This is a genomic window from Tateyamaria pelophila (assembly GCF_019966495.1).
Classification (GTDB): Bacteria; Pseudomonadota; Alphaproteobacteria; order Rhodobacterales; family Rhodobacteraceae; genus Tateyamaria; species Tateyamaria pelophila.
The window spans coordinates 1-57,671 of record NZ_JAIMIA010000015.1; the positions used below are offsets into that span (position 1 = coordinate 1).

At 58.4% G+C, this 57,671-nt stretch carries 48 protein-coding genes (1 of these 48 running past the window's edge); 29 read left to right on the forward strand and 19 right to left on the reverse strand.

Translation table 11 applies throughout. The features are described from left to right. From LC354_RS07110 to LC354_RS07135, 6 genes are all read left to right on the forward strand, one after another. Positions 1-398 (forward strand): FAD-binding domain-containing protein (locus tag LC354_RS07110; RefSeq protein WP_223422409.1); only part of this gene is annotated, 398 nt, incomplete at its 5' end. Beyond that, positions 398-550 carry a DUF2256 domain-containing protein gene (locus tag LC354_RS07115; protein ID WP_223422411.1) on the forward strand — a complete coding sequence of 51 codons (153 nt, stop codon included), beginning with the start codon at positions 398-400 and terminating at the stop codon, positions 548-550. The genes LC354_RS07110 and LC354_RS07115, both read left to right, overlap by 1 nt. Before the next feature lie 174 nt (positions 551-724). Then, positions 725-2,878 (forward strand): malate synthase G, encoded by a 2,154-nt coding sequence (locus tag LC354_RS07120; protein WP_223422412.1) that lies wholly within the window; start codon positions 725-727, stop codon positions 2,876-2,878. 96 nt (positions 2,879-2,974) lie between these two features. Next, positions 2,975-3,400 carry a GlcG/HbpS family heme-binding protein gene (locus LC354_RS07125; RefSeq protein WP_223422414.1) on the forward strand — a complete coding sequence of 142 codons (426 nt, stop codon included), beginning with the start codon at positions 2,975-2,977 and terminating at the stop codon, positions 3,398-3,400. Between the two features lie 109 nt (positions 3,401-3,509). Beyond that, positions 3,510-4,289, forward strand: coding sequence for a gamma-glutamyl-gamma-aminobutyrate hydrolase family protein (locus LC354_RS07130; RefSeq protein ID WP_223422416.1), 780 nt, complete (start codon positions 3,510-3,512; stop codon positions 4,287-4,289). Positions 4,290-4,334: 45 nt separating this feature from the next. Further along, positions 4,335-4,925 (forward strand): REP-associated tyrosine transposase, encoded by a 591-nt coding sequence (locus LC354_RS07135; RefSeq protein ID WP_223422418.1) that lies wholly within the window; start codon positions 4,335-4,337, stop codon positions 4,923-4,925. Positions 4,926-5,146: 221 nt separating this feature from the next. Here the strand turns inward: LC354_RS07135 and LC354_RS07140 are convergent, their stop codons facing one another. Further along, positions 5,147-5,908, reverse strand: coding sequence for an SDR family NAD(P)-dependent oxidoreductase (locus LC354_RS07140; protein ID WP_223422419.1), 762 nt, complete (start codon positions 5,906-5,908; stop codon positions 5,147-5,149). Positions 5,909-6,081: 173 nt separating this feature from the next. Here LC354_RS07140 and LC354_RS07145 point away from each other — a divergent pair, with 173 nt between their 5' ends. The 4 genes from LC354_RS07145 (at position 6,082) to LC354_RS07160 (ending at position 11,761) form a co-directional block, all read left to right on the forward strand. After that, positions 6,082-6,534, forward strand: a complete 453-nt coding sequence (locus LC354_RS07145; protein ID WP_223422421.1) for a methyltransferase family protein — start codon at positions 6,082-6,084, stop codon at positions 6,532-6,534. Between the two features lie 141 nt (positions 6,535-6,675). Beyond that, complete coding sequence (locus LC354_RS07150) at positions 6,676-8,250, forward strand: Re/Si-specific NAD(P)(+) transhydrogenase subunit alpha (RefSeq protein ID WP_223422422.1); 1,575 nt, start codon at positions 6,676-6,678, stop codon at positions 8,248-8,250. A 15-nt stretch (positions 8,251-8,265) separates the two neighbouring features. After that, positions 8,266-9,762: an NAD(P)(+) transhydrogenase (Re/Si-specific) subunit beta gene (locus LC354_RS07155; protein WP_223422424.1), complete on the forward strand. Its 1,497-nt coding sequence runs from the start codon at positions 8,266-8,268 to the stop codon at positions 9,760-9,762. Positions 9,763-10,477: 715 nt separating this feature from the next. Then, on the forward strand, positions 10,478-11,761 hold the full coding sequence (locus tag LC354_RS07160; protein WP_223422426.1) for a DUF3422 family protein: 1,284 nt from the start codon (positions 10,478-10,480) through the stop codon (positions 11,759-11,761). A gap of 169 nt (positions 11,762-11,930) precedes the next feature. Here the strand turns inward: LC354_RS07160 and LC354_RS07165 are convergent, their stop codons facing one another. The 3 genes from LC354_RS07165 to LC354_RS07175 all read right to left on the reverse strand — a co-directional run bounded on the left by LC354_RS07165 (position 11,931) and on the right by LC354_RS07175 (position 15,714). Continuing rightward, positions 11,931-12,902, reverse strand: coding sequence for an ABC transporter permease (locus tag LC354_RS07165; RefSeq protein WP_223422428.1), 972 nt, complete (start codon positions 12,900-12,902; stop codon positions 11,931-11,933). Further along, a complete protein-coding gene (locus LC354_RS07170) occupies positions 12,895-13,902 on the reverse strand; it encodes an ABC transporter permease (RefSeq protein ID WP_223422429.1) in 1,008 nt (335 codons plus the stop codon). The genes LC354_RS07165 and LC354_RS07170 overlap by 8 nt, the downstream gene beginning before the upstream one ends. Positions 13,903-14,010: 108 nt before the next feature. Then, positions 14,011-15,714 (reverse strand): peptide ABC transporter substrate-binding protein, encoded by a 1,704-nt coding sequence (locus LC354_RS07175; protein WP_223422431.1) that lies wholly within the window; start codon positions 15,712-15,714, stop codon positions 14,011-14,013. 298 nt (positions 15,715-16,012) lie between these two features. Between LC354_RS07175 and LC354_RS07180 the strand changes: the two genes are divergently transcribed. From LC354_RS07180 to argE, 3 genes are read left to right on the forward strand one after another with little or no spacing between them, the layout of a single operon-like run. Next, positions 16,013-17,845: an ABC transporter ATP-binding protein gene (locus LC354_RS07180; protein WP_223422432.1), complete on the forward strand. Its 1,833-nt coding sequence runs from the start codon at positions 16,013-16,015 to the stop codon at positions 17,843-17,845. A 13-nt stretch (positions 17,846-17,858) separates the two neighbouring features. After that, complete coding sequence (locus LC354_RS07185) at positions 17,859-18,569, forward strand: SDR family NAD(P)-dependent oxidoreductase (RefSeq protein WP_223422434.1); 711 nt, start codon at positions 17,859-17,861, stop codon at positions 18,567-18,569. Next, positions 18,566-19,726, forward strand: a complete 1,161-nt coding sequence (gene argE / locus LC354_RS07190; protein ID WP_223422436.1) for an acetylornithine deacetylase — start codon at positions 18,566-18,568, stop codon at positions 19,724-19,726. The genes LC354_RS07185 and argE overlap by 4 nt, the downstream gene beginning before the upstream one ends. 239 nt (positions 19,727-19,965) lie before the next feature. On the opposite strand, the gene LC354_RS07195 is transcribed toward argE, so the two are convergent. Then, positions 19,966-20,721, reverse strand: a complete 756-nt coding sequence (locus LC354_RS07195) for a hypothetical protein (RefSeq protein WP_223422437.1) — start codon at positions 20,719-20,721, stop codon at positions 19,966-19,968. Positions 20,722-20,812: 91 nt separating this feature from the next. Between LC354_RS07195 and LC354_RS07200 the strand changes: the two genes are divergently transcribed. Further along, the gene (locus LC354_RS07200) at positions 20,813-21,685 is read left to right on the forward strand and encodes a glycosyltransferase family 2 protein (RefSeq protein ID WP_223422439.1); all 873 of its coding nucleotides are present in this window, start codon (positions 20,813-20,815) and stop codon (positions 21,683-21,685) included. A gap of 54 nt (positions 21,686-21,739) precedes the next feature. Here LC354_RS07200 and LC354_RS07205 read toward each other — a convergent pair whose 3' ends face one another. Together LC354_RS07205 and LC354_RS07210 are read right to left on the reverse strand one after the other, a co-directional pair. Continuing rightward, positions 21,740-22,591, reverse strand: a complete 852-nt coding sequence (locus tag LC354_RS07205; protein WP_223422441.1) for an alpha/beta fold hydrolase — start codon at positions 22,589-22,591, stop codon at positions 21,740-21,742. A gap of 87 nt (positions 22,592-22,678) precedes the next feature. Continuing rightward, the gene (locus LC354_RS07210; RefSeq protein ID WP_223422443.1) at positions 22,679-24,064 is read right to left on the reverse strand and encodes a M20/M25/M40 family metallo-hydrolase; all 1,386 of its coding nucleotides are present in this window, start codon (positions 24,062-24,064) and stop codon (positions 22,679-22,681) included. A gap of 241 nt (positions 24,065-24,305) precedes the next feature. Here LC354_RS07210 and hemA point away from each other — a divergent pair, with 241 nt between their 5' ends. From hemA to LC354_RS07230, 4 genes are all read left to right on the forward strand, one after another. Next, positions 24,306-25,541: a 5-aminolevulinate synthase gene (gene hemA, locus LC354_RS07215; protein WP_223422444.1), complete on the forward strand. Its 1,236-nt coding sequence runs from the start codon at positions 24,306-24,308 to the stop codon at positions 25,539-25,541. A 115-nt stretch (positions 25,542-25,656) separates the two neighbouring features. After that, positions 25,657-26,865, forward strand: coding sequence for a helix-turn-helix domain-containing protein (locus LC354_RS07220; protein ID WP_223422446.1), 1,209 nt, complete (start codon positions 25,657-25,659; stop codon positions 26,863-26,865). Between the two features lie 93 nt (positions 26,866-26,958). Continuing rightward, positions 26,959-28,095, forward strand: a complete 1,137-nt coding sequence (ispG, locus tag LC354_RS07225; RefSeq protein ID WP_223422448.1) for a flavodoxin-dependent (E)-4-hydroxy-3-methylbut-2-enyl-diphosphate synthase — start codon at positions 26,959-26,961, stop codon at positions 28,093-28,095. 34 nt (positions 28,096-28,129) lie between these two features. Further along, a complete protein-coding gene (locus tag LC354_RS07230) occupies positions 28,130-28,444 on the forward strand; it encodes a hypothetical protein (RefSeq protein WP_223422450.1) in 315 nt (104 codons plus the stop codon). Here the strand turns inward: LC354_RS07230 and LC354_RS07235 are convergent. After that, a complete protein-coding gene (locus LC354_RS07235) occupies positions 28,441-29,184 on the reverse strand; it encodes a DsbA family protein (protein ID WP_223422452.1) in 744 nt (247 codons plus the stop codon). The two genes, LC354_RS07230 and LC354_RS07235, sit on opposite strands and share 4 nt — an antisense overlap. A 238-nt stretch (positions 29,185-29,422) precedes the next feature. On the opposite strand from LC354_RS07235, the gene LC354_RS07240 reads away from it, so the two are divergent. The 6 genes from LC354_RS07240 to LC354_RS07265 all read left to right on the forward strand — a co-directional run bounded on the left by LC354_RS07240 (position 29,423) and on the right by LC354_RS07265 (position 38,190). Next, positions 29,423-30,565: a pyridoxal phosphate-dependent aminotransferase gene (locus tag LC354_RS07240; RefSeq protein ID WP_223422453.1), complete on the forward strand. Its 1,143-nt coding sequence runs from the start codon at positions 29,423-29,425 to the stop codon at positions 30,563-30,565. Between the two features lie 83 nt (positions 30,566-30,648). Further along, positions 30,649-31,857, forward strand: a complete 1,209-nt coding sequence (locus LC354_RS07245; protein WP_223422455.1) for an N-acetylmuramoyl-L-alanine amidase — start codon at positions 30,649-30,651, stop codon at positions 31,855-31,857. A 99-nt stretch (positions 31,858-31,956) separates the two neighbouring features. After that, positions 31,957-34,467 (forward strand): penicillin-binding protein 1A, encoded by a 2,511-nt coding sequence (locus LC354_RS07250; protein WP_223422457.1) that lies wholly within the window; start codon positions 31,957-31,959, stop codon positions 34,465-34,467. A gap of 222 nt (positions 34,468-34,689) precedes the next feature. Further along, positions 34,690-35,814 (forward strand): peptide chain release factor 2, encoded by a 1,125-nt coding sequence (gene prfB / locus LC354_RS07255; RefSeq protein WP_223422458.1) that lies wholly within the window; start codon positions 34,690-34,692, stop codon positions 35,812-35,814. A gap of 166 nt (positions 35,815-35,980) precedes the next feature. Beyond that, positions 35,981-37,399 carry an amidase gene (locus LC354_RS07260; protein ID WP_223422460.1) on the forward strand — a complete coding sequence of 473 codons (1,419 nt, stop codon included), beginning with the start codon at positions 35,981-35,983 and terminating at the stop codon, positions 37,397-37,399. Next, positions 37,396-38,190: a DUF2189 domain-containing protein gene (locus LC354_RS07265; RefSeq protein WP_223422462.1), complete on the forward strand. Its 795-nt coding sequence runs from the start codon at positions 37,396-37,398 to the stop codon at positions 38,188-38,190. The genes LC354_RS07260 and LC354_RS07265 overlap by 4 nt, the downstream gene beginning before the upstream one ends. Here LC354_RS07265 and LC354_RS07270 read toward each other — a convergent pair. From LC354_RS07270 to LC354_RS07280, 3 genes are all read right to left on the reverse strand, one after another. Next, on the reverse strand, positions 38,187-38,405 hold the full coding sequence (locus LC354_RS07270) for a hypothetical protein (protein WP_317849276.1): 219 nt from the start codon (positions 38,403-38,405) through the stop codon (positions 38,187-38,189). The two genes, LC354_RS07265 and LC354_RS07270, sit on opposite strands and share 4 nt — an antisense overlap. Next, the gene (locus LC354_RS07275; protein ID WP_223422463.1) at positions 38,402-39,556 is read right to left on the reverse strand and encodes an aromatic ring-hydroxylating oxygenase subunit alpha; all 1,155 of its coding nucleotides are present in this window, start codon (positions 39,554-39,556) and stop codon (positions 38,402-38,404) included. The genes LC354_RS07270 and LC354_RS07275 overlap by 4 nt, the downstream gene beginning before the upstream one ends. A 122-nt stretch (positions 39,557-39,678) precedes the next feature. Beyond that, positions 39,679-40,092: a hypothetical protein gene (locus LC354_RS07280; RefSeq protein ID WP_223422465.1), complete on the reverse strand. Its 414-nt coding sequence runs from the start codon at positions 40,090-40,092 to the stop codon at positions 39,679-39,681. Between the two features lie 167 nt (positions 40,093-40,259). Between LC354_RS07280 and LC354_RS07285 the strand changes: the two genes are divergently transcribed. Next, on the forward strand, positions 40,260-41,057 hold the full coding sequence (locus LC354_RS07285) for a helix-turn-helix domain-containing protein (protein ID WP_223422467.1): 798 nt from the start codon (positions 40,260-40,262) through the stop codon (positions 41,055-41,057). On the opposite strand, the gene ilvN is transcribed toward LC354_RS07285, so the two are convergent. The 5 genes from ilvN to LC354_RS07310 form a co-directional block, all read right to left on the reverse strand. Beyond that, positions 41,054-41,614, reverse strand: coding sequence for an acetolactate synthase small subunit (gene ilvN, locus LC354_RS07290; RefSeq protein ID WP_223422469.1), 561 nt, complete (start codon positions 41,612-41,614; stop codon positions 41,054-41,056). The two genes, LC354_RS07285 and ilvN, sit on opposite strands and share 4 nt — an antisense overlap. Positions 41,615-41,709: 95 nt before the next feature. Beyond that, positions 41,710-43,461, reverse strand: a complete 1,752-nt coding sequence (locus LC354_RS07295) for an acetolactate synthase 3 large subunit (RefSeq protein ID WP_223422470.1) — start codon at positions 43,459-43,461, stop codon at positions 41,710-41,712. Positions 43,462-43,839: 378 nt separating this feature from the next. Next, positions 43,840-44,955, reverse strand: a complete 1,116-nt coding sequence (locus tag LC354_RS07300; protein ID WP_223422472.1) for an alpha/beta hydrolase — start codon at positions 44,953-44,955, stop codon at positions 43,840-43,842. Between the two features lie 836 nt (positions 44,956-45,791). Next, positions 45,792-46,436 carry a response regulator transcription factor gene (locus LC354_RS07305; protein ID WP_223422473.1) on the reverse strand — a complete coding sequence of 215 codons (645 nt, stop codon included), beginning with the start codon at positions 46,434-46,436 and terminating at the stop codon, positions 45,792-45,794. After that, positions 46,433-47,869, reverse strand: coding sequence for a cache domain-containing protein (locus tag LC354_RS07310; protein ID WP_223422475.1), 1,437 nt, complete (start codon positions 47,867-47,869; stop codon positions 46,433-46,435). Before LC354_RS07310 ends, LC354_RS07305 begins: the two co-directional genes overlap by 4 nt. A 250-nt stretch (positions 47,870-48,119) precedes the next feature. Between LC354_RS07310 and LC354_RS07315 the strand changes: the two genes are divergently transcribed. The 3 genes from LC354_RS07315 (at position 48,120) to LC354_RS07325 (ending at position 52,686) form a co-directional block, all read left to right on the forward strand. Next, positions 48,120-49,205: a TRAP transporter substrate-binding protein gene (locus LC354_RS07315; protein WP_223422477.1), complete on the forward strand. Its 1,086-nt coding sequence runs from the start codon at positions 48,120-48,122 to the stop codon at positions 49,203-49,205. A gap of 116 nt (positions 49,206-49,321) precedes the next feature. Then, positions 49,322-50,257, forward strand: coding sequence for a TRAP transporter small permease subunit (locus LC354_RS07320; protein ID WP_223422479.1), 936 nt, complete (start codon positions 49,322-49,324; stop codon positions 50,255-50,257). A gap of 74 nt (positions 50,258-50,331) precedes the next feature. Next, a complete protein-coding gene (locus tag LC354_RS07325) occupies positions 50,332-52,686 on the forward strand; it encodes a TRAP transporter large permease (RefSeq protein ID WP_223422480.1) in 2,355 nt (784 codons plus the stop codon). A gap of 168 nt (positions 52,687-52,854) precedes the next feature. Here the strand turns inward: LC354_RS07325 and LC354_RS07330 are convergent, their stop codons facing one another. From LC354_RS07330 to LC354_RS07340, 3 genes are all read right to left on the reverse strand, one after another. Further along, entirely contained in the window at positions 52,855-53,673 is an 819-nt protein-coding gene (locus LC354_RS07330) for an arginyltransferase (protein ID WP_223422482.1), read from the reverse strand. A 77-nt stretch (positions 53,674-53,750) separates the two neighbouring features. Beyond that, on the reverse strand, positions 53,751-54,185 hold the full coding sequence (locus LC354_RS07335; protein ID WP_223422484.1) for an RDD family protein: 435 nt from the start codon (positions 54,183-54,185) through the stop codon (positions 53,751-53,753). A 60-nt stretch (positions 54,186-54,245) separates the two neighbouring features. Continuing rightward, positions 54,246-54,653, reverse strand: a complete 408-nt coding sequence (locus tag LC354_RS07340) for a DUF2852 domain-containing protein (protein ID WP_223422485.1) — start codon at positions 54,651-54,653, stop codon at positions 54,246-54,248. Between the two features lie 663 nt (positions 54,654-55,316). Here LC354_RS07340 and LC354_RS07345 point away from each other — a divergent pair. Then, a protein-coding gene (locus tag LC354_RS07345; RefSeq protein ID WP_223422487.1) for a [protein-PII] uridylyltransferase family protein crosses the window boundary here: on the forward strand, positions 55,317-57,671 show its 5' portion. 411 nt of this gene lie beyond the right edge of the window; only the first 2,355 of its 2,766 coding nucleotides appear in the window; it begins with the start codon at positions 55,317-55,319; the stop codon falls past the right edge of the window.

A 57,671-nucleotide genomic window follows, 5' to 3' on the forward strand; every position in this document is an offset into this window, starting at 1 on the left:
AGACGATGTCATCAAGCAGTACCTGGAATTACATTCCGACAAATGATGCCTCCGGCGTCAGCCGGTGGTCCTTCACTCGAACATGGGTGCCGGAGCTGTCCGATGTGCCGGATGAATATTTGCAGGAGCCTTGGCGCTGGGCCGGGGCAGGGCAGGTGCTCGATCGCACCTATCCCGCGCCTATCGTGGATGTGGCGTCTGCTGCGCGCGCGGCGCGGGACAAGGTTTGGGCCGTCCGTCGGGGCGGCGCGTTCAGAGCGGAAGCGGCGGACGTGATCAAACAACACGCCAGCCGCAAGGACCGACAAGGATATTTTGTGAATGATCGCGCGCCTAAGACCCGTAAGGCGGGCGTCTCGCCCGCCCGCGACGAGCGCCAGCTGGGATTCGATTTCTGATGGGGCGCATGCGCAAGAAAGTCGATTTGCCGTTCAAGATGTGCTCGGTCTGCGACCGCCCCTTTGTCTGGCGCAAGAAGTGGGAAAAGGTCTGGGACGACGTGAAATACTGTTCTGATCGATGCAGACGTGCGGCAAGGTCGGCGCGGTAAGCACGGCGCACCGGGGTGCGCCTTACGGGCGCGGGTCCAAGCCGTTGACCATTGTTTGCGCAACCAAAAGAGATTTTCCCGGATTTGGTAATATTTTTGGACCAATGCTGTTTACGATAGGAAACAAGCGTTCTAGGTATGCCGCCGCATGCAAATGGAAGGCAGAGATCGAACATGACCGCTTATGTCGAACGTGACGGGTTGCAGGTGGCACCTACGCTGGCGAATTTTGTTGAAACACAGGCCTTGCCGGAAACCGGTGTTTCAGCCGCTGATTTCTGGACTGGCTTTTCGGCCATCGTGCATGATCTTGGCCCCAAAAACCGGGTGCTACTGGCCAAACGTGCTGATCTGCAAGCGAAGATCGATGCCTGGCATGTGGCCCGTCGCGGCACATCGCATGATGCCTCGGCCTATACCGCCTTTCTCAGAGAGATCGGGTATCTGCTGCCTGAAGGTCCTGATTTCGAAATCGATACAGCCAATGTGGATTCGGAGATCGCTGCGATCCCCGGCCCGCAGTTGGTTGTGCCGATCACCAACGCGCGCTTTGCCCTGAATGCCGCGAATGCGCGCTGGGGTAGCCTTTACGACGCGCTCTACGGCACCGACGCCATGGGAAGCGCTGCGCCGAAGGGCGGATATGACAAAGGCCGGGGCGCGCGCGTTGTGGCGCGGGCGCGTGTTTTCCTCGACGAGGCGTTTCCGCTGGTGGATCTCAGCCATGCGGATGCGCGGCGGTATCATATCCGCAAGGGCGCGCTGCATGTTGATGACCAACCGTTGCTTCAGCCGGAGAAATTCATTGGCTACACTGGCCATCCGAGGGCCCCTGCAAGCGTCATGCTACGCAATAACGGGCTGCATGTTGAACTGGTGTTCGATCGCACCCACGTAATCGGGAGCCGTGATCAGGCGGGGCTGGCAGATGTTCAGATCGAAAGCGCGGTTTCGGTTATTATGGACTGCGAAGATTCGGTCGCCTGTGTCGATGCGGAAGACAAGGTCGTGGCCTATTCCAACTGGCTCGGCTTGATGAAACGTGATTTGGCGGAGAGCTTTGAAAAAGACGGGCGCACGATGACACGCCGTCTGCACGACGATCGCAAAATTACCGGCCCGGACGGCAAGGCGGAAATCGCGCAAAAAGGCCGCGCCCTGATGCTGGTGCGCAATGTCGGGCATCTGATGACCACCCCCGCAATTCTGGATCGGGATGGCAACGAAGTCTTCGAAGGCCTGATGGATGCGATGATCACCAGCCTGATCGCGATGCATGACCTGAAGGCCGATGGCGGCAATTCGGTGACCGGGTCGGTGTATGTGGTCAAACCCAAAATGCACGGCCCTGAAGAGGTCTCCTTTACCGACGAGACATTCGCCCGGGTCGAACAGGTGCTTGGCTTGCCAAAGCACACGATCAAGATCGGGATCATGGACGAGGAACGGCGCACGACCGTGAATCTCAAGGAATGTATCCGCGCTGCGAAAAGCCGGGTGGCGTTCATCAATACCGGTTTTCTGGATCGCACGGGGGATGAAATTCACACCTCCATGGAGGCGGGCGCGTTCAGCCGCAAGGATTTCATCAAGCGCAAGAGCTGGATCACGGCCTACGAAGACCAGAATGTCGATATCGGCCTTGAGTGCGGCTTGCAGGGACGCGCGCAGATTGGCAAGGGCATGTGGGCGATGCCGGATCTGATGGCCGCCATGTTGGAACAGAAGATCGAACACCCCAAGGCGGGGGCCAATTGCGCCTGGGTGCCGAGCCCAACCGCGGCCACCTTGCATGCGCTGCACTATCACCGCGTTGATGTCTTTGCGGTGCAGGACAAGCTGAAGAAAGGCGGGCGTCGCGCCTATGTCGACACCGTGCTGAACATTCCGCTCGCCGAATACCAGAAATGGACGGACGCGCAGAAAATCCGCGAAGTCGAGAACAACGCTCAGGGGATACTGGGATATGTGGTGCGCTGGATTGATCAGGGCGTCGGTTGTTCGAAAGTGCCGGACCTGAACGATGTGGGGCTGATGGAAGATCGCGCCACGTGTCGGATTTCTGCCCAGCATATTGCCAATTGGCTGCACCATGGCGTTGTGGACGCGCAGGACGTGATGGGCATCATGCGCAAAATGGCAGAGGTTGTTGACGCGCAAAATGCGTTTGACCCGTCCTATCGCGCCATGGCCCCGGAATTTGACGGGATAGCGTTTCAGGCGGCCTGCGATCTCGTATTCAAGGGGCGGACCCAGCCATCGGGCTACACCGAGCCTGTTTTGCACGCGCGTCGGTTGGAATTCAAAGCGGCCCGTCCTGCGGGTTGACAGGTCGGGACCGAGGGGCCTGCCCCTCGGACTCCCCGGGATTTTATGGAACAGAGAAGGGACGCGATTGGCGTCTTGGATGAAGGGAATGCGGCGATGGCGATAACATTGGAACAGGCGCGGATAATCGTAGCGCAGGCTTTGGCCAAGGGCCGTGAGTTGGATTTGAAACCGCTGTCGGTGATCGTGCTGGATGCCGGCGGCCATTGCAAGGCCTTCGAGCGTGAGGACGGCGCATCGCCGGGCCGTTTCGGGATCGCGCAGGGCAAGGCCTATGGGTCGGTCATGCTGGGCCTGGCCGGCACCGCTCAGCAGGCACGCGCCGAGCAGCAGGCCTATTTTCTGGCTGCGATGAACGGTGTTTTTGGCGGGCAGGTCGTTCCGGTTCCCGGCGGTGTGCTGGTGCGTGACGCGAGTGGTGCGATCGTAGGCGCCGTTGGCGTGACGGGTGACACCTCTGACAAGGATGCGATCGCGGCTGTTGCAGGGATTGAAGCGGCGGGACTTACGGCTGAAATTTAAGCGAACGTTTTGTTCTGGCTTTGCGCACAGGAACCTGCGCGCTGGACAGACTGTTCAGAGCGCTTTTGGGGGGGTATGACTGTGCGAAGTGTAACGTCTGAGGTAGCGCATGGCCCGTCCGATCATCGGTATTATCTCCAACCATCACATCATCAATGATACCTACTGCGTTCAGGCGGCAGGGTTGATCAACATCTCCGCTGTCGCGGATGTGGCCGAAGGCCTGCCGATGCTCGTACCTGCGGAGCCGGAGATGGTGCGGATCGCCGATCTGTTGGAGCAGTGTGCGGGTTTTGTCTTTACTGGTGGTCGCGCCAATGTTCATCCTGAGGAATATGGCGAAGAGCCGACCGCAGCCCATGGGGATTTCGATCGCAACCGGGATCGGATCACGCTGCCTTTGATCCGCGCTCTGGTGGAAAGGGGCCAGCCGTTTTTGGGCATTTGCCGGGGTTTCCAAGAGGTCAACGTGGCGATGGGCGGATCGCTCTATCCGGAGATTCGCGACTTGCCGGGCCGGGACAATCATCGGATGCCACCCGACGGCACGTTAGAAGAAAAGTTTGCTTTGCGCCATGACGTGACGTTCACCGAGGACGGCGTGTTTCATCAGTTGATGGGACGCCAATCGGTACCGACGAATACGCTGCATGGTCAGGGGATCAAGACAGCAGGAGCGCGCATCGTTGTGGATGGTCATGCCCCGGATGGCACGCCGGAGGCGATTTATGTGGACGGAGCACCCGGTTTCACGTTGTCGGTTCAGTGGCATCCCGAGTGGAACGCGAAATGCGATCCTGTGTCGCGGCCGTTGTTCGAAGCCTTCGGCGCGGCCTGTCGCGACTGGGCCGATGGGGCGCGCGTCCGGCCTGCGCTGCGCAGTGCGTAACGGCTGATATATATCGGGCCGCCTGGTCTTAAACAGCAGTTAACCTTGATCCGCCTAACATCGCGTATGCCAAGTTATACCCGATCATCTCGTGCGGGCGGGACATTCTTTTTCACCGTGAGACTGGCGGACCATCGGTCCGATCTGTTGGTGCGAAAGGTGGATGTGCTGCGTTACGTGACGCGTCAGACCCGTGACCGGTTGCCCTTCGAGATCAATGAAACCGTTGTGTTGCCCAATGTGATATATGCGATTTGGACACTGCCCGCCGGAGATTCTGATTTTTCGGCCCGGTGGCGGATGTTGAAATCCCTGTTTTCGCGGAATGTCCCTGCGTCGGAGGTTACGGCGGGTCTGTCGCTGCGTCCGGGCGAAAAGGGCGTCTGGCAACGTCGCTTCTGGGAGCACATGATCCGGGATAAAGATGATTTTGCAGCCCACAGGCACATGATCCACAGCGCGCCGGTTCAAGCGGGTCTGGTCAACCGGATGAGCGACTGGCCATGGTCGTCTGTGCATCGCGCGATTGCACGCGGTGAGGTACCTGCAGTGGCGAAGGTTGGGGATGGGTACCATCCGCTGCCGCCGGGATGGCGCACCGAGGGTGCGCCTTACGGGTCGGCGATGCGGTCGTAGGGGTGATGTCATGGATCGGGCGGATGGACCGGGCGGCAGTTTGGGCGCGCTTTGAAATCGGGGCTTGCTGCAAAGCTGGCCGTAGCCTGCACGTCATTCCGGACCTTAAGGTCTTGCCTTGAAAAGTTTTTCACCGTCACAACAGCGCGATACTCTATGCGGCGCAGCACTGCCGCAGCGACAGGCCCGTAAGGCGGAGGCATCCTCCGCCCTGCGGTGCTCTATACGGTTTGCCCACCCGAGATTTGGATGCACTGGCCGTTGATACTCTGGGATCCCGGACCCACCAGCCACAGGGCGGCGGCGGCGACCTCTTCGACCTCCAACAGCCGTTTGTGCCGATTTGCTTCGATCATGACTTGTCTGGCCGCGTCTGCCGTCATCCCGGTGCGCGCAGCAATTGCCGCTTCGTTTCGGGTCACAATCGGGGTGTCGACATAGCCGGGGCAGAGGGCGTTGAACGTATAGGGCTGCCCCATGTAGTCCTCGCTCAGCGACCGGATCAGACCGATCAAACCGTGTTTGGAGGCCGCATAGGCCGCTGCCCCCGGCAAGCCGCGCAGTCCCGCGATCGAAGAGACGCCAATGACACGCCCCCAATCCGTTTGCCGCATGCTCCCCAGGGATTCGCGAATGGTCAGAAAGGCTCCGTCCAGATTTGTCGCCATCATGTCGCGCCAGAAACTCATGTCTGTCTTGTGCAGGCTGCGCCCTTCTGCGATGCCCGCATTGGCCACGCAGATCTGTACGGGCCCTCGCGCCGCGACAGCCGCGGCGATCACATCGCATACCGACCGTTCATCACGGACATCCATGGCAGCGCCAAACAACCCGTCGCCCGCAACCGTGTCCAGAACCTCCTGCCTGCGTCCGGTGATCGTAACATGCGCCCCCTGCGCCGCCAGAGCCTGCGCGATGGCGAGACCAATGCCGGTGCCGCCACCGGTGACCAATGCGTGTTTGCCTGCGAGTGTCGATGTCATGATGCGCTTCCCTCGTTCTCATTGCCTGCGCGTCAGCATGGGTTGGGAGTGCTCAAGGATCAACCGCGATGATCAAATTGACGGCGCAGGTTGTTGTGCTCGTATGTCTTGCCGTTGACACAGTCAGGTTTTTCTCGTCACCATGCGGTGATAAATGACTGTTCGGTCTCTCGATGAAAAATATCCTTGATACCCCGCCTGTTTGGCTCATTCTGGCGATTATCGTGGCTTGGTGGCAGGCGAGGTTCGCATCCTTCGGACTGAGTCTGGCGTCTGGCGTGACGGATTTGCTTTCGGGTCTGTTGATTGGCGCAGGTATCGTGTTGATCGCCCTGGCCGCGATGGAATTTCGCAAAACCCGTACTACCATAATGCCGCATCAGACCCCGGGGCAGTTGATTACCAAGGGGATTTTTTCGCGAAGCCGGAATCCGATTTATCTGGGCGACACTCTGATCCTTATTGGGGTGATCCTTCGGTTTGATGCGGTGCTGTCGCTGGTTCTGGTGCCGGTATTTGTCTGGTGGATCGAGCGGCATTTCATCATTCCGGAAGAAGACCGAATGCGCCGGGTCTTTCGGGCTGAATTCGCCCGCTATGAGAAAAAAGTTCGCCGGTGGGTGTGAACTATTGTGGCATTTTCACGATGATGCGGCGCAGCTTCTTGTAAATTCAGCATCGCGAATGTAGTGGACATGACGGGTTGTGCGTTATGTTACCTGACTGGTCAGCTGTTCAAGACTGTTTAAGACGGGGGATTTGTTCCTATGAAGATCGGAACACCAAAAGAGACATTTGCCGGAGAGAGCCGCGTCGCCATGACGCCGGACAGTGCACTGGCGTTGCAGAAACTGGGTCACGAATGCCTGATCGAGGCCGGTGCCGGTCTTGCGGCGGGGTTTGACGACGCGGCCTTTGAGGCGGCAGGTGTCGAAGTGGTGAAAACCGCGGCGGCCCTTTGGAAGGCGGCCGATATCGTGGCGAAGGTGCGCGTGCCCGACGAGACCGAGTTGAAGCGGCTGCGCGCGGATCAGACATTGATCTCGTTCTTCAGCCCCGTTGCGGACGAAGCCAAGATGCAAGCCGCCGCCAAGAAGGGCGCGACAGTCATCGCGATGGAAATGATCCCGCGCATCAGCCGCGCACAAAAGATGGATGCATTGTCGTCCATGGCCAATATCGCGGGATACCGTGCTGTCATCGAGGCGGGCAACAATTTCGGCCGGTTCTTTACTGGTCAGATTACGGCGGCGGGCAAGGTGCCCCCAGCCAAGGTATTGGTCGTGGGCGCTGGCGTTGCCGGACTTGCGGCGATCGGGACGTCCACATCTTTGGGCGCGATCACTTACGCCTTTGACGTTCGTCCCGAAGTGGCCGAACAGGTTGAATCCATGGGTGCCGAGTTCGTCTATCTCGACTTTGAGGAAGAACAGCAAGACGGTGCGAGCACCGGTGGCTACGCCTCCGTGTCCTCGCCGGAATTCCGCGAGGCACAGCTGGCCAAGTTCCGCGAACTGGCCCCCGAGGTTGATATCGTCATCACCACGGCCCTGATCCCGAACCGCGAAGCGCCCGAGCTTTGGACCGAAGACATGGTGAAGTCCATGAAGCCGGGTTCTGTCATCGTGGATCTGGCGGCTGAAAAGGGTGGCAACTGCAAGCTGACCGTCATGGACGAGAAAATCGTGACCGAAAATGGTGTGACCATCATCGGTTATACCGATTTCCCGAGCCGCATGGCCACGCAGGCATCGACACTTTATGCGACAAACATCCGGCATCTGATGACGGATCTGACGCCTGAAAAAGACGGTGTTGTGAACCACAACATGGAAGACGATGTGATCCGCGGCGCGACCATCGCACATGGCAAGGAAGTGACTTTCCCACCACCACCACCCAAAGTGGCCGCGATTGCGGCAGCGCCCAAGAAGGAAACGCCCAAGGAGCTGACCGCCGAAGAAAAGCGGGCCAAGGAAGTGGCGGACTTCAAGCAGCAGACCAAGACGCAAATCGGACTGTTGGCCATCGGCGGCGGCTTGCTTCTGGCTGTCGGCCTTGTCGCGCCTGCGAGCTTCATGCAGCACTTCATCGTGTTCATTTTGTCGGTCTTTATCGGCTTCCAGGTGATCTGGAATGTGGCCCACTCGCTGCACACGCCGTTGATGGCGGTCACGAACGCGATCTCGTCGATCATCATTCTGGGTGCTGTGATTCAGATCGGGTCCAGCTCGATGCTGATCACGCTTCTGGCTGCGCTCGCGATCTTTATGGCCTCGGTGAATATTTTCGGCGGCTTCCTCGTGACACGGCGCATGCTCGCCATGTTCCAGAAATCTTAAGGCGGGAGCGGACACATGGAATACGGATTTACAATTGCGGCCTACGCGGTCGCGGCCGTCCTCTTCATCCTGAGCCTTGGTGGACTGAGCGGACAGGAAAGCGCCAAACGCGCTGTGTGGTACGGCATTGTCGGCATGGCGATTGCGGTGCTGGCAACGTTGATCGGACCCGGTCAGGGACTGGGCTTTGCCTCGGTCATCCTGATCGCGATGGGCGCGGCTGTGGGCTACCAGCTGGCCACCAAGGTCCAGATGACCCAAATGCCCGAGCTGGTGGCCATCATGCACTCGCTGGTGGGCCTCGCGGCGGTCTTTGTCGGCTTCAACGCCGATATCATGATCAACAGCATGAGCAGCCTGTTTGCGGCCAACGGCCTTGTCCTGGGCGCGGTTGCCGAAAATGGCTATTCGGCCATCGGATTGCCCAAGGAAATCAACGACGGGCTGTCGTCCTTCGGCCAACTGATCGCCAAAAAAACGTCGGTTGAAATCAATATTCTCAAGGTCGAACTTGTGTTGGGCATCTGGATCGGTGCGGTCACCTTTACCGGCTCCGTCATTGCCTACGGAAAACTGGCTGGCAAGGTGGATTCCTCGGCGACCAAGCTGCCCGGCGGGCATCTGCTCAACGCGGGTGCTGCGGGTCTGTCGTTGCTGTTGACCATCATGTATCTGGGGGGATCCGGCAGCTGGACGCTGGTCGTGCTGACGTTGCTGGCCCTGTTCATCGGCTATCACCTGATCATGGGCATCGGCGGGGCGGATATGCCTGTCGTGGTGTCGATGCTGAACTCCTATTCGGGCTGGGCTGCGGCCGCGATCGGCTTCTCACTGGGCAACGATCTTTTGATCGTCGTTGGTGCGCTGGTTGGTTCTTCGGGTGCGATCCTCAGCTACATCATGTGTAAAGCGATGAACCGGTCCTTTGTGTCGGTCATCCTGGGTGGCTTCGGCGGCCCCGCAGGCGAGCAGATGGCGGTCGAGGGTGAGCAGATCGCGATCGACGCTGACGGTGTTGCCACGGCTTTGAACGAGGCAGACAGCGTCGTCATCATCCCCGGTTACGGTATGGCCGTGGCCCAGGCCCAGCAGGGTGTAGCCGAGCTGACCCGCAAGCTGCGGGCGCAGGGCAAGACCGTGCGTTTTGCCATTCACCCCGTCGCGGGCCGTTTGCCCGGCCACATGAACGTGTTGCTGGCCGAAGCGAAAGTGCCTTACGACATCGTGCTGGAAATGGACGAGATCAACGACGACTTCCCGGACACGGATGTGGCCATCGTCATCGGGTCCAACGACATCGTGAACCCGGCGGCGCAGGACGATCCAAACTCGCCCATCGCTGGCATGCCGGTGTTGGAGTGCTGGAAGGCCAAGCAGGTGTTCGTATCCAAGCGCGGGCAGGGGACAGGTTATTCCGGTATCGAGAACCCGCTGTTCTTCAAGGACAACACGCGGATGTTCTATGGAGATGCGAAGGCGTCTATCGACAAGCTGTTGCCGATGATCGACTGATCCGTTCAGAGTCACAGCGAAATGCAAAATGGGCGTGGGGTCAATCCCGCGCCCTTTTTCCTTGTCCGGCGAGCGCAGGCCTACGAGAACATCGCGTCACCCGGCGCTACACGGGCCAGACCTTGGAATGCGCGGGCAACGTCTTGATCGGCAAAGGATCTCCATTAGCCCACCCAAAGTGGTCTTTGGCGAAGCGTTGCTCTACTGCGTCCGAGGATTCCGCGACCGCATCCGCCCAAGGGATCATCCTGCGCAATACCGCGCGACATATTCCTGAACCGCCAACATGATGATCTGTCTGAAACCCGGTTGCATGCCAGCCATGGCCCAGGTGTTACAAAGGAGGTCAACCAAACCAGTCACTGCACGCAATTTGTCCAGAGACAGCTTAGGCTGCGGCCTTGCAGATGCATTTTCCAATTCATCAACTTCGTCCCGTGCGATGCGCAAGGTTCTGTGAGTGTCCGATGACCTTCGACGCAGGCGGCGCAACTCCGGCTTTACAAAACACCAGTATTTTGAACCTATTTACATCCAGTTGCTGAATTTCATACGTTTGCAGCGTCGCGGAACCGAAACACGGGATGATCCTAGAGACGTGGATAAAATCGTTTGGTATGCGATCGTATTCATATAAATCATTGAAATGATGGCAAAATAAATTTTGCTTTACGGGCGCATTGGGTTAACTGTGCCTAAACTTATTGGAGCAGACATGGCCCCCATCGAAGATCATCCGCTGCGTTACAAATTGGCAAACGAGCTGCACGCGCGGCCGTTTCCGTCGATGGTCGCGCCAAGCGAAGCGGCCTATGTCGCATTCAAGCAGCCCGAAATGGCTGCCAATCGCGACCGGGGTGCCGATATCGAACATCTGTACAAGCTGCTCGATCGCCATGGTGCCCCGCATCCCCAACCCGGTGCCACCCATTACTACGGTCAGATCGGCCGCCACTGGTTGAAATGGGAACAACATACGGAATTTGTGACTTACACGATCTTTTCTGAAGGCGTACAGGACCGCCCGTTTGACCCTCGGGCCTTTGACCCCTTTCCGCAGGACTGGCTGGAAGAGGCACCGGGCCAACGGATCACATCGGTTCTCTTGCGGATCGAAGAGCGCCCGGACGACGCGATCGTGCGCGCAAACCTGGGTGATTGGTTTGTGCCCGAAAGTCTCGCCGTGAGCGTTGTGTTAGACAATGCGGCGATCATGGCGGGTGATTTTCGGATCGACCCCAATGGCCACATGCGGTTCGCCGTGTTCGCCTCTGATACGATCAGCGAGCGGCGGGTGGGCCGGATCGTTCAGCGTCTCTGCGAGATTGAGACATATAAATCCATGTCCATGCTCGGCTTTGCTCGTGTGCGCAGCATGGGGGCGCAACTTGCCGAACTGGACACCCGGTTGACCGAACTGGTTGGTGCGATGTCAGCACCGGCTTCCAAGGCGGAAGAAACCTTGCAGGCTCTCCTGGCGATTTCGGCAGAATTTGAAACCCTTTCGGCGCGGTCTTCGTTTCGTTTTGCCGCGACCTCGGCGTATGAGGCATTGGTGAACCAGAGGATCGAGTCGCTGCGTGAGGAACGATACGATGGCCGTCAGAGCTTTGCCGAGTTCATGATGCGCCGCTATCAACCTGCGATGCGCACCGTGAAATCGGCGCAGGATCGCCTTGATGCGATGTCAAGTCGGGGGGTGCGTGCTGCGGACCTGTTGCGGACCCGGGTGGATGTCGAACGTTCGGCGCAGAACCAGTTCCTCTTGGCAAGCATGGACAAACGGTCGGATCTGCAATTGCGGTTGCAGCGCACGGTTGAAGGATTGTCCGTTGTGGCGATCAGCTACTACGCTGTCTCCCTCGTCGCATACCTGCTGTACCCTCTCAGCGAGGCGTTGGGGCTGTCCAAAGGAATGCTGACCGCCCTGGTGACCTTGCCCGTTGTGGCGGCTGTCTGGTGGATGGTGCGCCGTTTGCGTCAGGCTGTCGAAAAGTAACGGATCGCTATGGCGTAACAATGGGTACGCCTTACGGGGCTGTTTGAGCCGTTTGCATCTTTCCAGTAAGGCGGAGGCATCCTCCGCCCTTTTTGGACGTTGTCTTCTCCGAGCACTTGCCCCGTGTCGGCAGAGCGGAAGCTGGGCGGACCTTCCCCCGACGGTGGTATCAGCGCCCTCGGATACGCGGATCCAAAGCGTCGCGCAGCCCGTCGCCGAGGTAGTTCACGCCCAGCACCGTCAGCGAAATCAGGATCCCCGGAAGAACAACCCGTTCAGGATATTGCTCCATCCGTTGTACCGCATCTGCGAGCAATTTGCCCCATGTAGGGAAGTCCGACGGGAAACCCACTCCAAGGAAGCTCAGAGCGCTTTCCGTGATGATCGCGGTGGCGAGGCCAAGCGTGGCGGATACCATGATCGGCGAGACCACATTGGGCAGCAGGTGACGTCGGATGATCTTGCCTGGTGTCGTCCCGATGGAGCGCGCGGCCAGGATGAATTCCCGCTCCTTCAGCGCCAGAATGTCACCGCGCACGATCCGTGCCGTTTGCATCCAGCTGGTCAGGCCCACGACGCTGACGATCAGGATGAACATCCCGCCTTCGGGTCCAAAGCTGGCCCTGAGCGGTTCGCGGAACAGCGTGACGGCGACCAGCAACAGCGGCAAAATTGGCAGCGAGAGCACCAGATCGGTGAGGCGCATCAGCCAGAAATCAGCCTTCTTGAAATAGCCTGCCACGACGCCCACGCCAGTGCCGATCACAAGGGCCAGGATCATCGCGGCCCAGCCAACAGCCATCGAAGCCCGCCCGCCAGCGATCAGGTTCGCGAGAATATCACGACCGAGGTTATCGGTGCCAAGGGGCCGGAACCAGCCAACCTTGGCGTTGCCGTCCCATAGCGCCACGTAAATAGGCCGCATGTCCCGGTTGCGGATATCCAGCGCCTGAGGGTCGACTTGCCAGATATAGGGTCCGAAGATCACCGCAAGCGTGATGAAAATCAGGAATCCGCCACCGAAGAGCGCACCCTTGTGATGTTTGAGCTGTTCCCAAACATCGATCCACTGTGACCGGGGCGGTTTGGAAGGCTCTTTGTCCTTGAGAGCGGCCAGGGGATCTGTGGCTTGATCAGTCATAGCGGATCCTTGGGTCGAGGACGCCATAGAGGACGTCAGCAATCAGGTTGAAGAGCACGATCAGGATCGCAAAGATGAACGTCAGCGTCATCACCATGGGGATGTCATTGGCAAACAGGGCCGTCAGCAGCAGCTGTCCGATCCCGTTCACCTTGAAAACGTTCTCGGTGATGATCGCGCCGCCAAAGATTGCCGGAACACCCAGCGCGATAACGGTGATTACCGGGATCATCGAGTTGCGCAGCACATGCACCATGACCACCACGCCCTCACGCAAGCCTTTGGCGCGCGCGGTGCGCACGTAGTCCTGTCCGAGGTTGTCGAGCATCGACGAGCGCATGTACCGGCTCAGCTGGGCGGTGGTCTGCAAGGCAAGCACCATGACGGGCATGATCATCTGAAAGAACTGCAATTTGAACGTGGCCCAATCGGTGACGACAAGGGTCGTGTCGTAAATTGACGGCAACCACCCCAGCTGCACGGAAAACAGCACGATCAGCAGCGGTCCTGTAAAAAAGGGGGGGATCGAAAAGCCGATCATCGTGATGAATGTGCCGGTCTGATCAAAAACTGAATACTGTCTGTAGGCGGAATAAATGCCGATGGGCAGGGCGATCAGAATGCCCACGATGTAAGACAGGCCAACCACCCACAGGGTTTGCGGCATACGCTGCACGACGATGTCCATGACGGGGCTGCGGGTCTGCCAGGAGATGACGCGCTGTTTGCCTTCGGCAAACGTCGTCCCGAACCAATGGTCAAAAAGAACCTGCGGTTCGATCCAGAAGAACTGCACCATCCACTTGTAATATTGCACATGCAGCGGCTGGCCGAGGCCAAGCGCTTCGCGCATTTTCTGCTTCACTTCCGGGGGGACGGTCAGTGGGACCTGAGCCATAGGGTCGCCCGGTGCCAACTGAAGCAGGAGAAAAATGACAAGGCTGATGAACAAAAGCGTCGGGATCGAAAGGATCAACCGGCGGATTGTGAAAGTCAGCATAGAAGGCCAATCCTTATAAGATGGTCTTTGGTGTTCGATAAGAAGAGCGGGCGGCGTGCGCTGGCACGCCGCCCGCCCGTTAGGCGGAGGTGTCCTCCGCCCTGTTGCTTAGTTGATGCGGTACCAGTCGGCTACATTCCACAACTCACTGTCCCAGACGTTCAACTTGACGCCGCCCAGATCGTTGACATGGGCAGACACCCGTCCGCGGTGCACGAGCGGGACGATGGTATAGGTGTCTTTGGTCAGCATGTTGTTCATCTTGATCGCGATTTCGGCGCGTTTTTCGATGTCACCGGTCCGGGCCAGTTCGTCGATCAGGGCGTCGTATTCCGGATCACAGAAACGGTTGATGTTCTCACCCTGCCACTGGCTTTCTGGCCTTGGCTCGTTGCCACAACGATAGGCCGCCAGATATTGCTGGGGATCCGTTCCGTTGAACGTGTTGGCGTACATTTCCACATCAGCATAGAACTTCTGGAACGTGTCCGGCGAGCCGGGGTCACCACCAAAGAAGACCGACGCATCGAGGTTGCGCAATTCGGTTTCAACACCGATCTCTTCCCACCAGGCCTTGATCAGCGCCTGAAAATCCTGGCGGACGGCGTTGGTCGATGTCTGGTAGAGCACGGACAGTTCCATGCCGTCTTTCTCACGGACACCATCACCGTCGCTGTCGGTCCAGCCGGCTTCTTCCAGCAGAGCCTTGGCACCTTCGATGTCCTGCGTTGCGCAGTGCATGTCGCCAGAGGCAAACATGGCTGGTGCCGGGACCAGATCACAAGTGACCTTGCCCGCCTGACCGTAACCAACTTCGACCAGAAGAGGGCGGTCAATGGCCATCGACAGCGCTTTGCGCACGCGGATGTCTGACAGGAACGGGTGCGGCTCAGCCACTGTCGCCCGTGTTTCCGGCGGCAGATCCGGTGATGGGTTGGTCATGTTCATCTCGATGCGCTCGACCAGCGGACCAAAGCCGGCGATGGCCTTGCCCTTACCAGCCGACTCCATCCGTGCGATGACGTCAGGTGCCAGCTGCAGGTTCCAGGCATAGTCGAATTCACCTGTTTCCAGAACCGAACGGCCAGCCGCCGCGGCATCGCCGCCACCTTTGAACGTCACCTTGGCAAAGGCTGGTTTGGCCGGATCGCGGTAGTTCGGGTTTGCCGAATACTGGATCACGTCATTGGGGCGGAAATCGTCCACGACGAACGGGCCGGTGCCAATGGGGTTGAAGTTTGCCTCTGTGCACTCGGGCGCTTTGGCGCCGAGGCAATCCGCGAACTGGGCCGCCTGAATGATCGGAGACTGGCCGCCAACGAAGGGGCCATACGGGTTGGGCTTGGGTTGATTGAAGGTCACTTTGACGGTCAGGTCGTCAATCGCTTCCACGTTCTCGACACCGTCAAAGAAAGCCGCCTGCGCACAACCGCCTTCGGGGTGCATACAGTATTCCGCAGTGAATTTCACGTCGGCAGAGGTCACGGGCGTGCCGTCGGACCACATCATGCCGGGTGCGATTTTCCATGTGATGGTGGTCAGATCCTCGCTTACACCGCCATTACCGACCGTTGGGATTTCCGACGCCAGAAACGGAACCATTTCGCCCATTTCATTGTAGCGCGCCAGAGGTTCAACGACCAAAGAGGCCGCCTCGATATCCTTGGTACCACCGGACAGATAGGGGTTCAGAATCGAGGGGGCTTGCCAATAGATGATGCTGACTTCGCCGTCGGCTCCGCGTTCGGCGAAGGCCGCCGGCGCGAGCGCGGCTGTCGCCACAGCACCCATAAGTAGGGTTTTCAATGTCATGTCATACTCCTTGTTGGACGCCGGCTTGGGGGCCGGTGCCGATCGTGCGCCGCATTTCCTGCGATCGCGAGTTGTTGCCTGGAAGGCGTAGGCGCAGTATACCATGTCATTTACGCTATGGCCGTTTATTTCGCACACGCTCCCCAAGCGGATGTTTCCATCGAAACAGAACTTGCTGAAAATGCAAGCCTCGCCAGTGTTAATTGTCAATTAATTCTGTTGCAGGGTTTGACAGTGCTGCAACCTTGGCCATAGCGTGATTGAGTGGTCCTGGAGCGGCCGATTTTGAGGGATTAGAATGCTCGATGAAACCGGCACGGCGCCCATCGCCGACATTCAGGGCCTGCGCGTCGAATTCCAGACCAAGGACGGCCCTGTTCTGGGCGTCGAGGATGTTTCCTTCACGGTCAACTCGGGCGAGACAGTATGTATCGTCGGGGAATCCGGGTCAGGCAAATCGGTATCGTCGCTGTCCCTGATGCGACTGGTGGAATTCGGTGGCGGCGAAATCGCGGGTGGTCGCCTGTTGTTTGACCGCAAGGACGCCGAGCAGATCGATCTGGCGAAAGCGGATCAAAGCCTGATGCAGACCATTCGCGGCAACGAAATCGGAATGATTTTCCAAGAGCCCATGACCGCGCTCAACCCGGTTTTCACCGTCGGTCGCCAGTTGACCGAAGGGTTGCGCCTGCACCGGGGCATGTCCAAGTCGGAGGCCGAAGCCCGCGCGCTGGAACTGATGAACCAGGTGCGCATCCCGGAACCTGAGCGCCGTTTGGTACAATATCCACACGAATTGTCAGGTGGTATGCGCCAGCGCGTGGTCATTGCCATGGCACTCGCATGCAAGCCCCGTCTGTTGATCGCGGATGAGCCGACGACCGCCCTTGATGTGACAATTCAGGCCGAAATTCTGGCCCTGATGGATCGCCTCAAGCGCGAGACCGGCACGGCCGTGATGTTCATCACGCACGATATGGCGGTCGTGGCCCAGATGGCCGACCGCGTCGTTGTCATGTTCCGCGGCAACAAGGTCGAAGAGGGTACCGTTTCGGAAATCTTTGAAAATCCGCAGCACCCGTACACCAAGGCGCTGCTGGCCGCTGTGCCCAAGCTGGGCGAGATGACGGGCAAGACCTACCCCGAACCCATGAAGTTGATGGGCCGGACGCAGAAGGAAATCTTGCCGATCCCCGGCACAGAAGAGCCGTTGCTGGAGGTCAAGGGCCTGACGACGCGGTTCCCGGTCAAGGGCGGCTTTTTCCGCCGTCTTGTCGCCAATGTGCACGCGGTCGAGGATCTGTCCTTTACCATCAACAAGGGGCAGACCCTGAGCCTGGTGGGTGAGAGCGGTTGCGGTAAATCGACAGCCGGCCGGTCGATCCTGCGCCTCGTCGATCCGCAAGAAGGCAGCGTCATACTGGATGGCAAGGATATCATGGCGCTCAGCGACAATGACTTGCGCACGGCGCGCATGGACATGCAGATGATCTTTCAGGATCCTTTCGCCTCGCTCAATCCGCAAATGCAGTTGGCCGACCAGGTGGCAGAGCCGATGCACAATTTCGGCATGTTTGCCGGCGAAGAGGGTCGAAAGCGCGTTGAGATGCTCTTTGATCGGGTTGAATTGCCGCGCAGTTTCATGCGTCGGTTTCCGCACGAATTGTCGGGTGGTCAACGCCAGCGGGTGGCGATCGCACGTGCCCTTGCCCTCAATCCCAAGCTGATCATTGCTGATGAAGCTGTGTCGGCGCTGGACGTGTCGGTGCAGGCGCAGGTGTTGAACCTGATGATGGAACTGCAGGCCGAAATGGGCCTGTCCTTCTTGTTCATCAGCCACGACATGGCAGTTGTCGAGCGGGTCAGTCATCAGGTTGGCGTGATGTATCTGGGCCGGATCGTCGAGCTTGGGCCACGGTCGCGGGTGTTCGAGAACCCGCAACACCCCTATACGCAGGCGTTGATGAAAGCGGTGCCGATCGCGGATCCGCGCAAGCGTAAGGCAGAGAAGGATCTGAATTTCAAACCGATCCCTTCTCCGATCCATCCTGTCGGCTATGATCCGGCTCCGTCCGAATATGATGAGGTCGAGCCGGGCCATTTCGTTCTGACCACAGACAGCGGCTATTGAGCCAAGACGCCACGTGACGAATCCGATTGCGCAAAAGGTTGCTCTCGTTACCGGCGGCGCCCGTGGTATCGGGCGCGCGATTGCGCTTGCCTTGTCCCGCGATCATTCGGTTGCGATCACCCACCGCACGACGGCGCCCACAGGTCTGCCGGTCGATATGTTGTGCATCGAAGCCGATCTGGCCGATGTAAAGACCCATGGCGCAGTTGTAAGGCGCGTTCTGGACCGGTTCGGGCGGATTGATCTGGTGGTCAACAATGCAGGAACGGTTGCGCCGTCCTCTTTGGAAAGCGTCGAATATGAGGCTTACCGGGCGATGTTTGATGTCAATGTGCTTGCGCCGCATGGCCTGTTGGCAGCAGCTCTGCCACATCTGGCGGCGGGCAGCGCGGTGATCAATATTTCTTCGGTCAACGCGGTATTGCCGCCCCGCGGCGCGAGCCTGTTTGGGGCCAGCAAGGCGGCACTTGAGCTATGGACGCGCGGCATGGCCAAAGAACTCGGGCCGCGCGGCATTCGTGTAAACGGGGTTGCCCCGGGGGCAATTGACGTCGAGGATGCGCCACGCAGCGCAGAGCTTAGACAGCTTTTTATCGGTGAAACGGCGCTGGGTCGCCTTGGGACGCCAGAAGACATTGCGGCGGTGGTTTGTTTTTTGGCAAGCGACCAAGCCGCGTTTATGACGGGTGAGGTTCTCACCGTGTCAGGAGGATACAGACTGTGACGCAACGCCTTTCTCCGCTGGAGTTGATGACGAAACTCATCAGCTTTCCAACTGTGAGCCGCGACACCAATCTGCCTTTGGTGGATTGGGTCGAGGACTATTTGAACGGTCATGGAATCACTGCGCATCGCTATTATCACCCGGACCAACCCAAAGCGGCGCTGTTTGCCCATGTGGGCCCCGATGTGGAGGGGGCCGTGGTGCTGTCCGGGCACACGGACGTGGTGCCGGTGGACGGCCAGCCATGGGACACGGATCCGTTTGTTGTGGCCGAGCGGGATGGCAAGTATTTCGGGCGCGGAACCTGCGACATGAAGGGTTTTGATGCGCTGGCGCTTTGGGCTTTGGTTGAGGCACATTACGCGGGGGTATCGACCCCGGTGCAATTGGCCTTCAGCTTTGACGAAGAGATCGGATGCCTTGGTGCGCCACCGATGATCGCGGCCATGCAAGGCGTGGTGCCCAAGGGCGGGCCCGTGATCGTGGGCGAGCCATCGATGATGCAGGCGGTGACCGGCCATAAGGGCGGGCAGGGGTTTGACACCCATGTCATTGGATTCGAGGTGCATTCCTCTCTGATGCACACCGGGGTCAGCGCCATTCTCGAAGGGGCGAAGATCATTGATTTTGCCAACCAGCGCAACGCGGAGGCCTTCGCGTCAGAGCCGACAGCACTGGGCGCGATGTTCGAACCTCCCGTGACGACGTGGCATGTGGGACAGGTGTCGGGCGGCACGGCCCATAACATCACGGCCAAAGACTGCCGGTTCTCGATGGATTTTCGAGCTGTACCCGGCGACGACGTGGTCGCCTTGAAACAAGCCTATCTGGATCATGTGGCGGTGATCGAGGCCGGGATGCAGGCGGTTCATCCGGACGCCCGTGTCGAGATCAAACCGCGGTTTGAAGTGCCCCCGTTGAAGCCTGAAACGGATGGGGTGGCCGAAGCGCTGGTGCGTCAGATCACCGGCGACAATGCCAGCCACGTGGTGAGCTACGGCACGGAAGCGGGACAGTTTCAAGCCGCGGGCTATTCTGCGGTTGTGTGTGGGCCGGGCGATATTGCCCAGGCGCATCAACCCAACGAGTTCATAACCGTCGCTCAATTTGAAGCTGGCCATGCCTTTATGCGGAAGCTGGTCGCGCGATTGGCGTAAGGCGATGTTTTCCGGCACGGAAAACGGATCGGAAAACGTGTCATTTTCCGGGCGCATCTGGATCAAACGGTGCAAGGCAACAGTAGCGGTATGCGCCATTTTACGCGTCGGAATATGACGTGTTTGCAGTCGCGTAGCGGTCAAATGTCTATGTGAGCGAAGCGCTCGCCGTTAACATTACCGCTGGGATCGTTGAAGCGATTATTGCAACTCCCAGGTTTTTTGCACCGAAGAGACTATCAGGTATAGGTATAGCCGAGCGCTTCTTCCTGCGCGGGATCGATTTGCGACTTGAGGAATTCAAGGTCATCCAAGTTCCAGGACGTCGGCAAGGGGGGACGTTCAGAGACTGCAGGTTTGAATTTTGATCCAAGCCGTTTGAAGACAGGTCTGAAAGGGGCATCGTGTGGCGGCAGATCCAAACCTCTGAGTATGGCGTCTCGTGTTGCTTCCGGTTCGGACTGCGCGGTTTCCATCCTGATGAATATACAAGTGCAGTCTCTGTTCAGGAGGCTGCAGAGCGAGGTCAATTTTGACCGCCGCAAGGCAAACAGGTTGTCAAAGCATTTTCCGCTCATGGGGTCACGGTCGTGTTGCAATGGCATGCCGATGCTGTTGCTTTGGACCAATTCACCGAAATAACGTGGCCTGTCGATGATGGTTGTCCATTCGGCGCGGATGAAGTCCGAAAAGGTCAGGACCTGCATTTCAGGCGTTGTATGCCAGGGTTTTGAGAACATCGACGCGGCCCATGTGTCCGCACTGCGCACCACGCAGATCACGGCCATATCCTGTGGGACAGCGGTCATATGCACAAATCCGTGCTTCCATCCCAAGGCCTCGGACGGTGCCAGTTTGCTGTTTCGTCCCAGCAATCGTTTCACGAAATTGGTGCCCGAAGACCGTTCGCCCAGCACCTGATACCGTGTGATGGGGGCGTGACCCGTTCGTGAGATATAAAGGCCGTCATCGGCAAAGGTGGAGGGCAGAAACATGATACGCCTTTGCGGCAAATTAACGATTCTTTCGGCAGGTTCGTTGCGGTAGAGTGTACGTAAACAAGACCCTGAGCAGGATTCATATCAGATGCAGACAGTGGCCGCCGTCACCATGGTGCGAGATGACGCATTTTTCCTCAAGGCGTGGCTGCGCCACTACGGTGAGATGTTCGGGCGTGAGAATTGCTATATCGTGAACCACGGGCGCGGGGCAGAGGTGGCCGCCTTGGCCGAAGGCTGCAATATCATCGGAATTCCGGGCGATCCGCACAAGAACTTCGATGTAAAACGGTGGGGTCTGCTCAACAATATCGTAGGCGGTCTGCGCCGGTATTATCGTCATATCATTGTCGGGGATGTGGATGAGTTGGTGATCCTTGACCCGAACACGGACGGGACGTTGCTGGAGTTTCTGGACGCAACACCGGATGGCCGCGTACTGACCCCGGTGGGGCTGGAAATCATTCACCGTATCGATGTGGAAAATGAACCCATTTCGGACAGGATTGTCGGCCCGCGTCGCCATGTGCGTCCCGCGCCGCATTATTCCAAACCTTGCATCGTTTCGGCGCCCGTCAAAATTGCACGGGGCGGGCATTTTACCCAAGGCAGCAAGCTTTTCACCCCGGATGACCTGTATCTGATGCACCTGAAATTTTGCGATTTTAACACCTATGTGGGCGTTATGGATCATCGCAATCAGGTGACGGCGGACGTGCAGGCGACTTCGAAGGAGGCGGCCATAGGCCGTCATTGGTTTGCGCAGGCGCGCGGCGAAGATCGTGCCGTCTTTGCGGCCTTTGCCGATCTCGAGATGGTGGATGGCTTTGATATGCGGCCCATTCGGCGCAAAATGCACCGGACGTTCAAGCCACGCGGCGATACCGGATATTATCAGTTTGATCGGCCTGATTATGGCACGCAGTATCTTTTGCCAGAGCGATTTGTCGGTTTAATTTGAATACTGTATCGTTGGGAACGCTTCAGGAGACGCGTTTCAGGAGACGCGTTGAACCTATTCCGATTTCAGAAAATCCAGCAGGGCATGTACGGTGGCGTCCGGATGTGTGTCAGGAAAGAAATGACCGCCGGGCACGGCGGTGCTTTGCATATTGTCCAGCCGATTGGCCCATGTGCCGGCCACATCATAGGCTTTGCCCATGACACCGTCGGCGCCGAAGAGAACCAGTGCCGGGACGTTGACCGTGCGATCGAGGTCTTGGGCATCCAGCGCGAAATCCACGTCAATCGCGGCCCGGTAGTCATTGCACATGGCGCGGATGCAATCGGGATAGCGCCATGCTGCACGGTAGGCTCCCAGAGCCACGGAATCGAATCCGTCCATCCCGCCACCCCAGCCTGCAAGGCAGTTTTCGAAATAGGCGTCCGGGTCATGGCCGATCAATGTTTCGGGGAAAGGGGCGGGTTGAGCCAGAAAAAACCAATGATAATACGCGCGGGCGACGTCTTGTGTCAGGTCATCGAGCAGCAGGTGCGTGGGCACGATATCCATCAGGGTCAGAGACATCACGGTTTCTGGCGTGTCGAGGACCAACCGGTGCGCCGTGCGCGCGCCGCGATCATGGCCTATAAGGTGAAAGCGATCAAAGCCGAGATGTGCCATCAAAGCCACCTGATCGGCGGCCATCTGGCGAAAGCTCATGTCTTCCATACGCTCTGGTTTGGAGCTCGCGCCATAGCCACGCAGGTCTGCCGTCACGACCGTGAAATCATCAGCCAGTTTAGGCGCGATTGCGTGCCACATCGCCTGGTTTTGAGGAAAGCCATGCAACAACAAAACAGGGGGGCCGTTGCCCGTGACAGTGTGGGCGATGGTTTGGCCGTTGACTTGTGCATGGTCTGACATGTCCGTGCCCTTTTTTGGATTTCGGGAGCGAGGGGCCAGCCCCTCGCTCCCCGGGATTTTCTTGAACAGAGAAAACGGGCCGAGTTGTTATGTTGGCCGTCGCTCTGTCAACGCGTCGAGAATGCGGGCCCAGCTGCGGATGCCTTTGTGAAAGCTCTCCATGTCGTATTTTTCGTTGGGAGAATGGATCTGGTCGTCGTCTTTGCCAAAGCCCACCAGCATGGGCGTGGTGCCGATGATGTCCTGGAAGTATCCGGCAATGGGGATTGAGCCACCGCAGCCGACATACGCCGCAGCGATGCCCCACTCCTGGGTGAGAGCGGCGCGGGCGGCCTCGAATGCGGGATCGTTGGTTTCCGTGATCGAAGCCGGACCTGCGCTGTGATCCTTGAACGCGACCTTGCAATCGGCGGGCAGCGCGTCTTGCACCATAGCGCGAAAGCTTTCGCGGATTTTTTGGGGATCCTGATCGCCGACCAGCCGGAAGGAGATCTTGGCATGTGCCTTGGAGGGAATAACGGTTTTGAAGCCTTCGCCAGTATAGCCACCCCAGATACCGTTGATGTCACAGGTGGGCCGCGACCACATCATTTCGACGGGCGTGCGGTCCTGTTCGCCTGCGGGCAGGGACAGGCCGACGTCGCCAAGGAAAGTTCCGTGGTCAAAGGCCAATCCTTGCCATTGCTGCCGGATCGCGTCGGGCAGTTCGGGCACGCCGTCGTAAAATCCCGGTACCGTGACCCGGCCTGTTTCGTCGTGCAGATCGCCGAGGATTTTTGTCAAAACCCGGATCGGGTTCATCGCCATGCCGCCGAAAAAGCCGGAATGGAGGTCCATGTCTGGGCCGGTGATCGTCAATTCTTCGCCCAGCAGCCCGCGCAGCATCGTGACGATGGACGGCACGCGCGATTCGAACATGGCCGTGTCGCAGATCAACACCAGATCGGATTTCAATTCAGCCTTGTTTTCCTGCATGAACGGGACGAGGGAGGGAGATCCGCATTCCTCCTCACCCTCGAAGAAAAAGGTGATGCGACAGGGCAGGGTGCCGTACTCGGCCTTCCACGCCCGGCAGGCTTCGAGAAAGGTCATAAGCTGGCCTTTGTCGTCATTCGCGCCGCGCGCCCGGATCACCTTGCCTTTGGGAGTGTCCTGAATTTCGGGGTCGAACGGATCGCGGTCCCAGAGGTCCAACGGGTCGACAGGTTGCACGTCATAATGACCGTAGAACAAGAGATGCGGGCCGTCGCCGTCCGCATGCCCCACCACCATCGGGTGTCCCGGAGTCGCGCGTTTTTCCGCGGTCACGCCGAGGCTGGCCAGATCGGCGACCAACCAGTCAGCGGCGGTCTGACAGTGATCCCTGAACGCGGGGTCCGTCGAGATCGATGGTATGCGCAACAACTCCAGCAGCCGGTCTGTGGAGTGCGGCAGGTCGGCGTCTATACGCGCGAGGACGGCGTCGAGGGTCATCGGAGGCTCCTATTATCTGGCCGGGCAGAGACTACGCCCTGCACGTCGCGTGTCCAGTGCCATTGCGGGCTGTTGTTTGCGTTAGATCAAGGTGGCGCACCTAATCTGCCTGTTAGCTGGTCGTGACACCGTGCCCCTGCGACAGGACGCGCAGGTGTTTTGCATTGAAAGGCCTTGGTGCGGTCTATAAGTGTAACAAAAATGCCCTTCGGGTCCGCGCCAGACCTGAAATTCGCTAAAGATGGAGCTCCGCGTGGATTATACCGCTGAACTTGAAAACGCCCTGCAACGCCTTCACGACGAAGGGCGGTATCGGACATTCATCGATATTGAGCGCAGCAAAGGTCAATTCCCCCACGCCACTTGGACCAAAGCCGACGGCGCGCAAGCGCCGATCACCGTTTGGTGTGGCAATGATTATCTGGGCATGGGGCAAAATCCGATTGTTTTAAGTGCGATGCACGAGGCGCTTGATGCAACCGGCGCAGGTTCGGGCGGAACGCGGAACATTTCAGGCACCACGGTCTATCATAAGCGGCTTGAGGCGGAGCTGGCGGATTTGCACGCCAAGGAAGCGGCCCTGCTGTTTACCAGCGCCTATATTGCCAACGATGCCACGCTGAGCACGCTGCCCAAGCTGTTCCCGGGTCTGATCATCTATTCGGACGCGCTGAACCATGCGTCGATGATCGAAGGGGTGCGCCGCAATGGCGGAGCCAAGCGCATTTTCCGGCACAATGATGTAGACCATTTGCGGGAACTTCTGGCCGCCGATGATCCGGCGGCCCCCAAGGTAATTGCCTTTGAATCGATCTATTCCATGGATGGAGACTTTGGTCCGATTGCCGAAATTTGCGACCTCGCGGATGAGTTTGGCGCCCTGACATATATCGATGAGGTGCACGCCGTTGGCATGTATGGCCCGCGCGGGGGCGGTGTCGCGGAACGTGACGGTTTGATGGACCGGATCGACATCATCAACGGAACCTTGGCCAAGGCCTACGGAGTGATGGGCGGTTATATCGCGGCCTCTGCCAAGATGTGCGATGCCGTGCGTTCCTATGCGCCGGGGTTCATCTTTACCACGTCACTGCCGCCTGCAATTGCAGCCGGGGCTTCGGCCTCCGTTGCGTTTCTCAAAACGGCTGAAAACCTGCGCGCCGATCATCAGGCACAGGCCAAGGCGTTGAAGTTGCGCCTGAAGGGCATGGGATTGCCGATCATCGATCATGGCAGCCACATCGTGCCGGTGATGGTGGGCGACCCGGTTCACACCAAGGCACTCAGCGATATGCTGCTGGAAGATCACGGCATTTACGTGCAGCCGATCAACTATCCGACCGTGCCACGCGGCACGGAACGTTTGCGATTTACGCCGTCGCCGGTGCACGGGCCAAGGGAAATGGATGCGCTTGTGTATGCGATGGATGCGCTCTGGTCGCATTGTGCGCTGAATCGCGCCGAGGACGTCGGCTGAGCCACGAAAGCGTGGTATTCACGTTGCCTTGTGGTATCCTCTGATAAAGAACAACGACGGGGCGAATCGTGTGGGAGCGGTTCGTTAACGTTTGTGCAGATGAGGCAGCGGCAATATGATCGGACGAAAAGCCGATACAACCATTACAGGTGTGAAAGTCGAGCGAAAGAGCTTTGACGACTTCGAGCTGAAGCTCGGAGACATCATGCGTGGTGAGCGGGCTACCTTGGGCAAGTCGCTGCTGGATGTGCAGCGTGAATTGCGCATAAAAGCCAGCTATATCGCCGCAATCGAAGCCTCTGACCCTGATGCATTCGACACGCCCGGCTTTATCGCGGGGTACGTGCGGTCCTATGCCCGATATCTCAACATGGACCCCGATCAGACCTTTGCGACATTTTGCCAGGAGAGCGGGTTCGCGGTTGCACACGGCATGTCCGCAAAGGCGTCCGTGGTCAAGAAATCGACGCGCGAAGAACGTTTGAGCAAGGGACAGACAGCCGATATTTTCAATTCCTCCGCGACGCCCTTTATTCCCGCTGGTGAAGGGATGTTTGCGCATATCGAACCCCGTGCCATCGGGTCTTCATTGGTGCTGCTGGCGCTGATCGGTGCGATCGGTTTTGGCGGATACTCCGTCTTGCAGGAAGTACAGCGGGTCCAGGTGGCGCCGGTTGATCAGACGCCGGTCGTTTTGTCTGATCTTGATCCGTTGAGCGGTGTCGCCCTGCGCCCGGATGAAGCAACGGGTCCCGCGATCAATACGCCGCGGGCCGATGCGCTGGACCGTTTGTATCGCCCTCAAGCGCTGGATTTGCCGGTACTCGTGGCCCGCGATGCGCCCATCGCAACTCTCGATCCGCGTGATAATGCGAGCTTCGCATCCCCGACACTGGACGCGCCGCTCTTTGCAGGGCTTCCGACGCAATCACCTTCCTTTGATACGGTTCAGCCCGTGCCTCGCGTCGTCGAAGAACCCGCGCCCAAATTGCAGATGGTGGCCGTGCGCACGGCCTGGGTCCGGGTTCGGGCTGCGGATGGCACTGTGATCTATGAGGGGACGATGCAACCCGGTGACACATGGGAAGCACCGTTGACCGAAGAGCCGCCGACGCTGCGCGCAGGCGAAAGCGGCGCGATCTATTTTGCGATGAACGACAAGTTCTATGGCCCCGTGGGGTTGCCGGGTCAGGTAACCTCGAATCTGCCGCTTGAGATCGCGGGCCTGCAGGAAACCTATCTGCCGGTGGATATTGACACTGACGAAGGTCTTGTGCGCTACGCCGAGGCCAAGGCGGCGGCCGTGCAAGTCAGCTCCGACTGAGAAGACACCGAATTCGCTGACGCACCCCATTGCCGGGTTTGCCTGAACTGTCTATCCTGATTTACAACTTATACCCTGAACAAGGTGGCCCATATGTCGCTGAACCACATTCGTCCGTGGCGCAATATCTACCGCCGGGAAAGCCGCCAGATCATGGTGGGCAACGTGCCCGTGGGCGGCGATGCTCCGATCACGGTCCAGACCATGACCAACACTTTGACCACAGATGCCAAGGCGACGATCGAACAGATTCAGGCCGCAGCAGAGGCCGGGGCCGACATCGTGCGCGTCTCTGTCCCGGACGAAGGATCGTCCAAAGCCCTCAAGGAAATCGTGCGCGAAAGCCCGGTGCCATTGGTGGCCGACATCCATTTTCACTATAAACGCGGGATCGAAGCCGCCGAAGCAGGCGCCGCCTGTCTGCGCATCAATCCGGGCAATATCGGCAGCGAGGCGCGTGTCAAAGAGGTCATCAAGGCGGCGCGGGACAACAACTGTTCGATCCGGATTGGCGTGAACGCGGGCAGCCTCGAAAAGCACCTGCTTGACAAATACGGCGAGCCGACACCGGATGCGATGGTGGAAAGCGGCCTCGATCACATCAAGATCCTGCAAGACAACGACTTTCACGAGTTCAAGATCAGCTGCAAGGCGTCCGATGTGTTCATGGCCGCAGCCGCCTATCAACAGCTTGCCGAAGCAACCGACGCGCCCATTCACCTCGGGATCACCGAGGCCGGCGGCCTGACTTCCGGCACCATCAAGTCCGCCATAGGGCTGGGCCAGCTTTTGTGGATGGGGATCGGCGATACCATCCGCGTGTCGCTCTCGGCCGACCCGGTCGAAGAGGTCAAGGTTGGTTATGAAATCCTGAAATCTCTGGGCTTGCGCCACCGCGGTGTGAACATCATCTCATGCCCGTCTTGCGCGCGTCAGGGCTTTAACGTGATCAAGACCGTCGAGACGTTGGAAGACCGTCTGGCCCATATCAAAACCCCGATGAGCCTGAGCATCATTGGTTGTGTGGTAAACGGACCGGGCGAGGCGCTGATGACTGATGTCGGCTTTACCGGCGGCGGCAACGGGTCCGGCATGGTCTATCTGGCGGGCAAGCAAAGCCACAAACTCGACAATGACGCGATGGTCGAGCACATCGTTGAACAGGTTGAAAAGAAGGCCGCCGAATTGGATGCCATTGCGCTCGCGGAAGCGTCGCAAGCGGCAGAGTAGATCCCGCGTGTACGTTTCTGTCACTGGGTTACGCGTGCGACGGTTGTTGTACCAACCGCTGTTCTGGCGCCACGCTGTCCCGTCAATGGCGGCTGCCAAAGGCGCACCGGGCAATATCATGGCGGACGGCCGCACGGTTGACGGCGTGCATCATACGTTGAGCGCGTGGGAGGCGAAGTCCGATATGCTGGCCTATCTGCGTTCGCCTCGCCATGCGCGGGCTATGCGGCGATTTCCGGGCTTTGCGACCGGACGTGTTTATGGGTTCGAGGCGGACGCAGTGCCCGATTGGGACACTGCGCTCGCATCATACCATGAACGTGGGCGTGATGTGTATCGGGGCCGTTAACCGCGCTTTTCATCAACCAGGGCTTGCATCTGATCATAAGGCAGATAGCCGCGCAAAAGCTCATCCTGCATCACAAATGTCGGCGTGCCGGTGATTTTCAAACGCTGCGCCAGTGCGCGGGTGGCGGCGATCTCCTGAGTGACCTCGGGGCTGTCCATCTGCGCTTCTATCGCGTCTGCATCGAGGCCGAAGGTCGAGGCCAGACGACGCAGATTGCGGATGTTCACCTCTCCGTCCAGCGTCATCAACGCGTCCGCAATCCCTTTATAGGCTTCGGAACCCGCGACTTGCTTGGTCGCAATGGCAAAACGCGACGCCAGCAGAGACTGCTCGCCCAGTATCGGAAATTCCTTGACGATCAGGCGGATATTTCCGTCTGTTTCCAGAAGCTTCGCCACTTCTCCATGGGCCCGTTTGCAATATCCGCAGCGGTAATCGAGGAACTCGACCAGCGTGATATCGCCATCCGGATTGCCGCCGACAAAGCTGAACCCATCGTCAAAGATTTCGTCTGCGTTGTCCGTGACCAGAGATTCATCCGCCTGCACCTGCGCTTGTTGCTGGCGTTGCTCCAGCACGGCAACCGCTTCCATGATCACTTCGGGATTGTCCATCAGGTAGGAGCGGACTTCATCTCGGAAAATCGACCGTTCTTCGTCGGACATTTCGGTCAGGTCCAGCGCCATCGCGGGCAGTGCAATGCCGCACGCAAGAATAAGGGCAGTCAGTTTGCGAAACATTTGGTATCTCCGGTTCTTGTGTTTTACGGCGTGTTTAAAGGCAATGACCATATCTGTCGTGCGTTGCCAAGGCCCTGCGCTTTGCCGCAAAGGGACCCTTTGCACGTTTTTGGTCAAGCGCCGCGTGCTTCTGAAACGTCACCGCTCGCGCAGGCCGAGCCTGTGTCAGCATGACGAAGAGGATTGACGACAGAAGTGTCAGCGTATGAAAGACCATCAATCGATCATAGGAGAACCCATGCGAACCTCAAGCCGCAGCAACGTTGATCCCTTTATTGTGATGGATGTCATGGAAGCCGCCCGCGCAGCGGAAGCCGCGGGTCGCCATATCATCCACATGGAGGTGGGTCAGCCAGGCACCGGTGCACCCAAAGCGGCCACTCAAGCCTTGAGCGCGGCGATGGCGGACGGCCCATTGGGGTATACCGTCGCCCTCGGTCTTCCCGCGCTGCGCGCCCGCATCGCGCGGCTTTACGGCGAGTGGTACGATCTGGATCTGAACCCGGAGCGGGTTGTGGTCACCTCTGGTGCCTCGGGCGGATTCCTGTTGGCGTTCAATGCGCTTTTTGATAGCGGCGACCGGGTGGGCATCGGCGCACCGGGCTATCCGAGCTACCGGCAGATTCTGCGTGCTCTTGGATTTCAGCCGGTTGATTTGCCCACGTCGGACAAGAACCGTTTGCAGCCTGTACCCGATAACTTTGCTGACCTCGATCTGGCGGGGCTTCTGGTGGCGTCGCCTGCCAACCCCAGCGGCACGATGCTGAACCTGCCCGCAATGCGCGCGTTGGTCGAGGCGACCCAAGGGGCAGGGGCCAGCTTTATCAGCGACGAGATTTATCACGGCATCGAATATGAGGCCAAGGCGGTCTCGGCGCTTGAGGTCAGCGACGATGTCTATGTGATCAACTCCTTTTCCAAGTATTTTTCCATGACCGGCTGGCGCGTTGGCTGGATGGTCGTGCCCGAAGAACATGTGCGCGTTGTCGAACGGATTGCCCAGAACATGTTCATCTGCCCCTCTCATGCCAGTCAAGTCGTGGCACTGGCAGCGATGGACGCCACGCCGGAGCTTGAGGCGAATATGGACGTTTACCGCGCCAACCGCGCCTTGATGCTGGAGGGGTTGCCACGGGCGGGCTTTGACCGGATCGCGCCACCGGATGGCGCGTTTTATGTTTATGCGGATGTGTCGGACCTGACCGATGACAGCCGCGCCTTTGCAGCAGAAATCCTTGAAAAGGCAGGTGTGGCCGTTACGCCGGGACTTGATTTCGATCCGGTGCGCGGGCACCGGACCTTGCGGTTTTCCTACGCGCGCAGCACCGAAGACATTGCCGAGGGCTTGCAGCGCCTCACCGATTTCATGGCGGCGCGCTGACACAGATTTTAGGTCCTCGCAGTGCTGCAAGGGATTCCCGCCCCCGCCGCGATGGCCTATGCTGTGCAAAAAAGGGCAGGGCGATGCGGGCGATCTTTCTTGGACTGATGATATGGTGGACCGCGATGGCGGCGGCCGCCCAGGATCTGTCGGGTCTGGCGCGCGTCATTCCGGACGAGAGCCGCATTGCCGACGGCTGGTTCGGTGGTGCCACGCTGGAGTTGTCGCTGAGCCAGGGTGTGCCATACCGCGTATTCACGTTGGATGACCCGGCACGGCTGGTCGTCGACTTTCGCGAAGTGGATTTCAGCGGTGTCACGGCTGACGCGCTGCTGCCTGATCCGGGCCGCATCACGGAGGTCCGTTTCGGGGCGTTCAAACCGGGTTGGTCGCGCCTTGTCGCAGACCTGAGCGCGCCGATGTTGCCGGACCAGATCGGGATGCCGGTGGACACGACAAATGGTCGCGCGATGCTGAGTATCGTCTTGAAGGACGCAAGTGCAGAGGCGTTTGCCGCCCGCGCGATCCCGCCCGGTGATCCGGGGTGGGGAACGTCCGCCGCCGCCCCGCCGCCCGCACCCGTCGAAGACAGGTTTGTGGTGGTCATTGATCCGGGGCATGGCGGTGTGGATCCGGGCGCGGAACGGGGCAGCACCAACGAAAAGAACCTGATGCTGGATGTCGGATTAGCCCTGCGCGATGCGTTGCGCCGCACCGGTGAGGTGGACGTGGTCATGACGCGCGACCGGGATGAATTCGTATCCTTGCCGGGACGGGTGGCGCTGGCCCATCAGGTGCAGGCGGACATGTTCATATCATTGCATGCAGATTCGCTGAGCCAGGGGCAGGCGCGTGGGGCCACGGTGTATACGTTGTCTGATGATGCAAGTGACGCAGCCTCGGCGCAATTGGCCGAACAGCATGACCGCTCCGATATCCTTGCAGGCGTCGATCTGAGCGGAACAGACGACGAAGTGGCCAGCGTGTTGATGGACCTTGCGCGCACGGAAACGCAGCCCCGGTCGGACACTCTGGCGTCGGCGCTGATCGCGGAAATGGATGCCGCAGGCGGGCCAATGAACCGCAGGCCCAAGCGCGAAGCCGCGTTTTCCGTACTGAAAAGCGCCGATATTCCTTCGGTTCTGGTCGAGGTCGGGTTTTTGTCCGATGCGCGCGATCTGGCGAATTTACGCGATCCTGTCTGGCGGGCTGTGATGGTCGAGGCGCTGGCGGCAGGGATCTTGCGCTGGCGCGATGAGGATCTGGCCACACGCCCGCTGGTGCGCCGGTAACGTCTGCGAGATCACGCCGAGCAGGGGTTTTGACGGCCCTCGTTGCGTGGCGTATATGTGATGGGCAAAACAACCGAGTTTATACAGGTACGAGTGGGCATGTTCCGGTTTATCTTATCCTTCTTTGGCGGGATTTTCACGATGGTCACGATGAGCATCGCTATGGTCGCCTTGTCCATCGGCGCGGTGCTGTGGGTCTATGGCCGCGATCTGCCCAGCCACGAATCGCTGGCGCAGTACCAACCCGCCACCATCAGCCGTATCTATTCCGGCGAGGGACAGATCATCGACGAATTTGCTCAGGAACGTCGCCTGTTCGCGCCCGCCGATACGATCCCCAACATGGTCAAAGAGGCGTTTATCAGCGCCGAGGACAAGAATTTTTACACCCACGAAGGTTACGACCTGCGCGGTATCGCGGCGGCTGGTTTCGATGCGGTGAAATCACGGGGGCAGGACGTGCGCGGGGCCTCGACGATCACCCAGCAGGTGATGAAGAACTTTTTGCTGTCCGGCGATCGGCAGGCAGAGCGCAAGATCAAGGAGATCATTCTGGCCGCCCGTGTCGAGGAGGCGCTGAGCAAGGAAAAGATCCTCGAACTCTATATGAACGAGATTTTTCTGGGCCAGAACTCCTATGGTGTGGCGGCGGCCAGCCAGACCTATTTCAACAAGACCCTGGATGAACTGGCACCGCATGAGGCCGCCTTTCTGGCCTCCTTGCCCAAAGCACCGTCCGACTATCATCCGGTACGCCGCAAGGATCGATTGTTGGCCCGCCGTAATTTCGTGCTCAAGGAGATGATGGAAAACGGTTATCTCGATCAGGATACTTATCAGACCGAACTCAACATGCCGCTGCGCTCTGTACAGAACGGCGATTTCGACAGCTTTCGCGGTGAATTACCGCCGCGGGATTACTTCACCGACGAGATTCGCCGCCAGTTGAGCGAAGATTTTGGCGAGGGCGAATTTTTTACCGGCGGCTACACCGTGCGCGCCACGATCGACGCCGAAATGCAGCCCATAGCCGCCCGCGCTTTGCGTCGGCAGCTGGAAGCCTATGACCGAAATCAGGGGATTTGGCGCGGGACCGGCAAGAAGCTGAAAGCGGAACAGCTTGAGAACTGGCAAGAGGCTTTGGCGGGCGTTACGGTCGCGCGGGATATCGATCTGGAAGGACTATGGCGGCCTGCGGTCGTTCTCGAAGTGGGGGGCGATCAATTGCGCCTCGGAATCGAGGACTGGAGTGACACCGAGGCCACTCCGTTGGTGCCGCGTGATGACATCAGTTGGGCCAGGGGCAGCTTTGCCGACAATTTTGAAGTTGGTGACGTTGTCCATGTGCGCGCCATGACGTCCGACAGCGATGGATCTTTCATTCGCTGGACCTTGCGGCAGGTGCCCCGCGTTCAGGGTGCTTTTGTCGCGATGGATGTGGATACCGGTCGCGTGATCGCCATGCAGGGCGGGTTCAGCTATCAACACTCTGTTTTCAACCGGGCCACACAGGCCAAGCGACAGCCGGGATCATCGTTCAAGCCGTTTGTGTATGCCGCAGCACTGGACAGCGGCTATTCGCCCGCGACAATCGTCGTGGACGCGCCGATCGAGATCAACACGCCGCAGGGCCTGTGGCGGCCGCGCAATTATTCCAACAAGTTCTATGGTCCGACGCCTTTGCGCACGGGCATCGAGCAATCTCGGAACCTGATGACAATCCGCCTCGCGCAAGAGATCGGTATGGATGTCGTAGCCGACTATGCCGAGCGCTTTGGTGTTTATGATGATATGGGCCGGTTCCTCGCCAACTCGCTGGGCTCAGAAGAAACGACGCTCTATCAGATGGTATCGGCCTATGCGATGTTCGCCAACGGCGGCGAGCGTGTCGAGCCGACTTTGGTGGACCGGGTGCAAGACCGCTTTGGCCGCACCGTCTATCGCCATGACCAGCGCACCTGCACCGATTGCACCCAACTTGTCAGTCTCGATTCAGGCTTTGGTCCGCGTATTGTGTCCAATCGCGAACAAATTATGGACCCGATTACGGCTTATCAGCTGACGTCCATGATGGAGGGTGTTGTGCAACGCGGAACTGCGGCGCGCACCGTGAACCTGCCGGTTCCGATCGCGGGTAAAACGGGCACGACCAATGAGGCGAAGGACGTGTGGTTTATCGGATTTTCCAGCAATATCGCGGCGGGCTGCTACATTGGCTACGACCAGCCACGCCCTATGGGCAGAGGTGCGACGGGGGGCGGTATGTGTGGCCCGGTCTTTACCGAGTTCATGGAAGAGGCCGTGGGCAAGTTTGGCGGCGGAGACTTTGCAGTGCCTCCGGGCGGACGTTTCATCAAGATCGACCGTTTTACCGGTGCGCGACTTGGGGATGATGCATCCGGCGACACCGTAGTGGCCGAGTATTTTCGGGACGGCGAAGAGCCAGTCTTTGGCGTGATGTTCGATGGTGGCTTTGCGATGGGGGCGGACCTGCCGCTTTTTGAAGAGGCGAATGTCTCGGGGCGTCAGGTGACCACGTCGACCGGCAAAAAGGCGGTTGTCGGCCCCAAGGCGAATTTCGGGACACTGAGTTCGGGTGGCTTGTATTGACGACGTACGGCGCTGTTTCCGGCCCTCATGGGCCCGGAAAGGCGCCCCGCCCGCCGTCCCGTTCCGTGCCGCCTCCTGTCTTTGGGCTTGCATTCTTGCGGTAGCGGACCGATTTAGTCGCGCGAGCTTGTTCGCCGTGAACACCTGCGTGGCAGGGTCCCTTGAAGCGGGTGGGGGGCTGGTTTATCACCTCTATTCCAACCCTCGAGAGGCCGGATTGTCATGCGCGCAGAAATTCAGAACATCGTGGCGGAGATTGAAAAATCCATAGCGCTGTTGGCCCAGCGTCTGGATGTCGAAACCGCGTCGCATCGCCTTGAAGAATTCAACGCCCGGGTGGAGGATCCCAACCTTTGGGATGATCCGACCGCGGCGCAACAGTTGATGCGGGATCGCCAGATGCTGGTCGATGCGATGGACACCCATGCACGCATCAAAAGCGAGTTGGCGGACAATGTCGAGTTGATCGAGTTGGGTGAGATGGAAGAGGACGTCGAAGTGGTGACTGAAGCCGAAGAGGCACTGAAAACCCTCGCTGTCACCGCAGCCCAAAAAGAGCTTGAAGCCTTGTTGGATGGCGAGGCGGATGGCAATGACACCTTTCTTGAGATCAATTCAGGTGCCGGCGGGACGGAAAGCTGCGACTGGGCCGCGATGCTGGCGCGCATGTATGTGCGGTGGGCCGAGAAAAAGGGATACAAGGTCGAGTTGCAATCCGAGAGTGCGGGTGAAGAGGCGGGCATCAAATCCGCCACCTACAAGATCAGTGGTCCGAATGCCTATGGCTGGATGAAATCGGAATCCGGTGTGCACCGCCTTGTTCGGATCAGCCCCTTTGACAGTGCTGCCAAGCGCCACACGTCCTTTACCTCTGTCGGGGTCTATCCGGTTGTGGACGACAATATCGAGATTGAGGTGAACCCTGCGGATATCCGCATCGACACGTACCGTTCCTCCGGTGCGGGTGGTCAGCACGTCAACACCACGGATTCGGCCGTGCGCATCACCCATGCGCCCACAGGGATCGTGGTGACCAGTTCGGAAAAATCGCAACACCAGAACCGTGATATTGCGATGAAGGCGTTGAAGTCCCGCCTGTATCAAATGGAGTTGGATCGTCGCAATGCGGCCGTCAACGAGATGCATGAAAACAAGGGCGATGCGGGCTGGGGCAATCAGATCCGGTCTTATGTGTTGCAGCCCTACCAGATGGTAAAGGATCTGCGGACCAATTATGAGACATCCGATACCAAAGGTGTCTTGGACGGAGATCTGGACGGGTTGATGGCGGCCACGCTGGCCATGGATGTGAGCGGCAAGAGCCGTGCGGACGCGCAGGCGAGCTAAACGTTTCAGGCTGTTGGTTGCTTGATCCGCATGCGGTTCGCGTTCTGAAACCGGGCAGGGGGCCAGCCCCCCGTCCTGCGGACGTCCCCCGGGATTTTTTGGAACAGAGAAGACACTGGTTCGAAAATCGCTTGCGCCGCGTTCCCGGATTGCGTTCAGTTCGGCCATGGAAATTTGCGAAACGGATGCACTGGTTCTGAGCGCTGCTTTGGCCGCAGGAGAGGTGAGTGCAGTTGAGGTCATGCAGGCAACGCTTGCGCGTATTGCCACGTGGAATGGCGCGGTGAATGCGATCGTTTCGCTGTGCGATGATGACGCGGTGATGGCCGAAGCTGCGGAGGCGGATAAAACGCCGTCCAAGGGCTGGCTGCACGGAATTCCCATTGCGATCAAGGAAACGGGCAATGCCAAGGGTTTGCAGACCTGCAAAGGCTCGCCCTTGTTGCTGGGGCAGGTGGCGGAGCACGACGATATTGCCGTAGGGCGACTGCGCGCCGCCGGTGCCATTGTCATTGGCAAAACGAATGTACCTGAGTTCGGGCTGGGATCGCATTCTGTAAATCCCGTTTTTGGCGCGACCCGAAATCCATATGACACGTCGCGCAGTGCCGGTGGATCATCGGGGGGCGCGGGGGTTGCATTGGCGACCGGCATGACCTGCGTGGCGGATGGATCGGATATCATGGGGTCGTTGCGCAACCCGGCGGCATGGAACAATGTTTATGGATTGCGACCCAGTCATGGGGTGGTCCCGTCGGAACCGCGCGGCGACACGTTTCTGCAAGAGATTGCCACCAACGGACCGATGGCGCGTAGCCCGCGTGATCTGGCAGCGATGCTGGACACAATGGCAGGACCTGACCCGCGCCAGCCAAATGTTGCGGCCCACGCACCCAGCCTGCCGCAAATGCATGGCGACCTGACAGGCTTGCGCATCGCTTGGCTTGGTGATTGGGGCGGCGCATTTGCGATGGAGCCGGGTGTGATCGACTTGTGTGCCGCTGCACTGACGTCAATGGAAGCGCAAGGCCAGCGGGTGGACGTGCTGTCGGCCCCGTTTGATCTAGACGCGATGTGGCGGTCGTGGATCACGTTGCGCAGTTTTTTCCTCGCGGGCCACATGAGCCCGCTTTATGCGGACGAGAGAATGCGCGGGCAATTGAATGCCAATGTCCTATGGGAAATCGAAAAGGGTCTGAGCCTGCGTGCGATGGATGTGCATAAGGCCAGTGTCGTCCGATCTGACTGGTTCAAAACGGCGGCGACGCTTTTTGAAACCTACGATGTTCTGGCGCTGCCCTCGGCGCAGATGTGGCCCTTTGATGTGACGCTGGATTGGCCCCGCGAGATCAATGGGGTTCAGATGGACACCTATCACCGCTGGATGGAGGTGGTTGTGCCCGCGAGCTTGATTGGTCTGCCTGCCATCAGCGTTCCTGTGGGATTCGGCGGGCCGGATGATCTTCCCATGGGGTTGCAACTGATCGGGCGACGGGGCGCGGATGCCAAGCTGCTGCAATTGGCGGAACGCTGGCATCAGGCGACGCATTGGCCTAGAATGAGATCTCCGAAGGTACCGACATGACAACCATAGAACATATCGAACATGCTTTTCCGCCCGGAGTGCCGCCCATTGGCGCGCCACTTCCCGGCTTCATTGGACGGGCCTTGCGTGCCGGATGGTCGGATTTCATGGCCGCCCCCGCCTTTGGCCTGATCGCGGGCGTGGGCGCCGTTCTGGCGGGATGGGCGCTTGCCGGGATAACGGTGTGGGCCGGGAATACATTCTGGCTGATCCTGGCGGTGTTCGGCTTTCCCTTGATCGCACCGCTCTGCGCGCTTGGCACATATGAGGTGTCGCGCAGGATCGGAGCAGGCGAAAGCGTCAAGCTGGGTGATGTGGCCGCGCGGCTCTGGGCCGAGCGGTTACGCCAATTGCCCTGGCTGTCGATGATGATCGTCGTGGCATTGCTCTTTTGGTTTTTCCTCGGGCATATGATTTTTGCCCTTTTTCTGGGGCTGCGCCCGATGGTCAATATAACATCGTCCTATGACGTGTTTCTGACCGGAAACGGACTGATGATGCTGGGTCTTGGATCGGTCGTCGGGGCCGTGTTTGCCATGGTGCTCTACGCGTTCTGCGTTTTGGGTCTGCCGCTGTTATTGGCGCGTGAGGTTGACTATATGACCGCGATCCTGACCAGCGCGGGCCATGTTCGCAAATACCCTGTGCAGATGCTCAGCTGGGCCGTTGTTATTGTCGTCCTGCTGTTTCTCGCGATCTTGCCGGGGCTGCTGGGGTTGCTGATCGTGCTTCCATTGCTGGGACATGCATCGTGGCATATCTATGCCCAGATGGCCGACGGGGCGCGCTAAAGCGGGCTTTCGCGGCCCATCGCCACGAGTTTGGACCGCAAGTCATGGGCGTCAGGATGCCCAAGCTCAAGCGCAAAGACATGCGCGTGCGTGAGATAGAACCCACGCGCGGCGTCATTGGTGGCCCCTTGAGCGGCCTCTTGGTAAAGCGTCACAAGGGCCGTGGTGTCAGCACGCGCATGCGCATCCAGTAACCGCGCATCCAGTTCCATCATTCAGCGGCTTGGGCCTGTGCGCGGTGCGCCGCCATCCGGCCCGCAACCCAATCGTGGAACATGTGCGTCGGCCCGTCCATGGCCGGCGAAAAGCGACCGCCATCGAACATCGGGGCATAACGGCCGCGTTGCATCCCTTCGACGACAAAGATGTCTTCTTCGAAAACCAGTTTCCATTGCTCCGTATTGCGGGTGCGCAACCCAGGGTCCGTGTCTGGTTTCGCGTAATACAGATGGACGTGTTCGGTGGTCTTTCCCGGTCCTTGAGGCACCAGAATTATGGCAAAGGCGTGATCGCGGTGCACCCCCAGCAGGACATTGGGATAGGCCGTGATATATTCGGCGGCCGTGTCCCACTTGTTGCTGAGGTCTGCGAAATCAGGGAATGTCGCGCCTGCGTCATCTTTGAGTTGACGGTAGACCAACGTGCCCTGGCCGGAAAACCGCCCCTGCGCTTCGATGTGATAGTGATCTTCGAGGCGGGAATAACTGTTCAATCCGGGATGCACCCAGGGCAGGTGATAGCTCTCGCAATAGTTTTCGACGGCAAGTTTCCAGTTGCAATTGACGTCCAGTTGGAAACGGCTGTCGGCACCGCCGTGGTAGAGCGGTTTGTCGAATTCCGACCAGCGCGCAATCAGATCGGCATTCACGACGTCGAATGCAGGCGCATCGCCCGAGATGTTGATCCACACCACATCCATCCAGATGTGGCTGCGCACTTCAATCAAGCCCAAAAGGCTGCGGTCGATGCCGTCGGCCGTGTTCTGGCCGGGCCCGCCCACATGGGGGGTGGAGACCAAACGCCCTTCCGTCGAGTAACACCAACTGTGATAGGGGCAGCGGATGGCCCCTTCGATCTTGCGGGGCGCGTCCACGAGAATCATGCCGCGATGACGGCAGATGTTCTGAAAAACGCGAACCTGACCGGATTTGTCGCGCACCAGCAAAAGGGGTATGTCGATAAAGGTCATTGGCTTTGCGTCGCCGGGCTCCGGGACATCGGCGGCTACGGCCAATCCGGCCCATCCCGCCATCAGCACGGCACTGCTCTCTTTGGCAAAAACATCCGGGTCAATGTAATGCGCGTTCGGTAATCCATTGGCTTGCGCGATGGGTTGACGTACGGCGCTGAGATCTGTGTGGTCCATTCTGCCCTCCGAATGCTGATACCAAAGCATAGGGGCCACGATGCAGAACGTATGTTCGTTTTCGACCAGAATTTTCTGGTTGCGACACCGGGGAGAGGCGACCGGTGACGAATATCGGTGTTTCAGACGCGCCGACGTCGAATCGTCGGTGGGGCGTGCGTTGTTTTTTTTGTAGGTGGAATTTGAAACGGCACGATCTTGGCACTGTCGCCGGGCTCTTCAGAAGCAATGTTCGTTGATGCGTGCAGGACTTTCGTCAATGACGAACCGAACGTTGCCGCAAGCTGTTTGGTATTGTGCGCGAGGCGCAGGTTTCGTTGGGTCGAAACCTCGAACTCGACCATATCGCCCACCTCGAAAAAATGGTCTGGAAGATGTGCGTTATTCGGCGCAGAAAGATAAGCCAAATCACCGTGATCTTCGCACCATATAACAGCCTGTTTATCGCTGGGGTCGGTCCATAGTATTACGCCGATCATTATTCTACCCAAAATTGCGCTCTCGCCATCCAACCTGATTAAGAGTTGATTTGACATGGCAAAACTCGCAACTTGGGCTTGCATTTTGTGTCTGGTATACTATCCTTCAGTTGCAATTTAGCGTCGACACTGACGCTGGAAAGCATCAGAAGTCTTGTCGTGCACGTCCCGAACAAATCTTCAAAGCGTTTGCAGGACCATACAAAGCGAGTTAGGCGTAGCCAATGGCTGAGATGCGCAGATCACCCTCGGAATTGCGCAACATGTTCGGATTAAATCTGCGAAGCTTGGCAACAGGCTACCCGTCGATTTCTGAATTGTCGCGTCAATTGGGGATAAACCGAACCCAATTCAATCGATATTTGTCTGGAGAGAGCTTTCCGCGGCCTGACGTTTTAGCGCGTATATGCTCTTTCTTTGACGTCGATGCGCGTATTTTGCTGGAGCCCGTCGAAAACATTGGACATGGCAATGACCCGCTTGGCGACCCGTTCTTGCGTGATTTCATGGGGCAAGAGGCCCGAGACGTACCTGAGAGCCTCTTTCCCTCCGGCTTCTACCGGTTTTCCCGCCGAAGTTTTCTGGATCGATTACAATATGTGCTCGGACTTGTCTGGGTGTTCCGCAAGGACAACGCGACCTTCATTCGCGGCTTTGAGGCCCGTGCCGCGATGCAATCGCAAGGCTTGCCTTCCGGTCGCAATGCACGTGAATTTCGAGGTCTCGTCCTGCGTCAGGAGGAAGGGGTCGGGGCGTTGATCTCGCGCCGCAGTTTGATGACCGGCTCTTTCAACTTTCTCAATCGGGTGAGTTCATTCGAAAACAACTTCTGGGTCGGCTATGTGACGCGCACCGTGCGCGAAACAACCGAAAATGAAAGGGTTGTACGCATGGTATATGAGTATCTTGGTCACGGGCTTGGACCTGCAAAGGCCGCGGGCAAGGCTGCGGGCTATTGCGCCTTCGAAGATTTGTTGCCCTTTCACCAACGCTTGCTCAAGGCCGAACAGCCCTTTGCCTAATCACCGCGCGGCAAGGCCGCAACGCCGGTGCGTGCCACTTCGGTCAAACCCAATGGGCGCATGAGATCGGCAAAGGCGTCGATTTTTTCCGGGGCGCCCGTGATTTCAAACACAAAGCTCTCCAAAGTGCTGTCCACGACGTTGGCGCGGAAAATATCAGCGAGGCGTAACGCTTCGACGCGTTTGTCGCCCTGACCAGATACCTTGAACATTGCCAGTTCCCGCTCGACAGAGGGCCCTTCGACGGTGAGATCGTTCACTTTATACACGGATACGATCCGTCCGAGCTGTGCCTTGATCTGTTCGATTACCTGTGGTGTTCCGGTGGTGACAATGGTGATCCGGCTCAGGTGGCCTTGATGGTCCACTTCGGCGACGGTCAGGCTTTCGATATTGTATCCGCGCCCGGAAAACAGCCCGATTACACGGGCCAGAACCCCCGGTTCGTTTTCGACCAGAACGGCGAGCGTATGTTTTTCGACGGTGTCCGAAAATGTTGGGCGCAGGTTGTAGGCGGAGTGGCTGCTGGAGCCTTTTTTGAGGTTTAGCGCTGACATTGCTTGGTTCTCACTTATTTGAAGGGCAGGAGCGTTTGGAGCCGCCGGAAACCGGCACGGTTTCCGGCTCGTTTTCCGTGTCGGAAAACGGCGCGTTACACCAAAACCGATCCTTTTGCGTCAATAACACCTTGCGTGTCGGCTTCGCCGAGCAGCATTTCGTTATGGGCTTTGCCCGAGGGGATCATCGGAAAACAGTTTTCGTGCTTTTCGACCAGGCAGTCAAACAGAACCGGCCCGTCATAGTTGAGCATTTCCATGATCGCGTCATCAAGATCATCCGGATCCGAACACAGAATGCCTTTTGCGCCAAAAGCTTCCGCCAACTTCACGAAATCCGGCAAGCTTTCCGACCATGAATGCGAATACCGTTCCCCATGCAGCAATTCCTGCCACTGGCGCACCATGCCCAACCGTTCGTTGTTCAGGATGAACTGTTTTACCGGCAGGTTGAATTGCATCGCGGTTCCCAGTTCCTGCATGTTCATCAACCAGGACGCTTCGCCCGCCACGTTGATCACAAGCGCTTCGGGATGCCCCATCTGAACGCCGATGGAGGCGGGAAAACCATAGCCCATCGTACCCAGTCCGCCGGACGTCATCCAGCGATTGGGATCCTCAAAGTTCAGGTATTGCGCCGCCCACATCTGATGTTGGCCCACTTCGGTACAGATATAGCGATCATGGTCCTTGGTCAGCGCCTCAAGACGTTGCAAGGCGTATTGCGGTTTGATCGTCTTGCCTTCCTGCTTGAACTTCAAGCAGTCAACTTTCTTCCACGCATTGATCTTGCTCCACCACTGCGTCACAGGTGCAGCATTCGTCTTGCGACCGCGCGATTTCCAGACCTTCAAAACGTCCTCAAGCACATGGGCGACGTCGCCCACAATCGGAATATCGGCCTTGATCACCTTGTTGATGGACGAAGGATCGATATCGATATGTGCTTTCTTCGACTTGGGGCTGAACGCATCGAGGCGCCCGGTGATGCGGTCGTCAAAGCGTGCACCGATGTTGATCATCAGATCGCAATCATGCATCGCCATATTCGCCTCGTAGAGCCCATGCATTCCAAGCATTCCGAGCCAGTTTTTACCGCTGGCGGGATAGCATCCGAGCCCCATCAGGGTCGAGGTGATCGGAAAACCTGTGGCGTCCACAAGTTCGCGCAGCAATTGGCTGGCCGCGGGTCCCGAATTGATCACACCGCCGCCGGTGTAGAAGATCGGGCGCTTGGCCGTTTCGATCGCGGCCACGAGTTCCATGATCTCTCCCATGTCGCCTTTGACCTGCGGCTGATACCGCGAGGTGGACGGTTTGGCACTGGTATACTCCCCCGTGGCAAACTGGACGTCCTTGGGGATGTCCACCAGAACGGGTCCGGGTCGACCGGAGGTGCAGACGTGGAACGCTTCGTGGAGCACCCCGGCCAGCTTGTCCGTTTCCTTCACCAACCAGTTGTGCTTGGTGCAGGGACGGGTGATGCCGACCGTATCGGCCTCCTGAAAGGCGTCCGAACCGATCATGAATGTCGGCACCTGACCTGTCAGCACGATGATTGGAATGCTATCCATCAGCGCGTCGGTCAGACCAGTAACCGCATTTGTGGCGCCGGGGCCGGACGTCACCAGGCACACGCCGGGCTTGCCCGTTGCGCGCGCATAACCTTCGGCGGCGTGTACCGCGCCTTGTTCGTGGCGCACCAGAATATGCTTGATCGAGTTTTGTTGAAAAACTTCGTCGTAAATCGGCAGCACAGCGCCACCGGGATATCCGAATACCGTGTCGACGCCCTGATCAATGAGGGCCTGGACGACCATTTTCGCTCCGGTCATTTGACGTTTCATGTCCGCGTGCTCCGAGTTGCGGTTGCTGTTGCGCATAAAAAAGCCCCCGGGTTTCGGGGGCGCATGGGTATCGATTTGGATTTCCGTTACCGGCCCATGCGCTGATGTCCTACGATGACGACTAGTTTTGTCATTGCCAAAAGGCCCTTCTTTGCGTGGTCGGAACCTATGCGTGCCCAAAAGGAGCGTCAACAGCCAATCAGAGAAAAAAGTGTCGCTGATCGAAAAAAATACGACACAATCTTTCGTTTCGGAGGCTTTCGCAGAAATAACGGCAAAATTTATGCCAGAATCCGCCGAAGCACCCAAGATCCGGGGTCAGTCTGTGCTGATCCCGGATGGTTTTGCAAACGAACGCCTGTCGAGCGGTTGCCCTGCTCAGTTTCTGAAAATTCGCACTGGAACGCCGTCCAGCAACTCGTCGAGTGGCCTGTCTTGCCCGCTCGCACCGAAATCGCGGTTTGAATTCAGGCCGACTCCGATCAGTTGCACCACTTCGGGAGAGCCAGCAAATTTCGAATGGCTTCCGGAGGTCGAATCGCTGACCTGTCCAAGATCAATGACCGTCACTCCGAATGCTTCAAGGGCCTCCACGTCGGCGGCACCCACACGTGGCACGCCCCCCGCAATGCGGCGCGAAATTCTCAGGGCAACATCATCCTTGGAAATCAGCAGGTACATCTTTTCGAGGATGGCGGGCGGTAATTCTGTGATTTGAGTTTGAAACAAGTCGATATCAATATCGGGCGATGCCAGCACAATGTGATTGATCCGTGTTCTGGTGCCGAGTTTGCCCTGAGCATGCGCTCTTGTCAGCCCTTCCATCGTCAGAAACGTGCCCATTGAATGTGCGAAAACATCGACGCTTTCGGCTTTTGTTTTGCTCAGTATTTCTGCCATTTCATCGAGCTTTGAACGTGCAACCAGCGCGCTGTTGATATCGTAAACATAGGCGCTGCCCTTTGCCGCCGATGCCCAGGTATAAAGGACCGGCACTCCTGTGAATCCGGTATCCTCGACAAACTGGGCGAGCCTCAGGATTGCTTCGCTGGCCGTGTTGTTAAATCCATGCACGAAGACCAACAGCCTTCGGTCGCCGGGGGCGCGTTTGGCCAGTTCGCGGTTCACCTCGGAAACGAACGTATTGTTCCCTTCATATATGATCGGATTGACAACGGTGAATTCCGTGCGGGGGTCGGGTGGCAGTTTCTCGGGTCGTTCCAACATGCCGGTTACATGGGTTGGCGGGATCGTTGCATCGACCGAGGCAAGGGCAAGTTCCGGTGCGCGTTCCGCGGAAAAGAAGGCACCAACAACTTCTGACGCCTCGCGCGTGGAAATGATGAACACGCGGTGCTTGGTCAGGTCGACGACGCTGTTGACGGGGACTTCTGGATTGATGACGCCGATGATTTGCGGTGCGCGCGTGCACGCGGTCAAAACCAGGACCATGAGTATGGCAATCAGTGGTTTCATTTGAAATCGCGTTCCCATGATCTCTCTCCTAAGGTGCGAGCGACCGAAACTATCACGGCCGCCCAAGATCAACAGTTACAAGGGGGGCGTAGGTATTCGCAACTAACATTGTCAAAACCATCAATTAACATCGGCGCGCGCGCCTTTGTGAATGACCTGCAAGAGATCGCTCCTGATATAGGAGCCAACGCCTGAAGGACTGCGCGGGTGGAAAGCGGGGTGAATGCGCGTTTTGCGGCAGCATCTGAACGCAGGAAAGGTTGTTGGGTGGCTGCGCGGTTTCAATTCTGCTTGAGGCTAGTCACCCTATCGCCTGTGACCATGCAGTTGATATCGGACGTTTATGTCCGAAATCGTAATAACCTGTGGCCACAAAAGACACATGCATAGAGCCGTCGATGTGTGCGCTCACACTCTTTACGTGTTTGACCTTGAATTTGTACCCGCCCACGTCTTTGACCGTTTTATTGGCTTTGTGTGCGCAGCGCCCGACGCCGTTTTCGTCTGCGTGCAGGTTGGGACGCGGAATATAGTCTTGGTGTCCACGTTCATGTTGATCGCCGACGACAACCGCCCCGAGAAGACCGAGTGCGACGATGCTTGTAATGGCCTCTGCCGTGTCATCATGCGCAAAGGACGGGGCAGGCACGAGGGGAAGTGTGGAATTGTCGCCGGAATCACTAACGGCGGTGTGTCACCAGGCAAACGGGGAGCGCTTTGCGTAATCGTTCAGACTGCGTTGCTATCGGGTGGTTAGAGTCGCAGCCTTGGCGTGGCGCCTTTTACGCCCGAACAGGGTGATCCCACCCATATGTGCGATCAACCTTGCACGGCACCGGTGGGATGCGGTGACTTCAGAATGCGTTGCCTGTGCCCTGCAAGACGCCGTGTTCCAGCGCATAGCGCGTCAGCCCGGCGGTGGAAGAGATCCCCAGCTTGCGCTTGATGTTCTTGCGGTGCGTTTCAACCGTGCGGACGGATATATCGAGAGCGTTGGCCACTTCCTTGTTCGACAGACCCCGCGCCAATTGCAACAGGATCGTCTGCTCCCGGCTCGTGAGCGCGCTGGTCACATCGCCGGATTTTGGCGCGATTGCGCCTTCGGCCCCGGTACACAGATACTTTTCGCCGCGCATGACCGTTTCGATGGCTTCTGCAATCTCGTCCGTGGGTACGTCTTTTAGGACATAACCCATGGCGCCGTGGCTGAGCGCGGAAGAGATGTATTCGGGATTGTCATGCATGGACAGAACCAGAATTCGGGTGCCGGGGCGACGTTCCAACACCATCTCGGTCGCGGTAAGCCCGTCCATCTCTGGCATGTTGAGATCCATGAGAATGACATCAGGTGCGAGGGTTTCCAGTTGATCCAACGCCGCGCGTCCGTTGTGCAGCGTGCCGACGACTTCGATCCCATCGTGATCTTCGAGCACGGACTGAATGCCTTGGGCGACCATGGGATGATCATCGACGATGAGGACACGGATAAGCGGAGTCATACACGGACGCTTTCATTGGGTTGAGATTTGGTTTGGGTTGTGTCTTCGGGCGGCAGCAGGTGGGTGAGGGGGACTGTTACCTCGATCACCGTGCCGCCATGGGTTTCAGACAGGATCCGGAACTGTCCGTCAAGCTGTTCAACCCGCTCTTGCATGTTCCGTAACCCGATGCCCGATGTCTGGCGATCGCGTTTCGCGTCCAGTCCGGCGCCATTGTCGCTGATGCGCAGCGTCGCACCCCGTTTGTGACCGCGCAGGTCGACAGTCACCTTGGTGGCATTGGAATGGCGTTCGATATTGGTGAGGGCTTCCTGGGCGACGCGGTAAAGGGCGATCTTGGCCTCGGAATCGAGCCGGTTGCGAAAGACCACGGTCGTGAATTCCGTCTCGATCCCGGTGCTTGTGCCAAAATCGTCGACCAGCGTTTTCAGGGCAGGGCCGAGGCCCAGATCGTCGAGGACGCCGGGGCGCAAGTCACGGCTGATCCGGCGCACCTCCGCGATGGCCGTGCCAAGATTTTCGATCCCGCGCTCCAGCGGCTCGCTTGCCGTGTCCTGCCCCTTGTCCAGACGTCGGCGCGCTGTGTCCAGAGCATAGCGGACGCCGACGAGGATCTGACTGATGCCGTCATGCAATTCCCGCGCGACGCGACCGCGTTCTTCTTCTTGTGCATCGAAAACCAGTTGGGTCAGCTTTTTCAACTTGGCATCCGCCAGCCTGCGCTCACGGATGTTCAGCGCCATCCCGGAGCCAAAGACGAGCAAGAGCGCCGTGAGCGTGATGACAGAGATATAGTAGAACGTGCGTTGCACGCGCGCCTCTACTTCTGCGCGGGCCACGGCGACGCTGGTCAGGACATCGTCAATGAAGACGCCGGTTCCCACGGCCCACCGCCAAGAGGGAAAGGAGGTGACATAGGTGATCATCTCGGCCTCTTGCCCGTTGGACGGTTTGGGCCAAAGATGCGTGAGGTATCCGTCGCCTTGGCGCGCGATCTCGATCAGATTGGCGATCACGGGCGTGCCGCGGCTGTCGGTCAAATCCATGTGATTGTTGTTGATCATCTCGGTCTGGCGCGGATTGACCAGATTGGTGCCGCCATAGTCATAAACAAAAAAGAACCCTTCATCGCCGTAGATCATCGCCGAAAGAATCTGGGCCACCTGATCCTTTGCGTCCTGATCATCCGGCGCTGCTGAGCCATATATGAAATAGAAGCCGTTGCGCGCCTGGGTCACGTAATTGCGCAACTCGCGTTTTTTTGCTTCGATCAGCTGTGTTTCCAAGGCTTGGATCTCGCGTTCCGCCAAAGCACGCGACTGAACCCCGACGAGCACGGCAATTGCCGCGACCGCCAAGATCAGCGGAATTCCGGCTACCAGAGACAGCTTTTGCCCGTATGTCAGGCGCAGATGAGAAAAGTGTGAGCGCACACGCGAATCGATACGACGAACGCGCGGCGAATCATAGGGGCGAGCACGGTTGTACGGGCGCTAACACTGAGCGGAAACTTTAGCGAATGCTACTAATTGGCGAATTTTATTGAGTAAAAACCGCATAAGCCCGCATTTCTACGCAGTACTAGGTATTTCAATTGGAAAGCCCATCGCTAGTGTGACGACACTCGAATCGATCCGCCCGTCCTTCACTCGGACAGGCATCATATCTGGGAGGAATAACTCTATGGATCGTCGTTCTTTTTTGAAGACGTCAGCACTGGGTGGCACTGCTGCCGCCGCTACAACTCTGGCCGCACCGGCCTATGCGCAAGGCAAACGTACCCTGACAATGGTTACGTCCTGGCCACGCGGCTTTGCCGTTCTGGATGACGCGGCCAGCTATCTGGTCGAATACACCGAAGCGATGTCCGATGGACAACTGACCATCGACAAGAAAGCCCCGGGCGAGCTTGTTGGCGCGCTGGAAGTGTTCGACGCCGTGTCGTCGGGTCAGGCGGACATGTATCACTCGGCGGATTACTACTTTATCGGTCAGCACCCCGGTTACGCCTATTTCACAGCAGTTCCGTTTGGTGGCACCGCACAGGAAGTCACCAACTGGTACGAGCATGGCGGCGGTCAGGAGCAGCACGATGCCTTGGGTGAAATCTTCAACCTCAAAGGCATGCTGGCGGGGAACTCCGGTTCGCAGTCCGGTGGCTGGTTCCGCAACGAGATCAATTCGGCTGACGACTTCAACGGCCTGAAGTTCCGTATGCCCGGTCTGGGTGGCAAGGTACTGGGCAAGTTGGGCGCATCGGTCCAGAACATCCCCGGTGGTGAATTGTATCAGGCCTTGTCGTCCGGTGCTCTGGACGGTCTGGAGTGGGTCGGCCCGATGGCGGATGAGCGCGCCGGCTTCCAGGAAGTTGCCAAGGTCTACTACACAGCTGGTTTCCACGAGCCGGGTTCCGCACTGTCAGCCAACGTCAACCTTGACGTCTGGAACGAGTTGTCGCCACAGCACAAGGCGATCTTGCAAGGTGCAAGCCGTGCGACGACCTACTTCCAGCTCTCCGAAACGCTGTCCAACAACGGTGCCGCGCTGGCCCGTTTGCAGCAGCAGGGCGTCAAGACGCTGCAATTCCCGGACGATGTTTGGGATGCCTTCGGCGCAGCTTCGATCGAGGTGATGGACGAAAACATGGACGACGAAATCTTTGCGGGCATCCGCAAGTCGTTCGAAGAAAGCCTCGCGACATCCGCCAGCTGGATCAACAAGTCCGACGGCTTCTATGTCGAGCAGCGTGTGCGCGTTCTGGGCGGCTAAACGGGTTCCGACCGAACAAAAAAGAGGTCCCCCATCGCGGGGGGCCTTTTTCTGACTGATAAGAAGAAAATCTGTTGTACAGTCAGACCTGTGGCAAGACTTGACGGGGGAGATTTATGGAAAACGAAGGTGCCGTATCATTCGGTCAGATTCTGTCTGCATTAGGCGGAGGTATCGTCTGGGTGTTTCAGGAATTGTTGATGGCGTATTATAATATCGCCTATGCCATCACGCATCCCGGACTGTGGCTGGATTGGAGTAACAAAGAAGCGATCATGCGCTTTGTTTACTACGGTGGGTCCACTGAGTTTTTCTTTGCCATAATGGCGATCCTGTTGGTCATTACGGCCATCGGTATGTGGCGAAACGAATTCATGTGGGGCGTCGTACGCGTTCTCGAAGGTTTCGCAAACGGCATCGGTCGGCTCTTTGCCTGGGCGGGCCTGCTTATGGTCCTGCAACAGATCATCATCGTTTTCATGCAGCGGATTTTTACCCGGCCCGACATCTCGTTCGGCTTCGGCATTCCACTGCAATTCGATATCTCCTGGTTCGCCGAAGAACTGAAGCTTTACAATGCGTTGGTCGTTTGTCTTTGCGTGACCTACACCTTCGTGCAGGGTGGCCATGTACGCGTCGACCTGATCTATTCCGCCGTTGGTCACCGGGCCAAGCGGGTGATCGACATGTTCGGGTCGCTCTTCTTCATGATGCCGGCGGCCGTCCTGATCTGGATGTACGGCTGGTACTTCCTGTGGCGCCACCTGATCGTGCCGAACCCGTCCGCCTCCGACACGCTGGACAGGTTGCTGTTGAAATCGCGTGCGCTGCGCTGGAATGTCGAGACGATTGGCTTCAGTCCCAACGGGTTCACGGCATATTTCCTATTCAAGATCCTTCTTGTCGCCTTTACAGCGCTCGTCTTCCTACAGGCCGTGGCTTTCTTCTACCGCTCGTTTCTGGAGTGGAAGGAAGGACCTGAAAGCGAAGGCAAATACCTCGACCGTGACAGTCTGGGTGAGGGCGAAGAAGCCTATGAGGGCACGCACTGATGATCCGTCGCAACAGCACAGCAGGGCCGAACGCACGGCTCGCAATCAAAGACAAGAAGTAGGGGCAGAAAATCATGTTGTTTGGACTTGATGGCGTCGAAGTCGGCCTGATCATTGTATTCGTCTGCCTCTTTGGGGGCATCCTTTCGGGCTTTCCGGTGGCCTTCGCCATCGCGGGGGCAGGGGTCATTTCCTTCGGGATCATCGCGGCGCTCGACAGTGCCGGATTGCTGATCCATCAGGCGATCGACCAATCGAGTGCCGCCTATCGAGATCTGGTGAATTCCGGGATCAGGGCGGATACGATCAGTATTTTCCGATACCCTGATTTGCCGCGGATCGGCGAACCGGTGTTTCCGAGCGGATGGGAAGTGGCCTTGGATCGCAACGTGTCCTTCGTCGTGAACCGCATGAATGAACGCGTTCTTGCGGGCCAGTCGATCGAGACGCTGCTGGCCGTTCTGATGTTCGTGCTTATGGGCATCACCCTGGAACGCTCCAAAATCGCCAACGATCTGCTGACCACGATGGCGCGTGTCTTTGGCCCGCTGCCCGGCGGTCTGGCCGTGTCGATCGTCGTGGTGGGTGCGTTTCTGGCGGCCTCCACCGGGATCGTGGGTGCGACGGTTGTCACCATGGGCCTGTTGGCTCTGCCGACCATGTTGCGCAATGGCTACTCGCCTGAACTGTCAACCGGGGTCATCGCGGCCTCGGGCACTTTGGGGCAGATCATTCCACCCTCGATCGTGATCGTCTTGCTGGGGACGCTTGCGGGTGACTTGTATTCTGCGGCGCAAGAGGCGCGGGCGCAGACGGCAGGGTGTACCGACGCGCTGACCTATCTGGGCGAACCTGCGGTTGTGTCCGTCGGGACGCTCTTTCAGGCGGCATTGTTGCCGGGGATTTTGCTGGCGTTGCTATATGCGCTCTATGCCTTTGGCTATGCATTGCTGAACCCGGACAAGGCGCCTGCCGTGCCGATGGGGGCGACAAATGCCGAACCGATCACACGTGGTGAAGCGTTCACATGGTTTCTGGGCGCGCCTGTCCTGATCATTGTGGGCACGATCCTGTTGGGTAATCTCAACGTCGTGGGCAGCCAATCAACGGTCGTTTCGGCCTTTTCCGACATCGGTGAAAGCGCGAGCCTGCGCACCAATGTGGGCGAAGAGTGCCAGGCGGCGATGATTGAACTGCACGGGCAGGAGGCATGGGATGTTGCCGTTGCGCAGCAGGTCGTTATCTCTGACGCTGGTGGGGTTCAGCAATCCGAACGGTTGACCGACGAAGAATACGCAGCGGCCGTTGAGGCCAAGATTGCATCGGCAGCACCGATCGGGACCGGCACGGCCATCTTGCTGGTCTTGCTGGGTTTGATCATGACCACGGCGCGCGGCATTGCACCCAGCCATGACGCACGCCCCTTGCTGATCGGAGGGGTGGGCATCGTGCTGGCCTTGCTGGTCGATATAGCGCTGGTGCGACCGACGACTTCGGCGGGCCTTTACGTCGTGCTGATGTTCATCCCGTTCATTCTAATCATGTATGGTGTGATCGAAGGGGTGAAACGCTGTTCCAAAAACGAACTGATCCGGGTGGTTTTTCCGCCGCTGGTCTTGATCGTTGCGGTTCTGGGGTCCATTCTCGGCGGGATCACGAACCCGACGCCCGCTGCGGCGCTGGGGGCAGGTGGGGCCATCATGCTGGCGGCCTACCGCAAGCTCACGGATCAGGATCGCAGTCCCAAGATCATCATCTGGTCTACGTTGGCGATTATCGTATGTATCCTTGTGGGTGTGAACTTTGACCTGCGGATCAATCAAGATGGGGTCAGCTTCCAATCCTGGGTCGCGTTCTTTGTGGCTTATGCGGCGTATCTCTACGCGCTCTTTGGGTTGCTGTTCAGCTGCTACATCCTGTTCGTGTCGGGGGTTCTGACTCCGGTGGTGCGGGAAACGGCCAAAGTGACGAGCATGGTGTTCACCATCCTGATCGGCTCGCAACTGCTGAACCTCGTGGTCATCTCTTTTGGGGGCGAGCATTACATCCAGCAATTCCTGAAATCGTTCGACAACGAGTTCACGGTGTTCCTGATCGTGATGCTGGTGCTGTTCGTTTTGGGCTTTGTCCTCGATTTCCTCGAAATCATCTACATCGTGATCCCGATTGTGGGGCCCGTCATTTACGGCGGTACCTTTGATCCCAAATGGGTGACGATCATGATTGCGGTGAACTTGCAGACCTCGTTCCTGACGCCGCCCTTCGGCTTTGCGCTGTTCTATCTGCGCGGGGTTGCGCCCAAGGAGGTGACGACCGGCCACATCTACCGCGGTATCATCCCGTTCGTGTTGATCCAGGTGGCAGGCTTGGGCTTGCTCTGGACCTTCCCGGGGATCGTGACGCTTGTCCCGGATCTGATCCCGAACTGATCCGAAGGATTGAAGACGAATATAGAGCGGCCCCAGGGCCGCTCTTTTGCGTGTCAGCAGGAGGCACCACTTTCAGTGTTCCGGAATCACGGGCGACAATAAATATACCCATGCGGGCAGGGGCCGCTGACCGCGCGGCCAGGTCGGTCTTGCCTCGGGTGGTTGTGTTCAGGTGGTTGGGCGGGTGTCGGGCAGTGAAATATTTGCCACTTGCTCGGCAATCGGATCGGTTGACAGCGGATGTGTGTCGGGGTGGAAATTTTCCGGATCCGTCATGCGCTGCCAGCGTCCGCCCAAATAGACTTCCAGACCGGAAAACTTGGCTTTGTACCCCATCTTCTGGCTGCCGGGCACCCAATAGCCCAGATAGACGTAAGGCAGGTTCGCTTCTTGCGCGATCTTGATGTGATCAAGAATCATATAGGTGCCAAGCGAGCGCCGCGGCTCATCCGGGGTGTAAAAGCTATAGACCATGCTCAGCCCGTCGCTGAGAACATCTGTCAGGCTCACGCCGATCAGGTCCCCAGTCGCTTTACCGGTATATTCGATGACACGGCTGCGAATGGGCGTCTCTTCGACCATGGCCGCGAATTCGAACACATCCATGTCCGCCATCCCGCCATCGGCGTGGCGACTGTCGAGATAGTCGCGAAATAATGCATATTGGTCTTCCGTGGCCCAAGGCGACGTCGCCCGACGCTTCAAATCGCGGTTGCGATTCTCGGCCCGCCGCTGGCTCTTGGTGGCCTGAAACGCCGAAACATCAATCCGTGCCGACAGGCAGGCCGTGCAATCCGCGCAAGAGGGGCGGTACAGTACGTTTTGCGACCGCCGGAACCCCTGTTGGCTCAGGCTATCATTCAATTTTTCAGCGTTATCCCCTTGCAGCGCCGTGAACAGCTTCCGCTCCATCCGGCCGTCCAGATATGGACAGGGCTGGGGTGCAGTCACATAAAACTGCGGAGCAAGGGGAAGCGAATGACGCATTAAAGTACCGGGTGTCTAGACCGTATTTGCCGAATGATACCAATACAGCGCCAACAGGCAAGGGTGTAAAGATCACCCTAGCCGTAGGCACGTCTGTTGAGCGCGGCACTGCCCATGACCATGTCGGTCAGACCTTGCCCGCGGGCGGATGTCGCCATCAATACGATCGAAATGAGTTGCAGCGGTGCGACGGCCCAGCTGATCATGTATCCCAAGGTATGCAGGAACGCGCCGGACAGATCCAGCCGGGCACCGGACGCGTCGCGGATCTCGATCGCCATCAACCGCATACCCCAGGTCGCCGAACCCGTTGCCAGCGTGATCGTGCGGTAGGCAAAGCTGACGACGGCATAGAGACCGACGAAGAAGAACAGCGCAACAAAGGCAGTGAAGGGAACAATGATCATGGACATCAGCAGGATCACCACTGTGTCTATGAGCCATGCAAACAATCGCTTGCTGGCTACATCCTTGTAGAATTGCGGCTGTGTGACGGGGTCGGCGAGGTTCATTGAGAGGGCTCCGGGAGCAATAGTGATGGCCCCGGAAACCCGGGGCCACAGGAGGGTAGATCAGTCTTCGGATTTGGCGGCTGTCGCGCGTTCGTCCATGAATTGGTCAAACTCGGACTTGTCCTTGGCTTCGCGCAGACGCTCAAGAAACGCCTCAAAACTGTGTTGCTCTTCTTCCAGACGGCGCAGTGTGTCGGCCTTGTAGCTGTCGAAGGCGGCGTTGCCGGTTGACCGCATCGAGGTCATGTGACGCCCCATGGTGCGGGTGCTGCAGGATTTTGAAAACATGCGTTTGCTCCAGATCATGTAGAACAGAAGGGCCAGCCCGACGGGCCAGAAGAAGATGAAGCCGAGAACCATGGCCGCGATCCAGGCACCTTTGCCCTTGTCGTCGAGCCAATGTTCAGCCTTGGAAAACCAGCCACGAGCATTGTGCTGTGTCGGGGCAGTTTGGGACATGGACGTCATTTCTGAACCTTTCAGTTGGGTGGGGTGTCGTGCCCCGGTGAAGATTGCGTATGTGAAGCTGTTTCACATTACCTAGATTGGCATTGCAGGCGCAGACTGCAAGAGTAGATGTGAATGTATTTTACATAAAGTAAATTTTACAAACAAAAACAATAAATTAGATATCAAAAAATAACTGACTGAGGGCCGGTGTGCCATTGGCTCGGCGATAAAATCCGTCCGAGTCGTTCAGATGCGATCACGACATCCGCGCGTGCACTGCAGCAAATCTGTTCGGCTTGATTGCCCGTTTTGGGGTTCATCGTGGCAGGCGCGCCTGTTGCACGCGAAGCTCAAGCAGAGTGTGAAGCTACAGGTTGGTCACCTGTGAATCAACATGGCCACATCGTCTATTTCCGTCGAGCCAGGAGCGAAAAGCAGGTTTACCAGCGAGCAGATCAAGATCACCCAAAGCACCGACCCAAGAAGAAAACTTGGGAAAATCCACCAGCCGTTGGGAAAATTGCGAAACATGAGCGCACACTCTATACCAATTTATCGCTCAAATCATCGCACATTTTGCGTGCGTGCCCATGAGGAACTTACAGCAAACCAACCATGCCGCGATTGATTTAAGGTCACAAGGGGCATTGACGCCGCCTGTGCGGGCTTTGATGTTAAGATATGAGTTTTGCCCATAATCTGACCAAAATGCCGCGTGCTTTCGACCCCGAACGGGGAAAGGAAGCGGTTGATCTTGTCCCGGGACTAGCGGGCGAACTGCGCACGCTTGTGGTCGGTGCCGCGGGGTGCAGCCCGTACCTTGGCGGATTGATCCAGCGCGAGGCCGCCTGGTTGCCAGCCGCAATGGACGCCCCGGATCAGGCGTTGGCAGAGATACTGACACCACCGGACCCGGACGTATCAGACCTGAAGTCGGTGCTGCGCCAGGCGAAGCGTCGGGCTGCACTTTTGATTGGCCTTGCTGATCTCGGCGGCGTCTGGAGCCTTGAGCAGGTGACTACGGCTTTGACGCAACTGGCAGACATGGCCTGCCAGACGGCGCTGTCTGCAGGATTGGCGACGCAGGTCAAACGCGGCAAACTGCCGTCCCGTGACGTTGGTCTGGTCGTTCTGGCCATGGGAAAGATGGGCGCCTTTGAACTCAACTATTCCTCAGACATCGATCTGATCTGCCTCTTTGACGAAACCCAGCATGATCCGGATGATTTCATGACCATCCGCAAGGCCTGCATCAAGGCGGTGCAGGATATGTGCGCCACGCTCAGCGATCTGACGGGCGACGGATATGTCTTTCGGACCGATCTGCGCTTGCGGCCTGATCCGGCGGTGACGCCGGTGGTGCTGTCGATGGGGGCGGCGGAACGCTATTATGAAAGCCTGGGCCGGACATGGGAACGGGCCGCCTTCATCAAGGCGCGCGCCTGTGCCGGGGATATCGTTGCAGGCGAAGCGTTTTTGAAAGAGCTCAGCCCCTTTGTGTGGCGTCGGCATCTGGACTTTGCCGCGGTACAGGACGCCCACGACATGCGCCTTGCCATTCGTGCCCATAAAGGCACCGGCGGGCCGATCACGCTGCCCGGGCACAATATGAAACTGGGGCGCGGTGGCATTCGCGAGATCGAGTTTTTCACCCAGACCCGACAGTTGATTGCAGGTGGGCGCGATGCCAGTCTGCGGGTGCGCGGTACGGTGCCAGGGTTGCATCGGCTGGCCGAAAAAGGCTGGGTCGCACATGGTCTCGCGACCAAGCTCAGCGATCACTACCGGTTTGCCCGCACGGTCGAACACCGGGTTCAGATGGTGCGCGACGCTCAGACCCATACCCTGCCCAATAGCGATGCAGGGTTCGAACGGCTCGCCGCCATGATGGGCACCGAACGCGCACCGCTTGAAGCGGAGCTAAAGGCGCGTCTGGCCGAGGTACATACCGAAACCGAAGGCTTCTTTGCCCCCGGATCGACCGAAGCCGCTCCGGAATGTGCCGATATCGATCTGGCCATGCAGGCCCGATGGCGCAGCTATCCGGCCTTGCGCAGCGCAAGGGGGGCGGCCCTGTTCGACCGGATCGAGCCGATGCTGCTGGCGCGTTTGGCCGAGACCGCAAAACCCGCCGAAGCGCTCGCGGCATTTGACGGTTTCCTGTCCGGTCTGCCGGCGGGCGTACAGTTGTTTTCGCTGTTCGAGGCCAATCCCACGCTGGTGGACTTGTTGGTTGATATCGTCGGAACATCCCCCGCCTTGGCCCAGTATCTATCGCGCAACGCAGGCGTGCTGGATGGGGTGATCGGGGGAAGTTTCTTTGCACCTTGGCCGGGGCAAAAGACCCTCCAAGGGGATGCAAGCCAGATCATGACAGCGCAGACGGATTACGAAGCCAAACTCGACGCGATCCGGATCTGGGCCAGGGAGTGGCATTTCCGGATCGGCGTGCACCACCTGCGCGGCTTGATTTCCGCCTCCGAGGCTGGCGAACAGTATTCCGATCTGGCCCGCGCCGCCTTGTCGGCCTTGTGGCCCGATGTGCAGGCACAGTTCGGACAACGGTATGGTCCGCCGCCGGGGCGGGGCGCTGTGATCCTCGGGATGGGCAGTTTGGGGGCTGGTCTGTTGACCTCGCATTCCGATCTGGACCTGATCGTGATCTATGACCCGCTGGATGCCGAACAGTCCGATGGCCCGCGCCCTTTGTCGACGCGTCCCTATTATGCGCGGCTGACACAGGCGCTGATCACGGCGGTTACAACCCAGACCGCCCATGGACGGCTCTATGAGGCGGACATGCGGTTGCGTCCGTCGGGAAATCAGGGGCCGGTCGCCACAAGCTGGGCCTCGTTCCGGAGCTATCAGGAAAACGATGCGTGGTTGTGGGAGCATCTTGCCCTGAGCCGCGCCACCTGTATCGCGGGGCCTGCGCCGTTGGCGCATGATATCGAGGCTTTTCGCCAAGAGATCATCGCGCGTCCGCGCGATGCCCGTACCGTTCTGTCGGGCCTGCGCGACATGAGGGCACGGATC

Coding starts and splice junctions, on each gene's coding strand:
- LC354_RS07115 (WP_223422411.1), top strand. CDS start 398: ATGGGGCGCATGCGCAAGAAAGTCGATTTGCCGTTCAAGATGTGCTCG.
- LC354_RS07120 (WP_223422412.1), top strand. CDS start 725: ATGACCGCTTATGTCGAACGTGACGGGTTGCAGGTGGCACCTACGCTG.
- LC354_RS07125 (WP_223422414.1), top strand. CDS start 2,975: ATGGCGATAACATTGGAACAGGCGCGGATAATCGTAGCGCAGGCTTTG.
- LC354_RS07130 (WP_223422416.1), top strand. CDS start 3,510: ATGGCCCGTCCGATCATCGGTATTATCTCCAACCATCACATCATCAAT.
- LC354_RS07140 (WP_223422419.1), bottom strand. CDS start 5,908: ATGACATCGACACTCGCAGGCAAACACGCATTGGTCACCGGTGGCGGC.
- LC354_RS07145 (WP_223422421.1), top strand. CDS start 6,082: ATGAAAAATATCCTTGATACCCCGCCTGTTTGGCTCATTCTGGCGATT.
- LC354_RS07150 (WP_223422422.1), top strand. CDS start 6,676: ATGAAGATCGGAACACCAAAAGAGACATTTGCCGGAGAGAGCCGCGTC.
- LC354_RS07155 (WP_223422424.1), top strand. CDS start 8,266: ATGGAATACGGATTTACAATTGCGGCCTACGCGGTCGCGGCCGTCCTC.
- LC354_RS07160 (WP_223422426.1), top strand. CDS start 10,478: ATGGCCCCCATCGAAGATCATCCGCTGCGTTACAAATTGGCAAACGAG.
- LC354_RS07165 (WP_223422428.1), bottom strand. CDS start 12,902: ATGACTGATCAAGCCACAGATCCCCTGGCCGCTCTCAAGGACAAAGAG.
- LC354_RS07170 (WP_223422429.1), bottom strand. CDS start 13,902: ATGCTGACTTTCACAATCCGCCGGTTGATCCTTTCGATCCCGACGCTT.
- LC354_RS07175 (WP_223422431.1), bottom strand. CDS start 15,714: ATGACATTGAAAACCCTACTTATGGGTGCTGTGGCGACAGCCGCGCTC.
- LC354_RS07180 (WP_223422432.1), top strand. CDS start 16,013: ATGCTCGATGAAACCGGCACGGCGCCCATCGCCGACATTCAGGGCCTG.
- LC354_RS07195 (WP_223422437.1), bottom strand. CDS start 20,721: ATGTTTCTGCCCTCCACCTTTGCCGATGACGGCCTTTATATCTCACGA.
- LC354_RS07200 (WP_223422439.1), top strand. CDS start 20,813: ATGCAGACAGTGGCCGCCGTCACCATGGTGCGAGATGACGCATTTTTC.
- LC354_RS07205 (WP_223422441.1), bottom strand. CDS start 22,591: ATGTCAGACCATGCACAAGTCAACGGCCAAACCATCGCCCACACTGTC.
- LC354_RS07210 (WP_223422443.1), bottom strand. CDS start 24,064: ATGACCCTCGACGCCGTCCTCGCGCGTATAGACGCCGACCTGCCGCAC.
- hemA (WP_223422444.1), top strand. CDS start 24,306: ATGGAGCTCCGCGTGGATTATACCGCTGAACTTGAAAACGCCCTGCAA.
- LC354_RS07220 (WP_223422446.1), top strand. CDS start 25,657: ATGATCGGACGAAAAGCCGATACAACCATTACAGGTGTGAAAGTCGAG.
- ispG (WP_223422448.1), top strand. CDS start 26,959: ATGTCGCTGAACCACATTCGTCCGTGGCGCAATATCTACCGCCGGGAA.
- LC354_RS07235 (WP_223422452.1), bottom strand. CDS start 29,184: ATGTTTCGCAAACTGACTGCCCTTATTCTTGCGTGCGGCATTGCACTG.
- LC354_RS07240 (WP_223422453.1), top strand. CDS start 29,423: ATGCGAACCTCAAGCCGCAGCAACGTTGATCCCTTTATTGTGATGGAT.
- LC354_RS07245 (WP_223422455.1), top strand. CDS start 30,649: ATGCGGGCGATCTTTCTTGGACTGATGATATGGTGGACCGCGATGGCG.
- LC354_RS07250 (WP_223422457.1), top strand. CDS start 31,957: ATGTTCCGGTTTATCTTATCCTTCTTTGGCGGGATTTTCACGATGGTC.
- prfB (WP_223422458.1), top strand. CDS start 34,690: ATGCGCGCAGAAATTCAGAACATCGTGGCGGAGATTGAAAAATCCATA.
- LC354_RS07260 (WP_223422460.1), top strand. CDS start 35,981: ATGGAAATTTGCGAAACGGATGCACTGGTTCTGAGCGCTGCTTTGGCC.
- LC354_RS07265 (WP_223422462.1), top strand. CDS start 37,396: ATGACAACCATAGAACATATCGAACATGCTTTTCCGCCCGGAGTGCCG.
- LC354_RS07270 (WP_317849276.1), bottom strand. CDS start 38,405: ATGATGGAACTGGATGCGCGGTTACTGGATGCGCATGCGCGTGCTGAC.
- LC354_RS07275 (WP_223422463.1), bottom strand. CDS start 39,556: ATGGACCACACAGATCTCAGCGCCGTACGTCAACCCATCGCGCAAGCC.
- LC354_RS07280 (WP_223422465.1), bottom strand. CDS start 40,092: ATGTCAAATCAACTCTTAATCAGGTTGGATGGCGAGAGCGCAATTTTG.
- LC354_RS07285 (WP_223422467.1), top strand. CDS start 40,260: ATGGCTGAGATGCGCAGATCACCCTCGGAATTGCGCAACATGTTCGGA.
- ilvN (WP_223422469.1), bottom strand. CDS start 41,614: ATGTCAGCGCTAAACCTCAAAAAAGGCTCCAGCAGCCACTCCGCCTAC.
- LC354_RS07295 (WP_223422470.1), bottom strand. CDS start 43,461: ATGAAACGTCAAATGACCGGAGCGAAAATGGTCGTCCAGGCCCTCATT.
- LC354_RS07300 (WP_223422472.1), bottom strand. CDS start 44,955: ATGGGAACGCGATTTCAAATGAAACCACTGATTGCCATACTCATGGTC.
- LC354_RS07305 (WP_223422473.1), bottom strand. CDS start 46,436: ATGACTCCGCTTATCCGTGTCCTCATCGTCGATGATCATCCCATGGTC.
- LC354_RS07315 (WP_223422477.1), top strand. CDS start 48,120: ATGGATCGTCGTTCTTTTTTGAAGACGTCAGCACTGGGTGGCACTGCT.
- LC354_RS07320 (WP_223422479.1), top strand. CDS start 49,322: ATGGAAAACGAAGGTGCCGTATCATTCGGTCAGATTCTGTCTGCATTA.
- LC354_RS07325 (WP_223422480.1), top strand. CDS start 50,332: ATGTTGTTTGGACTTGATGGCGTCGAAGTCGGCCTGATCATTGTATTC.
- LC354_RS07330 (WP_223422482.1), bottom strand. CDS start 53,673: ATGCGTCATTCGCTTCCCCTTGCTCCGCAGTTTTATGTGACTGCACCC.
- LC354_RS07335 (WP_223422484.1), bottom strand. CDS start 54,185: ATGAACCTCGCCGACCCCGTCACACAGCCGCAATTCTACAAGGATGTA.
- LC354_RS07340 (WP_223422485.1), bottom strand. CDS start 54,653: ATGACGTCCATGTCCCAAACTGCCCCGACACAGCACAATGCTCGTGGC.